Source organism: Enterococcus plantarum (assembly GCF_001730295.1).
In the GTDB taxonomy this organism is placed as follows: Bacteria; Bacillota; Bacilli; order Lactobacillales; family Enterococcaceae; genus Enterococcus_L; species Enterococcus_L plantarum.
Map to the genome: position 1 here is coordinate 1 of NZ_MIKA01000010.1, position 57,671 is coordinate 57,671.

Sequence of the window (57,671 nt, forward strand, 5' to 3'; positions counted from 1 at the left end):
GTTGCTAATCCTGAATCTGCTGCTTTTATCGTCAATGTTACTGGATATGCTTTAGGTCGAAGATTTTCAGTCTCATTCAATCCACCAAAATCAGTTATTTTTATCAAAGAACTGATATCTGTTTTCTGCCCATCACTAATTTTGTAAGCTCTTGGTTGACTATGCTCAAGGATATAGCTTTTTAATTGATCATCGGATAAGTCACGAATGTCCTTATACGGTGCATTAAAATCAGAACCGTCTATTACTTTATTCACTGTAAGTTTTGATACGATGGTCGTCCCATTGCCTGCTTCATCGAATAAATCCACTTTCACTGTATGTTCGCCAATTTGACTCATAAAGCCATCGACCATTGATTGTGGTGTTTCAGCATTAAATGCATACGTGAAGTTTTGTGGTGTTGGATTGGAATCAGTCGGATTTTTTACGAATTTATCTGCTGGTGGTGTTGGGCTGTTCAACGCAACCTGATAGTTGACAGATTCTCCTTCGGGCGGTGTTTTATCTGCGACCGTTTGAAGTGCATAGCTGTCTTTACCATCTAACCAAGCGTATGCTTTGATTTTTTGGCCTGCTTTTAACGTCACACTACTTGGTAAATCAAATGTAAATTTCCCATTATTATCGGCGATCGTATTAAATTTACGTGCATCTCCTTTTATAGGAGAGGTAACAGTAGGTGTTGTCAATAGGATATCTGTACTTGGATCACTTTCATCCGTTACAAGATAAAAGAGCATCAGTGCATTATTATTGACCGTTCCCGTTAGTTTTTGTCCACTTTCCAGTGTCTTATTGTCGCTTGGTTGGTCAAATCCTACAAGAACATCTGGAATATAGTCGTATACAATTCTAGAAAAATTCTCTGTCCGATAATTATCTACAAAGCTTTTCTGAATAGCGCTAGTAATACTATTTCCTACTACACTTGTTGTAGTAGTACCATTGTACTTGATTGACATACCATACATTGGTATCCAATGGAAAGTTGGCGTTGCTTGGCTAGCATCTGCTTTACTCCAAGCAGAAACTGCTTGGATATCCGCAGTAAACGTACCTGGATTTGTCATATTAATCAGATTTACGTTAGTATTGCCACGTGAGTCCAAATCAATTTTTTGTGCGTTTGAAAACTGGAATGTCGTGTTACTACCAAAATCCAACATATTCCTTACGCCTGTACCATCTTTTATCACAGACTCAAATGTTCCTTTATCACCAATGATAAAGGATGACCCACTTCCACCATAAATCATTGAACTGGTAGAGGCCCCTTCATTAGTAGAGATGAATTTCGTCACACCTTGGTCTTTTACTTGGAATTTCGATCCCGTTGAAAGATCCAAAAGACGACCAGTTCCTCCGTTTTTGTTCAAGACGAGACTTCCTTTTTGGGCGACATCAAATTTGGCATTTTGCCCCATAGAAATAACCGGTGCTCCAGTGGTCATTTGATTGGCATTGATGACCATCTCTGCATTATCTCCCACATTGATTGCTGAATTTTGTTGAAGCATGAATCCTGCACGAGAGTAGGTATTGCTAATAGGACCATTGATCGTTACATTGAAATTACTACTGTCTTCAAGATTGATACTCGTCGTCCATTGCGATGTCGCTGATAGATAACCAAGACGAACTGGTACACGTGTCGTTCCATCAGCCGTTTCAACATTTAAAGCAGCATTTTCTCCGATATCTATTTTCCCGCTTCTTTGTACACTGATAACGGATGGAAGACTTCCGCCTGCTGTTCCCCAACTATTTGTTTCTCCACCATTTCCTAAAGTTCGAATCGTGGCTGTTGCATTCTTTTCCATGGTTAGAGATGGTTGTATAGTAGCGACAGGGGCATAATCAGACATATAGCTACCTAAAATTACTCCATCCCCATTTTCTACTTCAATCGTAGTGGTAGAATTTTCGGCAAAAATTAAAGTATGAGACTCTAATCCTGATTGATTAGGATTAACAATAGATACTACCACTCCATCAAAAGACTGATAGGTTGTGGCCTTGGATTTAATATTATTTACCCCTTCCAAACGTATTATTGCTTGAAAGCTGGCCGTAATCTGAGATCCTGTATAATTGATATTTCTGTAAGTAACAGTTGATCCCAAAGCATTGGTTCCAGTCATAGAAAAAGGCCCATAATAATTACCACCGTACATATTCAGATTATCAACAGTAATCGTTTTACTCATTGGATTATTTGCCCAATAGTAACAATAATTAATAAAATCAACAGAGTACCCATTACCCAAAACTACATAACTAGGCCTGTTCGTATTATTAAGTAAAATATCTAAACGGCTACTACTAGTATTTCTAAATGAATTTTGGATATCAATAACCGTTGCTGTATTTCCACGTATTGCAGCATCTAATTGACTCCAATTACTTACCTTTGCAACATTTCCAATGTATACGATGACGTCACTACTCAACGCACTACCTGTTCCTGACTGAGTCGCCGGTACTGTTAGCGTTAAATGAAATTCTTGCAAATCATTCGATGAAACGGTCTCTAGTCCCTTTAAGTCAGATACTTGGATACTGTCTGTGACATCCACTACAGATCCCCCGGATAACCCGTATGCTTTGGCACCTGTCTCTTTGAGAATCATTTGTTTGATTGCGGCAATATCACCATTGTAACCTTGGATATCTGTCATCGTTTTTGCTATATTTTTAGCAACAATTCCCGTACCATTCGCAGTAAGTTCATAGGCTTCAATATTTTTCATTCTTGGTTGTGCTATCTCTGAAACAGTTTGTCGTAAGCTAAGCGTTTCATTGCCCTCTTTAGGTGTATCTGCTTTGATCAATGACGTGCTCATAGATAAGTACATACTTACTACTACAATAAAACTTGTAAGTAAAAATACAGTTTTTTTCCTTTTCATTTGATTCCTCCTCTCCTATACGTGACATGATCATTCTTAAAAAAAATTCACCTCCTTACGTTGTAGATAATGCCTGTCTTATGTCACTTGGCACATATTTCTGTTAAAAAGAGCTCCTTGGATATATACTAATAAAATAGATAATTCTAATTCATGACATGCTGTTTATCTGCAGGCAGTACAACGAAAGGAAAAAATATTATGGCCAATCACCAAAAAATAAAATGAAGTTTACAGAAGTAAAAGCAAAACTTTAGAACAGGAAAAAACTATTCTAAAAAATGACTACCCTATTCACACCACATGCTATCAAAGACTAATTGCTATTTTTTTTCTTCACAAGGAAGAAGAACTGAACCGCTATGCTTTTTCTTAATTAGAAGTAGTAAAACCTAGCTAGTTTAGCTATATTGAAATTTTTTTATACTCCTAGTAGACCGTTTCCAACAATTGATACGCTTTCCCAAATTTAAAAGTAGACATTTCTTAGCAGTTTCAGTAACATACCTTCTTTTTTCTCTTTATTTTATCGGCATTTATCTACCTCTATCTCTTAATTACTCCATTTCATTCTCTTTGATTTTTAGCATATATCCTTTAGAACGTGTAGTCTTTATATCGAAATTTTTACTTTTTTTCATTTTATTCCGTATATGAAATACTGTATTCGATATCAAAAAGGTGTTGCTTTTAGGATGATTTTTCCATACTTTATCCATTAATTCTTCGTAATGAACGGTCGTATTCTTGTTTTCATACAAAATATTTAAAAGTTCAAATTCTTTTTTAGTTAAAGAGATCTCATCACCATTAATATATGCTGTTCGATTCTTCTCATTCAAGAATTTTTCTGAAGAATGGTTTATTTTTTCTGAAATCCTACCGTTTAATCTAGAAAATGTATTTTTTATGATAATTGATAATTGAGGTAAATTCGCTGTTGATATCACTACATCATTAGCTCCTAAACTCATCATCATCATCTGCTCATGTTCCAATTCAACTTCTGAAAAAATCCAGACAAATAAAGTGGGTGTTGTTTGCGACGCAATTAACCAATCAATAACACTAGCTATTTGATCCTTTATTTTCATCACTATTACTAATCCATCCAATTGTTGTAACTGTTCTTTTTTATCCACAGTGCTTACACAACAATTTTCTAGCTCTAACAAACTATCCAGCATCGCATCCGCTTTTATTTCTTGTTGTATTATTCCTAGATTCAACATATAATATATCGTCCTTTCATATTTAATTCTCTTTTGGTTCTCAGATTCCTTTATGTATCATCTTTTATCGCAAAGATAACGGAAGAAATTCTTGCTTAGATTCCCCTGCACATTCTCGCCATACACTATCTATTTTTAGGCAAGAAAACTGAGTTTTTTTTCATAAAATTTTTATCTATTTCTTTAAGTTTTTTTACTTTTTCGGAGGTCTGTTTACTAGGAAATATCAGAATACTAGATTAAACTTACTTTCATAGTTTAAGTAGTTCAATCCGTGAGTATTCTGTATTTATTTTATTTTTTTGACTTTCTCAACGATTGTCTCCATTTATTATGTTATGTCTAATAGTTCAAACCTATTTCTTTTTAAACAGAATTAAATCGATTATAATTGAAGCGATTGTCACGTGCGCTGATTATTGTCTTTGTGATTTGTCACCTTAGGCAAGATAACAATATAAAAGAAAAATAACATTAAACTAACTAAGCTTATCCATCGACTTACTTTTTGAATAATTGTTCCTTTATACCACACCAAAACTGTACCTTTTCCTTTTACAGTAATTTGTACTAATCCATGCATGTTAGTCCCTTTATAGCTTTCTGCATCTTCAACTGCTTTTTCTGTCCCGTTCACCTCAGCTACATATCCTTTATAATAAAGAATCGGATAAATTAGCCTCGTGGAAGAACTTACATTATAATGTAAAAAGAAAGCATTATTATTTCTAGACATATTGGTGATTTCAACATGATTTTGTGGTTCAGATAATAAACTCGTTGGCGTCGCCCAGGCTTCCATGCCACTTGGCAAAAATTCCTTTCCATAACCAAGCGAATTTCCATCCAATTGCTCGAATTGTTTAGCTGTGGTTGGTCTGAACTTATTTAACTGTAGTTGATTTTGAAGATTCAATCCAATCGTTAAAAGTAATAATAAACCTATCAAGGTAGTTCTAGTTTTAAAAGTAAGTTTATTTACCTTAACCAGACTATCTGCTACAAACCAACAAACTAAAAATGTTACAATTAGGAAATAGCGCCAGGGAAACTGAATAGCGTTAAAAAATGTGCCATGGAATAACGCATGTGGAAAATAGCTCGTTGCTAAGAAAAAAAATAGTATCGCAATAAATAGTAAGCGTTGATTTTCTTTGCTTTCTTTTTTTAAGTAAATCAGACCGATTAGCAATCCTATTGGAATGAGTATTCCAATATTATTATATCCAATGTTATTGTAGGCAATTGACAAATATTCTCCTATAGATTGCGCTTCTTTGGCAAGATAAAACATCGATACATCCTGCATACGCAATCTTTGGAATAACACTTGTTCTAGCATTGGAAGATAAACATCTACGCTCAATAATGCTGCCGCACCTGTTGCTAATACTAAACGTAGTAAGCGGGACCTATCCTTGAACAAGGGTCTAATAGAAATTAGGCAATATACTAGCAAAAAGATACAAGATAAAAGGGCACTGAGTGGATGACTATACACTAGCCCCGTCATACCAATAGCAAGTATCCACCATTTTTTTTTGTCTCCATATATAATTTGATAAATTCCTACATAGACTAAAGGAAAAAACAGAAAGGCTAAACTTTCTCCTATTGCAGCTCTATATAAGACATCGCTCATCCTATAAGATGACAAACCATAAATAACAGAAAATAACAAAGCGCCCCATTTTGATTTGTTCACTGAATAAAAACAATTATAGGCAATAACAAACGTGATAAAATTTAATAGTATCAAATATAATTGATAACTTGTTACAACGGAAAAACCAAAGTATCGTAAAATCGCTGCTGGATATAAGAAAAGTTCAGGATAAAATATACCTGTTGGATAACCCATTCCTTCGGCTAAAAAATAATTGATTCGAGGTAAGAACTCACCTGAACTAATTGACTGCGATAAGCCCTCAATCCTAGCTAAATGAAAAGCAAGATCGTCTCCATTAAAATATGTTGGTCCTTTTAGCCATACCCAGTAGATACTAAACACACTCAGGAACAGAAAAAGACCGTAAGTCCCAAAAGTAGTGAATAATTGTTTAGTCTTATTATTCATCTCAATTCGCTCCTTTTGTTACTCTGACTCAATAGTAGTATTCCACTCTGTTACTTTACCACTAGCGTTATAGAATAATTTTATATTTTTCATTAAAGGGGATTCCGATTTACTTTGAGGAAATAGACTAACTGACTCCATTTTCCGTTGTTCATCTTGCTCTGGATAATTTTTAAGCGCACTGTTTATCTTTTCATCTCCTTTAGATAAAAAGATATTCGATGCCATCTGTTTACTTATATCAGCTAAACAAGCATAAAATTTGGGAGATTCCGAAGCAACTGTTGTGATAGTGACTTGTTGATTTGTTGTTTTTACTATTTCACTTTCCGTGTTTACTTTGTAAGTCATTTGAATGACGGATCTGACTAACTCTGGTATCGTTGACGAACCGTAATAAGTGGTCTGATCAACTATTAATATGTCTTCTTTTGCGATAATATCGTATGTTGTCATCTGCTTTTCATAGTCTTTAAAAAAACTAGTTTCATCTAATAGTTTATTAGATATATCATAAAAAGAAGACAATGACACTTGAAATTTATCACTTAATATTTTTGTTGCTTCTTCCTTTGAAGACAACTTTTTATAGTCGTATACGCCAAAAGGTTTAGTTCGTTTACCTTGCCATATAAGTTTCTCTTCTTTAGAAGAAAGTGACGTTTTTTCGTTTTTTTGATTGGTACAGCCAATAATAACTGTCAGGCACAATCCTAAAAGTAATAATTCAATAACAAGCTTCATCTTCGTCATCTACTTTTCTCCTATCCTTATTTCTGAGGTAATTTTAACGCATATTCATTTTGTTCACTTTGTATGCCTTCAGCTAAAGTCAGTGAGATAGTGGCTTGACCATTCACTTTATATAGCAATACCCCTTCTTTGGTCTCACCTTTTGGTACAGAACTTTCCGTGCTATCTTGTAAGCGAACAATATCATAATTTACACTATCTTTCGGTAAGATTGTTTCTGTTAACACTTTCCCAGCTTGGTTCAACTCAATATCTTTTACCCACACATTTGCAAGCTGAGCTTCTGGTGTTTTATTTTTATAAGAAAAACGTAAAGCAACTAACTCATCACCATCATTTTTCAATGTACCCAAACCAATAATATTGACCTCATATTCATCGGTAGAAAATGAAACTTCATCTTTTTTTGATTTTTTAGCCTCTTCTTCAGCTTTTTCAGCACTATAGCTAACTTCTTTCACCGTTTCAATGGATTCATCAATTATTTTCACTCTATCTTCGTACGAAGAATCTTGGGCGGAATAATAAAGAAACTGTATAACGGCATGTTCTGTAAAAATGCTATAATAATGAGCCCACACTTGTTTGCTGTTAAAAATAGTTTCAAAACTATACTTGAAGACATCATTTCCATTTATTTCCTTTTGAACAAAATAAACATCTTTTTCATCCTGATATCCATTTTGAGCAGCTAAATCTTTCCTTGTTTTTTCACCAAACCCATCTTTTTTAATGTCATCTTTTGAGACAATCACTACAGCCATATTGGAATTACTCACTGTATCTTCTGCACCATATACTGCCTGGGTTCCATAAAGCGATTTAAAATCTGCTTGTTTCTTCCAACTAGAAGGTAAACGAAAGCTATATGTTGCTCCTTTTCCTTCCACTTTGGTCGTTTCATCTGATAATTTGTTGCTATTGCATCCTACGACTAGAAAAAGCATAATTAAAACTATTCCACTTATCAGTATCTTTTTATTATTTTTCATTCGTATTGTTTCCCTCTCTTTTTCCAGAAGTAACTGCTTATAAATATACAAACACTTATACAACTTATTCCAGCTCCTATAAATAAACCGTTAGGGTAATAGATCAATTCGATACTGTGCTGGCCTTTAGAGATAGGTATGCCGATTAATCCATTTTCAAATGATTGAATTTTCTTTTTTTCTCCATCGATATAGGCTCTCCAACCAGAATCATACGCAATTGTTGTCAATAGTACATCCTCTGTATCAACTTTGACATTTCCTGATACACGATTTTTTTCAGCTTTAAGTGGGACACCTTTTTCTTGGATTCCCTTTGCCGATTGTTCAAACTTCTCAGTATCGATTAATAGAACATCTGGTTCGGGAAATTGAACAATTGCAGAACCGTAAAATGTAAGTTTTACATGTACTAACGCCGCTTTTTCATAATAGCCGATGTTATAGTATTGTCCTACCTTACTCATTTCATAATTGGAACTCTGACCTTGCACTGTGATCTCGGTATTAACATCTTTCATCATTGCATTGTTTTGAGTATATAAACTAATATACGCTTGGCTATTTGCTGGTACTGAAACGTCCCATTCAATAGTCATATTTTTTCCTGGTTGCTCTTGTGAGTACGTCACATAATTATTTTCACGAGTGACAACCGTATTTGTCGCTACTTCATTATCGAGACCTGTCAAACGGATATACTCCTCCTGTTTTCCAGATAGATAATTCCATAAATCAGACTGATTAGAGACGTTCTCTTTATCGTATATCCCTTTATCCGTCAACATGCCCAAAGGTAATGCGTACTTATTCTTGTATAATTGATAATTACCAGCTTGTGTTTCCTTTTCATAGCCAAATAGTAATGGGTCTTTTTGACTTACTATATAATCAACCCCTAAAAAGCTGTCCATTAAAAGGGTATTGTTTATAGCCTGTATTGTTAAGTTCGTTCCCTCAGAACGATACCCCATTTGTGCTAGATAAGACAGGGCACTACGATTACGTATTGAAGAAAACTGACTAATCCCGCTATACCCTATGTTAAACCCTTCATTTAAGCTAATTGGATTTAAATTGATCATTCGTTGAAATGAACCCGATGCTGCCATTTTTTTATCTGCTTGATCCACTAAGCCTTCAATGTCTTTATAGTTTTCGCTATACATTGTACGCTCGGGAAATCCCCAATCTTTTGCGATACCAGCGACCATTTGTTTCGTATTGACAGTCATTTCAGCGATGACACAGAACATTAAGAAAAGAATCAAAATGTTCTTCTTTTTATTTTCTAAACGTTGCAGTAAATAGATACCGACTAGATAAATGAGACAAAAAAAGAGTGTCCACAGCACATTTTTCGCTTGTATATAATCATATCTTTTTGGATTCATTAAAAAGTAAGTGATTAAAAAAAGAGTCATAGTACCAATACTAAAGTTAATAAAAATAGATAAATTAGTTGATCGCCATTTTTCTATAACTTGTAGTGTCCAAAAACAAATCATGAAGGATAATAAAAAACTAAATCGAAAAAGCAACATATTAGGAAAATGAAATCCATGCCAGAACAGATTAAGCGGATAGATATACACACTAAGTATGAGCAAACCAGCTAACAAAGCATTTCCTATTTTTTTACGTTTTGATATCTGCGGACTGAAAAAAAAGAATAGCCCTAAAAGTAGCGGCAATATCCCCACAAAAATAAAAGGGGCACTTTCAAACTTCGCTGTATCATATGATCCTACAAATTGCTTCACTATCAAATCCCAGCCACCAATATCTGGTGTAATCAGTTGATTGATTGGAGAAAGCGTCTCTCCATTTGTCCGAAGATCAATAATTGATGGTAAAATAACGACCATAGATGCTCCACCAGCTAGTAAAGAAGTAATAAAATACGAGAGTATAGATTTTTTATACACTGGATAGCAATATACGCGTAAAAACATATACAATACAGAGAAAAAACCAACGATAAAACCAAAGTAAAAATTAGAAACAAATAACAAAGTGTAGCTTATAAATAGTAAAAAAGGTTTTTGTTTTTCTTGTATTCTATTAATCCCCCAAATGACTAGCGGAAGATAAATTAATGCATCCAACCACATATTGATAGGTGAATACGCTACGCTGAAACTCATTAATGCATAACAAAGACTCACTGCTAAACTAATCCATTTTTTTACAGAAAAATTGTGTTGTGAATAACAATAAAAACTGCCCCCGATTGCCCCAAATTTTAAGAGCGTTATCAAATATAGCGCTTCAGGCATGTCTACTTTATCAAAGAAAACAACGATAAATGTAAATACGCTATTTAAATAATAAGCCGATAATGACCAAAAATTCCCTCCTAAAGCGCCTCCCCAAGTATAAAAAACACTTTGCTCTCCTATTAATACATCATGAAAGTTCGAATAAAAATTTAATAATTGAGGATACGCATCACTCGCCAGCATAGTTGTTTTACTTCCCCAATAAATTCCATTCTGATAATATACCCAACCCATAATGACTATAGGAAGCAAAATGCTTAGAAGAAAAATACATACTCTATATGCTGATTGCGGATTCGCTTTTTTCATAATCTGCTCCTTCTATTTATTCATTACTTTACTTAGATAAAATCGAAAAGAATAGTCGATGCTACTCTTTTCGATTGTCAATTTTGTTTTTTTACAGAATCACTACTGATCCCAAAGGTTTCAAAAATTTCTTTTTGTTTTTTTTGTAAAGAAGATATATCTGTTAAAAACCCATCAATCCGTTTGCTATCATTTAATTGAGCCGTTGTCTGTCCGTATAAATTGGTGCCCAATTCTGTCGCTTTTTTATAATAGTTTCTTAGTTGTTGTTGTCCATCTACGCTCAAAGTTGTTGAAGGCTGTCTTGACGTATATGAGACCAACATACTCAACATGTCTTTCAATTTCTGTTGAGATTTGTCTACATCTGAACCGGATTTAATATTCGATAACTCTGCTTTTACTTCTTCTAACACGAAATAACTTTGTGAGATTATCTCTTTATCATCTGCATTTAGATGCAATGATTGATAATAGCGGCCATATAGCCCACCACTTAATATAATCAAAGAAATAAATAAACAGATTGACAGCTGAATAATTTTTCTAGTTCTTTTTTTGGAAATATTCGCTAATTGTCGTTTTAGTTTACGACGTTTTTTTTTATTTTTCACTCGCTTTTTTGATAGAGTCTTCCATCTTCTAGTTAACTGAATAAAAGAAAGTAGAAAAAATAAGGCTAGTACAAATAACAGAACTGCACTTGATATAGAAACAACTATAAACCAATCTAACCCCGACATCTACTTTCGCTCCTTACGACTATCTTATTTTCTTTCGTTTATTCGTTTTCTTACTTTTGCTTGACTTATTTCTTTTTTTATTCTTTTTATTCTTTTTAACAAAATAAATAATGAGTGAAATTACTACGAGTAGAACTACTCCACCACCAACGATTAGCAAAATAAATTGCCAATTGATTCCTTGTTCTTGAACTAGACTAACATCTTGCTTATTGTATTTATCAGCATCCTCTTGTGTAATTTCAAAGTCTTGTTCCCATTCCCACTTTTGATCACCGCTTGTTACTACCGCATGACCTGTATAGTTACCAGCTCTCATTTCATCTCCGTTTAAAAGCAACGGAAAATCAATCATTGACGTAGGAGCTATTTTCATATCCGTTTTTTTTGTGTCATATAAAATATCTTGCGATCCTTTTTGACGAATATCAAATTCAACACTCACATCTCCAGTAAAAGCCATTGCCGTATTGCTAAAATTCAAAAAAACAGCATTTCTATAATTAGAAAGTCCTGGATAAATCGAATTAAACGTAATCTCAGATGGCACTTTTGCATCACTTTCTGATAATAAAACACCTACAAGAAATGCGTATCTGTTTGTTACGCCAGATTGTGCTTCACGTTGTTTTTTTTCTTCATCGTTTTCTTGTTGCTGTAGTTGAATTCCTCCAGCAACAACCCCGTCAAAAGATTTTTCCGGCATCTGAATCTCGATATCAATAGTTTTACTTTCTCCACCTGCTAACGTCACACTTTTTGGAACATTTACAATAGTGTCAAAATCGATTACCGCAGACTTGTCCTTTTTAATTGTGTTAGGACCATATTCAAGTACTCCGTTACTATTTGTTTTAACAGCGTTACGCTTTACTTCTACGGTAACGGGTTGTGTAGGCGATGAATTTGTCAATTCAATTTGAACTGTTTGTTTTTGATTTGGTAGCATTCTTAAATCAAAATATCCAGCATCTGACTGTTGATTTTCTGGATGTTTGACTTTATATGTAAACGAACCTGATTCTTCTGCATTTGCACTCATAGGCAAATAGAAACAAAAGCAAATGGCAATAAATTTTACAATAAAATATGTGTATTTATTTTTTTTACGCATAGTTTCTCTCCTTAAAAAAGGGTGCTGGTTCGCAACCAGCCCCCCATAATAAATTCTTTTTTACGCAGGTGTATCTGACATAGTCCAAGTAATTTCGGCTGTATAAGCACCTTCTTGAATTACAGCATTTTGTGAACCACGTGGAATAGTTAATTGGATAGATTTAGCAGAAGTATCTTGTGCAGCATCAGAGTTGTATTCACCCCATAATAATGACCATTCACCATATCCTGTTGTAAACTGTGGTGCGTTAGCTGTATTTACGTTTGATACGATTGGAGTTGATGCATCTCCTGTAACGACTGCATTTGCGTTTAAGCCTGCAGTAGGAGCCAATGAAGCTTCAGTTCCTGTTTCAGCAACCAATCTTGGATTTGTATAAGTTATTGTTGCTCCGTTTAAAGTAACAGCTGTATTATTAGTCCCTACAGTTGCTGTAAATGGTTTAGTAATTTTTGCCGCAACTTCATAGGTATGATCTAGTGCTGCACGTGTATCTTTAAATTTAATGAAATTCGAGTTTTTTATCTCACTTGTAGTTCCAGCATTTGCTACCCATGTGTTCGCCCAATAGGTTTCAGCATTTGCAGCGCTAGCCACGATTGAATGCTTGTCAAAGTCCAAGTTAGTTACATAACTTATACCAAAAGGGCCTACTTGTGTAGTATTACCAGCTGAACTATCTGTTAAAGCTCCAGATGCATTGCTTCCGCCATTACTACCCCCTGGTGGGTTCGTTGGGGTTGTACTTGAAGAAGTTGACGTACTAGTAAATTCGATTTTACCTTTCCCTGTCAAGACATTTCCATCTGCTTTTACCACCTGTGGTGCTAAAGCCCCGAAACTTATTGCTGTAACAAGTGCAGCACTTGCTAATTTTGTTGAATTTTTCATTCTTGTTTCCTCCAAAATGTTTTTTTATTTATGGCAACTCGGCAATTATCCAAGTTAACACCGTTGAGTAATTTCCAGCTTGAATCGCAGTGCTTGCTGGAATGGTTAATTGTATAGCATCATTCTCATATATTTTCTGGTTTTCGAATGATGGGTTTGTTTCTATCTTATTATCTTTACCGCGCTTTACATTTAATGTATTCGCTTGTTTGAGTGGATTTGTTTCAGATGCACCGAAGCTAATGCTCCACGTTCCCATCCCTTTTCCTGGCTCTGCTTCAGCTAGAGGATAGGTATCACCAATATTGTTCATAACAATGGTCTCTTTCGAAACAGAGGGTGCATATGCTTGACCCAAAGAAGAATAAGACCATGCTTTATCAAATGACAATGTTGCGCCTTTTAAACTAGCATTAGCTTTTGTATCATCTCGAAACTGATGTTCTTGCCGAACTAGCAGTGACCATCCAGCTTGCGTATTGCGGTAATCTGATACTTGAATAAAATTCGCCCTTGGTCCAGATCCTTGATGTAGTAATTGAGCATCTGCTTTGGCAGCCATTGTCTTTCTTGAAACCCTTGTCTTTCCGAAATCAAACGACGGAACATAATCGAGTCTTAAAGGTCCTTTGGTAGAAATAATCTCTCCAGGATCAACGATTTTCGTGTGGTCTTCTGGATCCAACACGCCTTTATTTGGATCTCCTCCAACTAAAGTAAGTGATGCACCACTTTCAACACCATACGAGACAATCGGATTTAGCATTACTCCTACAAAGATGGCCACAACCACTTTTATGCTAGTTAGATTACTGTTCATCTTTGTTTTTCTCCTCTCTTTTTTTTCGTAAAAAGAAAATAAAAAGAACGAAAACAATAACAAAAATACCGATCTGTATTACTCCTTTTAAAACGACTTCCCCAGTACTGGGGAAGCTTGGTTTTTCGTTTGATTGATCTGGTACGGTTGTGCTACTTGATGAAGTATCCGAAGCAGTATCAGAATATAATTGAATAACGCCTTTCGTACTTACTGAGCCATCTGCGTGAACAGTGTTACTCGAGAAATAACTAGAAAGTAGTACGAAACTTAAAAATAGGAAGAATAAATGTCTTTTCTTATATTTTTTCATCCTTGTTCTCCTCTCATGGTTCATACGTATCTGAGATCGTATACGTTATTTCTCCTGTATAGGCTCCGATTTTCGCAATATTTGCAGGTGACGTCTCAAATTTGAATCCACTACTCTCTTTAGTACTGCCCCATTCTGAACTGATATTAAATTTTCCATAGCCATCATTTTCAGACAGAATTTCTTGAGCTTCTGAAGTAACAGTAAATTCATCTTTGTTAGCAGGTTTGTATTTTAATGCAGTTGGTAAAAGAACTGCCACTCCAGTATCACCTGCACTTTGAATCGGTTTTGTTAAACTAACCTTTACAACCCATTGATGATTTATACCATCTCGCGTATCCGCTATAACTAAATCGCCACTTACTGAGGGGTCATCTACACGAATCAATTTTTTAGGATTTAAAGTCTGTACATTAAAATCGATTACATCTGGAATAGAAACTATTTGGAGAGAGCCACTTAGATTGACTATTAAACTTAAGGAATCTAAAGCATCACCTGTTGCTGAAGCAGAAGAGTCCATCCTATAGATAGCTACAGAGAACGTATTATTTCCATACTTCAACGTTTCAGTTGGCACGTTAATAGAAACTTCTTGGTATTTGCTAACAAGAGCATCGTTTACGATTTTTTGACTTGCAACGGTCTTACCACTCGCATCTTTAGTAATAAGCAAATAGTTTCTATTGGCTACACTTGTTTGCCAATAAATTTTTTGAACTAAAACATCGCTCATCGTAGATTTATCTAAACTCTCTGTTTTTTGCTTCACTACTGAACTGCTACTCCAAGATAGAACTGCATCCACAACTGTGACCGTTAAATCGATCTGTGATAATGGATCACTTGATAATTTTCCGTCTGCATCCAAAGTATACATAGCGATTGTCAGCTTGTTCTCGCCAATCATCAATTTATCTGCTGGAATCGTCACACTTTCCTGCAACCAGCTATTATCTCCTGTTGAACTATTCGTTGCAACTTGTTGGTAGATAATTTCTGAACCTTTTTTGACAACTACTTGGTATTGTTTATTTTTGAAAATCGTTTGCCAATAAAAGGTCTCATTAAGCGCTTCTTTAACTGGACTAGCTAATTCTTCTTTTTTTGTAGTTACAATATCATCGGTTTGAAAAGAGAGATTTGCCTGCTCAGTTACTATGTTTCCAGAAACGGTCAGCGTAAGTTTGATGGTTGAAAGAGCATTGCCCGTTTTCGCCCCAGCTTCATCAGTTGCATATATAGCAACTGAATAGTGATTGATTCCACTAGTTATAGCACTCGATGGTATTTCTAGCAATTCTTCTTGATAGATCCCTATAGACGCTCCATTTGTGATAGGTTGGGTTGTTACAATATCCCCTGTATCTGTATTGGTCGTCACCATGACATATTGTCGGTTTTCTAGTGGTGTTTGCCAATACACGTTCTTAGAAAAAGCTTCTGCAATTGTAGCGCCTTCTACAGATTCATTCTCTACGTCCGTTAGCTTATCAGTCGTCCAAGATAACTGTGCTTCTTCTAGGATTTTCACAACCTTAATGGGTATCGTGATTTCTCCTACTAGTCCAGTTTCTTTACTTTTGATTTGAACAACCGCGCTATCACTGCCTTCGGTCGAGAAGGTTTTTGTCTCCTTAAATCCTACTACTTCAACTGTATCATTGGGTACTACACTACTTAAGTTTGTCACTAAATCTGTCGCTTTTAAGTCCTCGGTACTTGATCCAATTTTTACAGTTTGCGGGATTGGATCTGCAGTTGGAGCTGGCATCTTAACTTTAACTATTCCGGTGGTTGTATCAGTTGAATCTGAATTTTTTGCTGTAAAAGGGAAGCTGAAGTAACCTGTTGTCGTATCGTAGTACTGTAAAAGATCAGGATTCGTTCGATCAATCTGGTATTCCGATGAATAGGTAAGAACATTGTCGCCTAATTCTTGTAGCAAAGCTTTGCTTAAGGTCATCTCTAAAGTGCCATTAGGTTGATTAACAATATCACCTATTTTTTGTGTAATATTATTCCCATCTTTGTCAGAAACTTTTATGTTATCTACACTTTGTTGAATACCCATTTTTGAAACATCTAAAGTTATTTTTAAACTATCTGGATAGAATGAATCATCTGACTGTTTATATAACGATTGAGTAAAATCGATTTTTGCAGAAAAGTTATTTGTATCATCGTTTGTACTATTTAATGCATTTGGAACTCCATTAGATAGTGGGATTAACATATTAATTCCACTCGGTAAAAATGCAGCTGTATTTTCTGTGACGTTAGTGAATTTTGTCCCATTGGGATAGGTACCACTATATGATGACAATCCGTAAAATAAGTGTCCGATTTCACTCGGACTGTATATATAGTTATATTTCGCCTTCAATGGTCTGCCTGTCAAGACAAGATTAAATGTATTACTAATAAGATCTACACCAATATATTGAGGATTCAACGGGTTTGAATTCCCGTCTTTTTGTACAAATAAATTACCAATACCATCTTTCGAACCGAACAATTGATACAATGCATAAGAATTGCCTGATTGGCTTCCTAATAATCTTTGTTGAAAAGGAAAAACAAATCTCACTTTAGGATCAGTAATTTCCTTTCCTTCAAAATCCTCAACCCATATTTCATATATAGGATCACTATTGCTAGAGGAGACCGAATTACCAGTTGGATATGGCGATATGTACTCCCCGTCCCCATCTGACGCGACAAGCATTCTCATCCTTTTATTGCTTTTAAATGCAAGTGTCATTGGTTTCCCTTTATAAAATCCAGAATTAGCTACTCTAAATACGGATCCGACATCATAAGTTGAGGCCATGCTAACCTTTACTTCGCTTTGACCTTCTGGTGTTACTGTCAAATCGTCTTTACGACTTTCCCCCATGTACTGTATAGGAATTGCATCTTTGAAATTTACGTTCTCATTTCCTCCGACAATGTTCCCACGAAGATCCAGTTGAGTTACGTCAGGAGATTGTAAAATAGGAACTACACCTGGACTAGCTTTAATCGTACTATTACTTATTTCCAAATAAAAAATTAGTAGTGGAGATATTATGAGTAAAAATCCTAACAACAGTTTATATATTTTCTTTTTTTTCATTTTCATACTATTCCTTTCACGTAAAGACCTTTTTAACTCCGTTCGTCTCACTTCCCCATTGAAAAGGGAAGTAACAAAAGCTTTCTATCCTTCCATTTGATTCAGGTTGTTTTAATGTATTGAGTTTATTTATTAATCTCTCTTTTAAGGATTCTGAATGATTTTTTTGTTTGCTCTAACTGATAATTTGCTATTAATCATCTTATACCTGTAAATCCTCTACACTCTTTATTTTATTTTTAAAGTCAAAAAAAAACTGCTATTTAGCTAGATAGTGTATAATTGAGATAGTTTATTCCTTGTCTATAACATTCGTTGTCGATCTCACTATTTTCTCTTTTGGATTACTCGTCTCTTTTATGTCTCATATTTGTAATCTTTATAACTACTATTTCAGGAAATCATATGATAATTATATGATTAGCTTTTCCTAGAATTTTATATACCAAGAAAAAATGACGTACCACTAGTATAATAAACATACTATTAATACAATTGACCATTAATGACGGCTTAAAAAAAAGGCACACACAAAAAAAAGGCACTTTTTTTTCAGTACCTTTTAAATATTTTTTATGATAGCGAAAAAAAATTATATATTTACCTAAAAAAGAGGTAAACGTTATCATTTTTTTGCAAAGTTTAATTGTGTTATACGAAAACACTCGTTTTTTTATTCTTATTTAGATTTTGCTAACTCCATCTTTTCAATTACTTGTTGTCGACTTTCAAGTAAAGAATCTGTATAAATATCTAATGTAGTTTGTGTGGAGGTATGTCCTAATAATTTACTTACCGATGCAATATCCCCATTTGATTCTATACATCGTGTCGCGAATGTGTGACGTAACTGGTGAAAATGAACTGAATTAATGCCGCATATCTCGCGTATTTCATGGAAATAATACGTTAACAGCCTTGGCTCACTTGGTGTTGATTTGTTTGAACAGACATATGCACCTGGGGCCTTCTTTCTCCATTTTTTTAAATACTTGTACAGACTAAAACTGATAGGCACAACTCTATTGGAACTTTCTGTTTTAGAATTATCGAATACCAATTGCGTTTTTTGATTTTCCATTTCTAATGGAAGTCTTTGGAATGTTTGATGAATATGAATTATACGTTGATCTAAATCAACATCTTCCCAGCGAAGAGCAGCGATTTCTCCAATACGCAGCCCAGCATTTAATGCCAAAAGAACTGGAAGACCTTTGTATAGAGGTAATGTTTTCGCCTTTTTCTCTAAGCGTTCTTGCTCTTTTTTAGTAAGAGCACTGGCTCTGTTCTTTTTCTTTTTAGGCAAACGGATCATCTGACAAGGCGTTTGAAGAATTCGCTTTTGTTCAACGGCTTCTTTTAATGATTTTTTTAGGATTTGGTATAAAACATGGATAGTTGTTGACTCTAGATCACGCTTTTGAAATTCTTCGATTAATTCTTGAATTTGATTAGTTGTAAGTTGATTGAGGGGTGTTTGTCCAATAACAGGAAAAATATATTTTTTTAATTTATATAGATAGCTAGTATAGGTAGAGTGCTTAATGAGACCTTGTTGTTGTTTTAACCATATTCCCCCCCATTCTTCATATGAGAGTGTACTTTCTCCATGTAACTGTATGATAGTTTGATATTTAAGTTTAAAACTATAGAGACGCTCTTTTACTTCTCCATAGGTTTTTCCGTATATATATCCATATTGCAATTGGCCACTTTCTTTACGGCCTTTCTTATAGCGTCCTTCCCAGCGTCCATCTTTTCTTTTATATATATTCTCGCCTTTTCTTGACATTTCTTTCTTCCTTTCTCTGACGGCTTATTTGACGGTGTATAAAAAGCTATAAAAAAATCCATGTATATCAACTTTTTTTCAATTTTGTATAAATTAAATTAAAAAAAGACTTGTTTTTTTGTATGGTTTTTCCTATAATGAATATAGAAAACATCTTATCCTTCTTGGTATATAAAATACCAAGATTTTTTTATTTTTATACGCTGTTTAACTAATTAATTAACACCTGTTATTTTATTTAGTTTTTATCATTTCAAAAAAAGTGAATCGCATTTTTTTATACTTCATTTTACAAGTATAAATATACACCATTCTGAATTTTACAATCTTTTATACGGAAAAAACTAAAAAAAAAAAAAACATTTTTATGCTTTTTTAAAAAAATAATGAATCAGAAACGAGCACTTTCGAAATAAATTTTATTGTTATTTAAACAAGGAAGAAAGATTCTTTTTCATTTTTTTCCACCTATGAAAATCAAACAAATTTTGCAAATAAAAAAAGAATATTTTTTAAACTTAAAAATATAAACAAAACGAAATTATACAATCATTTCATCTGAACGCATTTTTAATAAAATCACTGTTTCTATACAAAAAAGATGCTGGTAATTTCTTACCAACATCAGAAATAGTAGGAATGAAAGGTATGCAACAATACTTCATCTTCCACTCATAACTCTTTATATTTTCGTTTCAGGATTTAAAAGTTTTTAAACGTAACACTTTGTTTATTTTTTTCAAAAGATATTGATACATTCTCATTGATCAAATACACATTTCCTATTTTTTTAGCTGTAGGATACATTTTTTTGAATGCATTCTCTTTTAAATTGTCGAAGTTAATAGTCATAGTATTACTTGTAGCCCCAGCAAAATAAACGTATTCAAATATATTATTTGTACTAATAAATCGTTGAACTTGTTGCGCATTCCCATAAATTCTTCTTGAATAAGACAGTCTTTCACCATCTAATATTTTTGCTACTTCGTCTGCTGTCATTGAACTCGATAAACCAGATAATGTATACGTATTTTTTTCAATAGCTTCTTTTACGATAGGATTCAATAATGGATTTTTGTTTTTACGATTAGTAAATTGAGTAACGTCAATTACGGTTTTATCTACTCCAGGCTCCTCTTCTCCGAAGGTAAAATCTAGTGGAAATTCACCTGTATAACGTTCATGTTCAACCGTAATTGGAATATCATTTCCTTGTGCATCTTTTCCTTGTCTTGTATAAGTGAAGCGTTGGTCATTTATTTCTGTTAATTCTAATTGTGCACCATAGTTCATTCCTAATGAAAGTGAGGCACGTACTTTATTGTCTCGTACAACATCGAAATAACCATAATCTCCTCTTGTTTGTCCAGTAGTTTTGTCAAAAAATTCGTAACGTCCTGTTTGATCATCATAGCGGGCTAATCCTAAATAACTTTGATTATAAGCTGAAACATCTCTACCTTCTTTGTCTAAAGCGACCGTTCCTTGCCAGATATGATCAGATAAAATTTTTCTACCTTCTTTTGAACGATCAATAGATCCAGTTTGTGTTGTCAATTCAGGTAATGTGGTTGTAAACTCTAATGCTCCTGCATATGGTACATGTTCTACGATTACCTTTCCATCTGAACCATCCGCTTGTTTTCCAGTTCTACTGTATGTAAACACATCATTATTTAGTTCCACCATATCTACTGCAACGTTATAGCCTAGTTCAGAAAAAAGAATTCTCTTCTTTCCATCCTGAGTAATAAAAAAGGTACCACGATCATTACGTGTTTGACCTGTTGTAGCATCAAAAAATTCATAATGATTGCTATTTGCATCGTACTTAGCTAGTCCAATAAAATTACTATTTTGACTAGTCACATCATTCCCCTGTTCATCAGTAACGATAGTTCCTTGCCAATTTGTTGAACCTAAAATCTCATTAGGATCTTTTTGTTGTAAACTATAGTTGATAGAATCAGAATAACCAGTTGCTAATGCTGTGTCAGCTTGCCCAACACTTAATAAGAGTGACGAAGAGAGTACGATGAATCCAGCGAAAAAAATTTTCTTTTTCATAAAATAACCTCCAATAATTAGTATACTATTAGTATACTTGTTAAATATAAACAAATTGTAAACAAAACATAAATAAATAATAAATTTTATTTATTTTATGAATAATCTAGATTATTTTATCTGAATACACTATCTTTTATTACGATAAGTCGAGAGCTTGATTCGAATTTAAGGACTATAGGAAAGAGGATGGGACATGACTTATGAGTCACACCCCACCCTTAAGAAATCCTAGCAAATGTTCTCTGAATTTTTTTTTATTTGTATAGGCTAAAACATACGCTTTATTCGTTCACTTATAGATAACAGATCATCATTTTTCCAGACTATTATTTTTTTGTATAACAGTTTTACTTTTTCTATAAGGAAAAAGTAATGATGCGCTTAAAGTTAGTAGGATCATACCCCAGAAATTAGGCCAAATTGTTTGATTTGTACCTGTATTAGGTAAAGTCGAAGAACCTAGATTATTTTTTGATTTTCTAGATTTATTTTCAACATTAGTATTTGGTACTGATTTTGCGTCATTCGTAACGGAATCACTTATGGGCTTCTTAGCCTCTTTTGGATCATCCAGACTAGTGCCTGGTTTATACTGATTCTTTACTAATATTCGTCCTTTACCTCCTGCTGAATGAATTGCATCCGCGGTTGTACTATTATCAATAGCATTTTTTGCTTTTTCTGTCTCTGAGTCCACTGCTGCTTTTTGATTTTCCTTTTCTTCTGTGATTAACGTTGGATCATTGTCAATCGCCGTTTTTGTGTCATTCGCAATGGAATCAATTTCGGCTTTCTTTACTGCTTTTTGATCGTCCAAGCTCGTTCCTGGTTTGTACTGATCTTTCACTACTGTTTTACCAGTTTCTCCTGCTGACTGAATTGTATCCGCGGTTGTGCTATTATCAATGGCATTTTTTGCTTTTTCAGCTTCTGAATCTACTGTTGTTTTTTGATTTTCCTTTTCTTCTGTTGTTAACGTTTTGTCATTGTCAATCGCCGTTTTTGTGTCATTCGCAATGGAATCAATTTCGGCTTTCTTTGCTGCTTTTTGATCGTCCAAGCTCGTTCCTGGTTTGTACTGATCTTTCACTACTGTTTTACCAGTTTCTCCTGCTGACTGAATTGCATCCGCGGTTGTACTATTATCAATGGCATTTTTTGCTTTTTCAGCTTCTGAGTCTACTGTTGTTTTTTGATTTTCCTTTTCTTCTGTTGTTAACGTTGGGTCATTGTCAATCGCCGTTTTTGTGTCATTCGCAATGGAATCAATTTCGGCTTTCTTTACTGCTTTTTGATCTAGTAATGAGTTCTTCTCTACAACTATCTCGGTCGAAGTTCCCTTTTGACCATTAGTTTCTGGTGTTGCTGTAACTATATCTCCTTCTTGAATTTCACTAGTTAAAGGAATTGTAAATGTTCCGTCTTGTCCGACCACACCTTCACCGACTATATTTCCCTCTTTATCTGACACTATAATTTTGTCGCCTACTACACCTGTGCCAATAATAACCGTATCACCTTCTTGTAACTTATCTATCGTTGGTTTGTGGGATTCAGCATCAAATGCATAAATATAACTAACTATATTTTGACTATCATCTTGAGAAATTTGCACTTGATCTATCTTTGGATCTTGTATTAATGTATATCCAGGAATTTCAATAGGTTCCCCTACAATACTGTACGTTTCAATTGTATCGAAACCTTCTTTGGTCAATGTAGGATAAAGTGTATTTCCTTGTTCATCTTGGTATCGTATCTCAATGGTCTTTTTCTTTGGTATATATCTTGCATACAGTTGGCCAAATGGGCTAGATACCCCTATCCCTCCAAAATTTTCAACACCAGTTTGAAATGTCCGGCTATTTTGATATACTTTTACAAAAGGATCGCCAACATTACTGGTTAATATATATGAAAAAGTAGTCCCATTATCCCCTATGCTGATTGCTGCATCATCTATCACAATTTCAGTACCATCAGTGGGGATAGCTACTCTGTTGGTTATAATCCCTGTATCAACGGTTAGTTTTGCCCCAAATAACGTTCCGGTAGATTTTTCAACCTCTATTATAAAAAGATTATTTTCATCACTTGTGTAGCGATTATAATTAGCATCTATCGTTATATAATTATCAGTATCAGGATCTAAATATTTTTCATATTGAGTTCCTGTACCTTTGTCTGTAATAATCAATTCTTGGGGTATTTCTTCAGCATAGACAATCATTTCATTAGCTCCTACTAAATGAAAATCAGCAGTACTTGTTCCTAGGAAAGTGACTGTGAATAAGGCTAATGATACTATCCAAATTTTTTTTCTTTTTCTTTGTTTATATCTAACTTTACTATTACATAATTCAATTTCTTTTATTTCTTCAATTTTTTTCATGTCAGAATTTATAAATTTCTAACTTTTCCATTGCTTATATTGCCTCACTTATCAGCCTTGTTAGCTCTTCCATTATTTGAAATTAACGAAAAAAATAGATTTTTAAATAAGTGAACTATGAACTAATAAATAATACTATTTCTTTATTTTTTCTATATCTAATGAACCCTTATCTTCTGATATTTGTGAATATACCAATGTTTTTTAATACAGAATAATAGAAACCATACAAAAGCAAAGAGTTAATGAATTGCAAGATTCAAAAAAACATTAACTAAGAAAATCGGCGTCAAACCCGCTTTCCGTTATCTGAATGCTTGCTTAGGATTCACTCGCTTTTTGTTAATTGTCCCAGATTTAAGAAGATATAAGGTAAATAAGCCAACAAACAAATTTTATTCTCATAATATTAAAAAAATAGAAGACCGAAAATCGTAAAAGGATTTTCAGTCTTCTATTTTTTTGTCTCAAAACTTATGCTCCAAGCTCTTCATATTAATTGGTTTAATTCTTTGAACTTTCTTAAATCTTAAATAACCTAAGTTCACGGGGCTATGCTTTTTTAACTATTTTGCTTCAAAATCTGATTTTCTGTATAGAATTATACTTAGTATAAATATAATCAACAGTAACCCAACACAATACAGAAATAGATCGTCTTTTTCACCCATCTTTGGTAATACATATCTTTCTTTACCTTGGTTTGAATTAGAATATTTCGCGTCACTTACCACTTGATTGCCTTCTGTCGGTTGGTTGATCACTGGTTTGTGGGCTTCTGGATCAAATGGTTTTTCTGCTACTACTGTTGTGCCTGGTGTTCCTTTTTGTCCATCTGTTTCTGGCGTTCCAGTAATCGTTTCTCCTTTTTCTAAGGGGCGATTGACTGGGATTTCAAATTTTCCATTTCCATCTACAGTCCCAGTTTCTAGCTCGTTGCCGTTTCCGTCTGTAATGACGATGGTATCTCCTGGTACGCCTGTTCCACTTACCACTTGATCTCCCTCTGTTGGTTGGTTGATCACTGGTTTGTGTTCATCCGCATCAAATGGAACCTCAAAAGTATTTGGACCATTCCAATATCCTGCTTGATTTGAGTTATCCTTACTTAACCTGAAGTAAACTGGTATTCCAGCATTCTCTTTGTTACTTAAAAAATTTACTAATTCTGGTACTGATTCCTTTGGTAAACCAAAATTGGAATTTTCATTTACGATGTCAGTTCTTACAGGCACACTATAAGTTTCAATTTTCCCTGTATTTGCATAATATATTTCTAATGTTTTTTTAGAGTAAAATTCACTAGCATCTGTATTATCCGGAAAAACCGCAACCTCAGTTTTACTATTATAAATATTATATAGAAATCCACTGACTAATATATCGTAATGATAATCATGAATTTTATTTCCCATTGAAGGTGCCGGATAAGAGATATTTGGCGTTACACTCTCTGCCAAAACCTCTTTTACATTTCCAAAAAAGAAACTTATAAAACCTATAAAATAAAAAATTTTTTTAAATATTAACAGTTTATTTTTACTTAATTTAGCGAACAAAAAAATCAAACCTTTCTAAATTCTATATTTGCAAGCATCATATCTTAGGAAGCATTTAAAACCAAATGATTTGCAAAAGAAAAAAATGAAAATAGTATAGATTTTGAGTTTCCCCTACCTTATTTTTCATTTCTCTATCCAAAAAAAATTTTTTACCAGTTTTAAAACTAGTATTAAAGGTTATCTAGATTTCTTCCACTTGTATTTTTTTTAATTAAAATAGATATATTTTTTTAAGAAGTGTTTGTTTGTGTTGGGAAAAAATTTTTGATATTGCGAAAAATCTAGAGGTTAGTAAAGATGTTATTAAGTATCAAAAAAAATTTATTGATAAAAATGAGATTATGTATGAAAATGGACACGTCCTTATTTCAGATAATGGTGTCGATTTAATTAAAAAAAAAATTAAAAAAAGTAAATATAATGATAGTTTTGAAAAATATACTCGACTGAAATTAAAATCCATCGAGGATGAACTAAAGTTGATTGGTGAATCAATAACACATACTCAAACGGACTTAGGTTTATTAGAGCAAATACGTCAAGAATTGAACGAAGATTTTTCTTTCTTGGTACTGTCAGAAGGAAGGTATCATTGTATGGGCAGATTGGCGTTGGAAATTTGTAAGATTAAATGATCTATTAGATTTTTTAAAACAGAAATAACTATCATTATTGAGATTGACTACTCCTTATATGTCTTAGAGAAAGGGTGGATACACACAATCTAAATTGATAGTTAAGATCTAACAGACGTCTGCCTCTCTTCGGACCCTATATAAATTAAAAATATCTTTTAATTTATATAGGGTCTTTTTTTCCCTTTTTTTCTATGTTAAAATTACGATTCATATGGAGGGAAAACTATGGTAACTGCAGAAACTATTTTAGAACATACACACGCATATGGTATTTCCACAATTAACGAGAATGGATTTCCAAAAACGTTGATTTTGCAATCGATTATGAGCCGATTCAGTTTTGTAACCTTGTATTTTTATTTAGATAAAAATACTGATATTGTCAAAGATATACAAGCCAATCCAAAAGCGGCAATAGCTTGTTATGCTGAATTTGATGCTGGATATGTCACAACGCTTAACTTAAAAGGTACATTTACACTAGTTGAACTAGATGATGTTACAAATATATCGGAAGATTACAAGAGATATGATTCTAACTTGAGCTATGAGAATCCGTGTATTTTATTATTTGAAACACTAAGTTTTGATATAGAAAAAATAAAAAAATATAGTGGTAAATAAGGCTCTATATTTTCTGATGTTGGTGAGCAATCATCGACATCTTTTTTTATGCAAACTAATAGAAAGAATACCAAGATTTTTACAGAACTGAGCTTCATAAAATCAATTAAAATAAGAAATTCCTTAGGTCATTCTCAAATCACTTACCCATTGCTTTTTTCAATCTTATCCTATCTTTTGTCATTCCTTAGATAAAACAAAACTCTAAATTTATACTGAATGAGCATACATTCTTCACTAATCAACGGATTAAACACATTCAACAAAAGAAAACTTTCACTGGGGAAAAATAATTTAACATAAAACTAGTTCACCCCATCTAATCCATACTTAAAGATCGATTCATTGCAATTCGTATTCTATACCATCAATAATCTATTTTGGATTTACTAAAATTTTACTAGGAAAATCCCCTATATAAGCAATAGAAAATCAATATTTATGAAAAACAAACTTCTAAAAATACAATTGATGAGTATGTTATCTTCTCAAACCAACGGATTAGACAAATCTATAATAGGAATCTTCCACTGGGGAAAAATAATTTAATCTGAATAAGCACTTACAGATTTATAAAAAAACTTAAAGTAAAAAAGTCCTTTTCCTATAAAAATTTCCCTAGTAAAATACCTAGAAAAACTACGCATTATTTAGTCATTATTAAACCTAATTATTCTTGGATAACAGCGTAAAAGAAGTCTGCGTATATAAAAGAACTCAAAAGCTGAAGAATCTCTTCAAAAGTCTTTCTTACCCGCTTTGTTTCTATTGAACTATTCTGCATCTAACAGTGTGTTAATGGAATTTCTAACTATACTAACTCTAAGCAAATTAGCAAAAATACTGTGATAGAAAAAAATTTCTCAACGCAATTCTCATTTCTTCTATCTTAATAAGTCACGACTAAATCAAACCGCAATGAAAAAAGCCAACCTCCATTAAGAAGTTGACTCTCCAGTTAATACTCAAACTTAATCTGCATCCCATTTGGATCTTGTATCATTACTTGCTCATTTACCGTCACATATTCAACAGATGTTTCATCAAGTTGTTTGTTAAAAAGCTGAAACGCTTCTTTAGATGGCAACTGGAATGTATACCACGCCAAGCCCAACTGATTTTCACCAATTAGAGCCACATGTTCACCATTCCAAGTGTTCGTCCCAATATGATGATGGTACTCGCCTGCTGCGAAGAATTTCGCACGTCTGCCAAAATTAGATTTCAACGAAAAACCAAGTTTTTCGTAAAACGTCTCCGTCTCCTCTAAATCTGCAACCTGTAGATGAACATGCCCGATTCTTGATCCAGGTGCCATACCTAACCATTTTCCATCCGCTGCTGCAACAACAGCGTCTCCATCTAGCTCTTCCGTCACACCGATGATTTCTCCATCTTTACGAATGTCCCATTCAGTCATCGGCTTATCACGATAGATTTCAATGCCGTTCCCTTCTGGGTCAGCTAAATATATCGCTTCACTGTAACCATGATCAGCCGCGCCAATTTCACTATTGTTTTGTAGTAGCCACACTAAGCTATTGCCTAGATCTTTACGCGAAGGTAAGAGAAAAGCCGTATGGTACAATCCCGTCGTTTTATCTTTTACCATAGGATCAACAAGTTCTTCCAACACAACGATTGCCTCCGAAGAATCTTGTGCACCTAAGAAAGCTGTCTTTAGTTCTTTTTTAAGTAAAACAAGTCCAATCATCTGTGTATAAAATTCTGTCATTTTCTCCAGATTTTGTACGTTCAATTTCACTTGTTTTACAATCGTTTCTTTAGGTAGTGTGACCGCCATGCTTCTCTCCTCCATTTGCGTTAATCAGTTAAATTCTAGGAAACGTGCGCTATCTTCCATGTATTCTTTTTCGCCAGCTTCGGCTTCGATTGAACCGAAAACAAGTTGCGCTCTTAATTTCCAGCTGCTTGGAATTGACCATTCGTTTGCTACTGCTTCATCGATGACTGGATTATAATGTTGTAAGTTTGCACCAATGTTTTCTTGCGCCAATGCAGTCCAAACATTTGCTTGTGTTAAACCACTTGCTTGTTCTGACCATACTGGAAAGTTGTCTGCATATAATGCAAATTGTTCTTGTAGATTTTTTACAATATCCATATCTTCAAAGAAAAGCAATGTACCTGTTCCAGCTGCAAAACTTTGTAATTTAGCTTGTGTATTTGGGAAAGCTTCTGCTGGTGTTAAAGGTTTCAACGCTTCTTCTGTGATTGACCATAATTTTTTATGTGCATCACCGAATAAGAAAACCACACGTTGTGTTTGTGAGTTAAATGCTGTTGGGCTTTCTCTCACTACTTCTTTGACTAACGCTTTGATTTCTTCTTGTGATTGAGGAAGTTTATTTCCTAGAGAGTAGATTGAACGACGTTTTTTTAATGCTTGAGTAAATTCTGTCATGTGTATTGCTCCTTTTCGATTCGAATTCTTTTTTGATTACTTTCATAGTATAACCTCTTACTAAAAGTAAGTAAAGGGTTTTGACTTACTTTTTATAAGTTTTTTTAAAATGAAAAATAAAAAGCCTAAGACAATGGATTTTGTCTCAAACTTTTCTTTGATTATTTAAAAATCATTAATGCTAGTAACGTGATAATTGCTGGTACACCTTGTTTCAATAGAATTGATTTCGAAGAGGTCATTCCCCCGTAAACTGCGGCCACAATCACACACACAATAAAAAATGTAACAACACTCCAACTATTTGAAGCAAAAAAGGCGCCCCATAAAATTCCTGTTGCTAAAAACCCATTATACAATCCTTGATTTTTAAAAAGAATTTGTACTCGGGGATCTTCTAAAAATTCTTGTTCTAATCCAAATGAACGTTGTGCTGCAGGTGAAGTTGTCTGAAACATTTCTAGGTACACTATATAATAATGTTCAATTGCAACAATAACGGCTAACACAAAGGGAATGATTTGCATGCTTGGTCCTCCTATTTCCAGGTTGTGATATCAGTTGCTGGCAGTCGATACGAAGGGTAACCTTCTTCATTTGCTTTACCAATTGAAACGATCATGACCGGATAGTAACGTTCTTTATCCATTCCCAAGGCTTCTGCAATTTTTTCACGTTCGAACCCACCGATTGGATTTGTATCATATCCATAAGCACGCGCAACAAGCATTAGGTTCATTCCCGCTAAAGCACCGTCGATAATCGCCATTTCTTTTTTATCTTCTGTCGACATTTGCTCAAATAAAGGACTCAATACTTCTAGTTGGCGGTCTTTGACTTCTTGTGGCATTAGGTTTTGTTCAACAGCAGTACCATAAATTTTTTCTGCGTGTTCAAAACTGTTTAGATCGCCAAAAATCACGATCATTGCAGCGGATGTTTCATTTTGCAATTTATTAAAACGAACAAGTGGTGCTAAGGCTTCTTTTCCTTCATCACTTTCAACCACAGTAAAACGCCAAGGTTGCATATTGACAGAAGAAGGTGCTTTAACCGTATCATTAATGATTTGCTCCATCTCTTCGCGCTTGATTTTAACTGTCGGATCATAATGACGAATTGATCTTCTCCCTTTCATGATCGTATCAAAATTATTTTCTTTATATGTGTTTTCCATAATATCCCTCATTTCTTCCTTTTGTTCGATTTTTTTCGAACATTAAAAATATAGCACGCTCTCAGCAATATGTAAAGTAGAATGTTTGTGTTATAATCTGTTTATGAAAAATAAATCGACCGACAACCAGGATCCTGTTCTTCAAGCGCTACAAGCAGTCAGTGACCCAATCCGTTTGAATATCCTTACTTGCTTGTTACTTGATGGTGAAAAACGGATTACCTCAGAAAAATACAATATTGTAAAATCCACTTTATCTCACCATATAAAATTGCTTAAGGATGCTCAGCTGATTCAAGAAATCAAGCTAGGAACAACCAAAACATATGTGTTAAATCAAGAATACATCCAGCAAGAATTACCTGGCTTACTTGAATTGATTCGCTTTAGAGCAGGAAATACCACCAAATAAACCGTCCTCAACATTTTTCTTTGCTGAGGACGGTTTGTTGTGTAGTTAGTCCGCCATTTTAATGACAATTTTTCCCACTGCATGGTGGGTTTCGCTTAATGCATGTGCATCGTAAACACCTTGTCTAGAAAAAGGAAATACTTCTCCGATCACTGACACTACTTTGCCTGAAGCCATTAATTCTGCAATTTCTTGTAATTGTTTTCCATTCGTTTGAAGCCAGATGCTTTCTGCTTTGATATTTTTTTCTTTCGCCACTTCTTCATCTGCAATCCCAACAATTGAAATCAAGCGTCCTGTGTTTGGTTTTAGTACCGAAAAACTAGCTTTTTGAATCTCTCCGCCCATTGTATCAAAGACTACATCGATATCGCTTAAGACTTCTGCGAAATTGGTCGTATGATAATCAATCACTTCATCTGCACCTAATTTTTTGAGTAGTTCATGATTTTTTTCACTCGCTGTTGTAATAACGTACGCCCCCGCTTGTTTCGCTAATTGGATCGCGTACGTTCCTACACCCCCAGCACCTGCGTGAATCAACACCTTTTCGCCTTTTTGAAGTTTTCCATGGTCAAATAGTGCTTGTAATGCCGTTAAACCCGCTAAAGGAACAGCTGCTGCTTCTTCAAACGAGATATTTTCAGGAATTTTCGCTAATAAATGGTCATCAACAATTGTTTCTTCTGCATACGTACCAAATCGGGTTGTTTCTGGACGAGCGAAAACTTTATCGCCGACTTTCCAATCCGTCACGCCACTACCGACTTCTGTGATAACACCTGCAACATCCCAGCCTAAAATGATTGGAAATGGCCAGTCAAACATTTGTTTTAAATAGCCTTCTCTCAATTTCCAGTCGATTGGATTGATAGAGGTTGCATGCTCTTTAACAAGTACTTGGTTTTCTGTTAATTCAGGTAAGGTCACGTCTTGTTCAATTAATTCATCTTTGCTACCGTATTGATTAATCACTACTGCTTTCATATTTATAATTCCTCCGTCTTTAAATTAAAATGTGAACTTAGTATACTCCTTCTTTTTCATTTAGGTAAAAAATATGCTTACAAAAAATGGGTGTGAGACAAAAGTAAAAAATCACTTTTGTTTCACACCCTAAATGGGAATAAACGCTGGGAGCAGAAGCAATCCCTTCTGCCCCAGCCTCAGTAATGTAACTCTTATTCATAACGCAATGATTCAATTGGGTCTAATTTAGCTGCTCTTCTAGCTGGCAAAGTTCCTGCAAGGAATGCGATACCCATGATTACTAGAATAATAACAGCAGATGAAGAAGCCGAGAATTGAATCAGCGTAAAGCCTGACAAGGATTCTAAGAATGAATCCGCTGCGACTTGATTTATCAATGCACCTGCACCAACAGCTCCTAAAATACCTAGAAGTGAACCTAAAAATCCAATCAAAGCCGCTTCTACACTGAAGATCGTGAAGACTTTCCCACTGCTAAGTCCCATCGCTTTCATTAAACCGATTTCTCTAGTCCGTTCTTGCACGGACATGTACAATGTATTGATGATCCCAAAGCTAGCAGCTAGTAATGCAATCGCCCCAAACATCGTTAAGACGCCTGTGATCGCATTGATCACATTACGAATCATACCAATTTGGTCTTCAACTGTTTGTCCCATGTAGCCTGCTTTGTCCAAACGTTCTTTTACATCTGCGATTTCTGATTTGGTTACATCTTTGCTCATTTCACCCATAATCAAACCGTATTGACCGGTCATCGCTGCTGGTAATCCTTCTTCGTTGATTTTTGAAATTTCATCAACAAGAGCACGGTTCATTAAAGACATTCCGCCTTGGATCAAGCTCGTATTACGCACCCCAACGATAGTCGCTTCGACTACTTTTTCTTCTCCAGTAGCCGCAGAAGGTGCTGCAATTTTCACCGTTTTACCGATTGCATCTTCACTTGATTTATACCCTAAAGATTTCACGTATTCTGGTGCTAAATTGAGTTGTAATTCTGAACTTTTTTGATCTAGTTCTTTCCCTGCTTCAAGGTCTACATTTATTTCTTCTACCATTGGCATTCCTGAAAACACATATTTTTCATTGTTTTCTCCTGTAATGTAAGTAGTTGAAACAGATTTCATTGCTTCTGCGCTTTTGATACCATCAATCTTTCTGATTTTTTCGAGGTCTTTGCTATCTAACGCTTCTTGTTGTTGCATTGAGCTTGTTTTTTTCGTTTCATCATACTTTTGTGGTTCACCGTCTTCACTAGTTCCTCCAGTCATTTTAGGCTGGATCATGATTTGATTTTGGCCGCCAACACTTCCGACTTGTTTGTCGATGTAATCATTAACCCCAATATTGACACCCGTTGTTAGTGAAATGGTAAATGCACCTATAAAAATAGCTACGATCGTTAGAATCGTTCGCCCTTTATTACGCATTAAATTGGAACTGGCTGATTTTAAAATATCACTAAATTTCATCTACTCATCCCCTCCTACAATTAATCCATCACGCACATGAATTTGTCGATCACAGCGTGCTGCAAGGTCTGGATCATGAGTGACAATAATCAGCGTGATCCCTTTTTCTTTGTTCAAATCAAATAACAGCTGTTCAATCTTATCCCCTGTTGTTGAATCTAGATTTCCTGTCGGCTCGTCTGCAAAAATAATTTTAGGATTGTTTACCAACGCACGTGCAATACAGACTCGTTGTTTTTGACCACCGGATAAATTATTGGCTTTGTTGTTGATTTTATCGTCTAATTCCACAGCTTTCAGTGCTTCAAGCGCCATTTCTTTGCGTTTGCCATTTGAAATGCCACCGATTTTTAGCGGTAACATCACGTTATTTAACACAGTATCTTTTGGATTCATAAAAAATTGCTGAAACACAAAACCAAATTGTTTATTTCTAGTTTTGTCTAATTCTTTTTTACTGATACTTGTTACGTTTTGATCATTTAATAAAATTTCTCCAGAAGTTGGTTTATCTAATAATGCTAAAATATGCATAAATGTTGATTTACCTGATCCACTTTTACCGATGATCGCAACGGATTCACCTTCTTCAATTTTTAGATCCACGCCTTTTAATGCATCAAATTTTGATTCATTGCGGCCGTAACTTTTCTTTATACCTCTTGCTTCGATTACAGACATGTTTTCCCCTCCACTGATTCTCATTCTACGCTACCTACAAAATTGTGTTTAACTGATTGTTCGACCTTTCACCATTTATCCTCCTACTTCTCTTATCATTTTGAAGGAATACACCGTCCTTGTCATGGTACTTAAGACCTATATTTGACGAACTTAAGGCGGAGATAAAAAAAAAACGGATGTGGGACAAAAGGAAAAATCACTTTTGTCTCACATCCTAAATGCGAATAAACGACGGGAACACTTTTCAGGTAAGTGATTTCTCCATTAGAGTCAAGAGTTGCACTGTACGCCTAGCAGCATTCGCTAAATTACTTTCTGCATTATTCATCGCTTCCTCCAATGTTGTTATTCGATCGACCATTGGCACAATCACCGAAATACCTTCTTCTCGAAAAAGCTGTTGATCTCCAGTAAAGCTTCCCACAAACGCCACAACTGGAACCTTATATTTTTTTGCGATCCGTCCAATACCAATAGGAACTTTCCCTTGTAAACTTTGGTTGTCCATTTTCCCTTCACCCGTAATCACTAAATCAGCTGTTCTGATCGCTTCCTCTAAGTTTGTTTGTTCTGAAATAAAGGCAAAACCTGATTGAACCACGCCTTTTAAGAACACCCTGATTGCAAAACCAAGTCCCCCAGCTGCACCATCTCCGGCTACAGAAAGTCTTGTTCCGTAAACTTTTTCCTGATAGTGCTTCATTCCATTTTCATACTGAGCCAATTCATTTTCAGCCACTCCTTTTTGTTGGCCAAACATATAAACAGCCCCATTTTCACCTAGTAATGGACTCGTGACATCTGATGCACTATAAAATGAGGTATTTGCTAGACGTGAATCTAAATGTTGTACAGAAAAATGATCAATGGCCGCTACATTGCTTCCTTTAGCAGATAACAACTGATTGTCTTGATCAAAAAACTCAACGCCTAAAGCACTTAGTAATCCGATACCGCCATCTATTGTCCCTGTTCCGCCTAAGCCGATGATAATTGTTTTAGCCCCTTGATTTAAGGCTGCTAAAATCAATTCTCCAGTACCATATGTGGAGGTATTGAGTGGATGGGTCGCCAGTGTACCATCTAAATATTGAATCCCCGAAGCCGCAGCAGATTCGATCACAGCTATCTTTTCGGTACTAAACCAACCAAATTCAACAGTCACGATTTGACCGTCTAAAGCGTGTACTTCTGCTGGGATTTTCTCACCATCACCATTTTTGATCACCGCTGCAACTGTCCCCTCACCACCATCTGCAATGGCAATGGCTTTGACTAGATGTCCTTGCTCGGAAAAGACTTTGGTAACAATTTGATTTGCTTCAATACTAGATAAGGATCCTTTCATAGAATCAATCGCTGTTACAACATTCATTGTCGTTCCTCCTTCTTTCCGTGTAGCCTATCGTCTTTATTTTACCATCCTTTGACTTTGGCTACTCGTAATCTTGTCACAAAAAAACTAAGACAATCATTGCCTTAGCTTTTTACATTATTTTTCTAACATTCGATAGCCTATCCCGATTTCAGTCAAAATGTATTCTGGTTCGACGGGATTATCTTCGATTTTTTTACGAATATTCGACATGTTTACTCTTAGAGTCTGACTTTCATTGCTGTATGGCCCCCAGACTTTTTGAGAAATATACGTGTGGGTCAGTACTTTCCCTACATTTTCACCAAGAACTTGAATAATCTTGTATTCATTTGGGGTCAAATGGATCACTTGCCCTCTTTTACTAACCGTGTGGTGTTCAATATCGATACACAAATCACCATTGTTAAGCTGTTTTACTTCGTTTTGAACACCCGCATTCCTCGCAGCATGTCTTAGTGCTGTTCTGATTCTGGCCAGTAATTCTGGCGTTCCAAATGGTTTGGTAATGTAGTCATCTGCTCCTAAATCTAGCGCTTCGACCTTATTATTTTCATGATCCCGTGCTGAGATAATAATGATGGGTACAGCAGCGGTTTCTCGGATTTTTTTCAATACTTCGATTCCATCTTGATCAGGTAAACCAAGATCAAGTAATATCAAATCCATCGGCCACATCCGAAAGGTCGATAATCCTTCCAATGCCGAATGTGCTAGATGAACTGTATGCTTTTCTTTTTCTAAGACAGCACCCATGAATTCAGCAATCACATCGTCATCTTCAATAATTAAAATCGTTGCCATTCTAATTGCTCCTTTCTTTCTAATGGTAAAGCGAAAGTGAATATCGCACCACCTTGGGGTCTATTTCCAGCTTTAAGTGTTCCGTCATGGGCCATGATAATGGTTTTAACAATTGATAAACCAATTCCCATCCCACTTTTAGAATCGACGGGTGTATTTTGTTTGGTCATGCCACTAAACAATAATTTGAGTTGTTCTGGGGTCAATCCTTTACCTTGATCGGTTATTTCAAAAGTCACTTCTTTTTCAGTTAACGTAACCGTAACGAAAATCGGAGAATCGCTCTCCGAATGTCTGATTGCATTTTCCATCAAGTTAAATAGGACCTGTTCAACCAAAATCGAATCCATCGGCACAAGTACAAACTCTTCAGGTAATGTGACCTTGATTTCACTATGAGGATAGCTTTTTCTAATCCTCTGAATCGCGGTTGAAACAACTTCTTCAGCGGCTTCTTTGCTTTTAGCAACTTTCATCGTTTCTTCATTGATCCGAGTGATCGATAATAAATTTTCCACCATACGGATCAACCAATCTGCATCTTCTTTGATCCCAACAAGTAATCTGCGTTTCGTTTCTTGCGGAAGTTTGGCTGTCTCATCATCATTTAAAATCGTTTCGACTGATCCTGATATTCCAGTAAGCGGCGTTCGTAAATCATGTGAGATTGCCCGCAGTAAATTGCCTCGCATTCGTTCTTTTTCATTTTCAACTAAAATTTGCTGCCGTTCTGATGTTAGTTTATTTTGTTCGATTGCGAGCGAAAGCTGCGTGGAAATCAATTCTAAAAAGCTAATGATTTCATCTGTTATCGGATTTTCATTCCTTTTTTCGATACCGATGACCGCTAGCGTAACGCCGTTTGATAAAACCGGTAAATAGAGTGCTTTGGCTCCCATTAACGTATCCGTCCCGTAGCCCGCTTGTTTTTGGTTGATGAAGACCCAGTTAGCGACCGCTAATTCTTCCAAACTTCTTAACGGACCTTTGATTGGCGCACCTTCTGGATTTTTCAGTTCTTGTTCACCGTATAAAACGACTTCTCTATCTAGCATATTAGACAAGTATTCAGCTGTTGTTGTGAAGATTTCTTTTTGGTCCTGAGCAATTAAATATTTTTTATTCAATTCATACAAAATCTCTAATTGGTGCTCTCGTTTCATGGCATAGAATGCTTGTTTTTTGATTTGCATCATTAAATTACTGACTAACAAAGCAACCAGTAGCATGAAAACCAATGTTACTGGATACCCTTGTTTGTAAACGGTTAAAGAGTACAGCGGTTCGACGAAAAACCAGTTAAACATCAAAACACTAGCCATCGAAGAGAGCGCCGCCCATAGATAACCAGTTGTTATTCTGGCTACTAACAAAACAAAAAGAATATAGATCAAAATTAAATTCTGATCGCCAATATGAAAATAAGATCCCAATTCGGAAAACAATGTCGCTAAAGCGAGTAAGCCAATCGTCATATACAGGTCTTTCCAAGTAAAAATACTTTGTAAGTTCTTTTTCTTGGTGGCGTATTTATTCAGCAAATACTTGTTTGATTGATAAGGAACTAAATGAATATCCACATCTGGTATAAAGGCAACCAACTCATCTTCTAAGTCAGGTCGATACAAACGGATAAAGCGAGAGCGCTTAATGATTTTCCCCATTACAACATCCGTCACTCCACGCATTTTTACGTATTGAACGATTGTCTCTCGCTGGTTGTCACTTTCTAAAGTGACCACTTCACCACCAAGTTTCGCTGCAAGTTTTGAATTGTCAGACTCTGAATGTTCAGACATGTCTTCTAAAATCTCCAGTGCAATCCATTCCGTCCCTAATGCTTGAGCTAAACGAGCCGTCCAGCGGAGGCATTTTTTTGTCATGTCTGGATTCTTTTCATCGATAATCGTGAGTAATTTAGAATGGATTCCCGTACTTTTTTGTGTTTCTTGCTGATTCGTTGTATTGATATGGTCGGATGCTTTGCGAATAGCTAATCCTCTTAAAACGATTAAGTTATCTGTTTTAAAAAAATTGGCCATGGCTTTTTTGGCGTTTTCGCAATGATAGATTTTGCCTTGTTTCAATCGTTCTAGTAATTCCTCTGTTTCAATATCTACTACTTTTAATGAACTGGTTTCAAAAAATGTATCAGGTACGGTTTCGGAAATATGAATCCCTGTCACTTGCTCCACTACATCATTTAAACTTTCGATGTGTTGGACATTAACGGTTGTATAAACATCGATACCTGCTTTTAATAGTTCTTCGATGTCTTGGTATCTTTTTCTATTTCTAGCCCCTACTGCATTGGTGTGGGCAAGTTCATCCACCAAAATAATCTCTGGTTTTGCTTGTAATGCGGCATCTACATCAAACTCGTTGATCGTAATCCCTTTATATTCATACTTTTTGGTTGGTAATGTGGGTAATCCTGCTACCAAGTTTTCCGTTTCAGGACGTGCATGGGGTTCTACATACCCAACTAAAACAGTTTTGCCTTCTTCAAGTTGTTCATGGGCTTCTTTTAACATCGCATAGGTTTTCCCAACACCTGCCGCATAACCGAAGAAAACCTTCAGTCGACCAGACCTCAGGCTTTGTTCGTTTTTCTTCCATTTTTCTAGTAACTGTTCCGGATCTAAACGTTCATCTTCCACTATTTATGCCATCCTTTATTTCGAGGTTGAGACAGTCCAATCGGTTATTTAGACTTATCCAATGATTGATTTACACCTAAAACATTCACACGTCGTGAATCAACTGGTCCGATTTTAAGTCCTGTGATATTTTGTTTGATTATAGCATGGACTTGGGTATTTTTCATATTTCTACTCGTCGCGATTCGCTCCACTTGTGCCATTGCCGCTTCAATTGAAATTTCAGGATCGATACCGCTCGCTGAGGCAGTAACGAAATTGATAGGAACTTCTTCTACGTCAAGTTCTTGTACACGTTTCTCAATACGAGTTTTTTGTTCTTTAGATACAGGTGATAGTTGACTTACTTTTTCAGGACGTCCATGGAGATAGTTTTCTTCTGAAAAGGATTGTCCAATCAATTTTGACCCTATGATACCCGTTTCTTCTTTGATCAAACTGCCGTTTGCTTGCGCTGGAAATAATACTTGCCCAACGGCTGTTACAGCTACGGTGTAGATGACACCGCAGATTATCGTAAACAATAAAATACTCTTTAGTGAAGCAATCATTATTTTTTTCATGGGATTTCCTCCTTAATTTTAAAGGTGAATAGGCTCATTTAGTCTTGACAGAAAAATAGGAAAAATAGAGAATGGTGCTCTTTGCCAGACTCTATTTTTATCTTTTTTCCGAAAGACTAGCCTATGAACTTAGATAGCGTTTAAAGGTGAATAGGCTCGTTCAGTCTTGACAGAAAAATAGGAAAAATAAAGAATGTCGCTCTTTGCCAGACTCTATTTTTATCTTTTTTCCGAAAGACTAGCCTATGAATCTAAGGTAAGTAACGTTTAGTACAAAACGAGCGTCAATAGAACATCGATTAATTTAATCGCAATAAACGGTGCTACCACGCCACCTACTCCATAAACAAGTAAATTGTGGCTTAAAATTTTACTGGCTGGTTTTTCTTTATAAGAAACACCTTTCAACGCCAATGGGATCAACGCTACGATGATTACAGCATTATAGATGATCGCTGATAAAATCGCCGTTGTTGGACTCGTTAATTTCATGATGTTCAAGGCATCCAAAGCTGGATAGATACTGAAAAATAAAACTGGGATGATCGCAAAATATTTTGCAATATCATTGGCAATACTGAATGTTGTTAATGCACCACGCGTCATCAATAATTGTTTCCCAATTTTGACGATACTGATCAATTTTGTTGGGCTGGAATCTAAATCAATCATATTTCCGGCTTCTTTGGCTGCTTGGGTACCTGTATTCATAGCAACTGCAACATCTGCTTGGGCTAACGCAGGCGCATCGTTTGTACCGTCACCTGTCATTGCAACAAGATGTCCTTTTTCTTGGTAGTCACGAATCAAACTCATTTTATTTTCTGGCGTTGCTTCTGCCAAGAAATCATCCACGCCTGCTTCAGCGGCAATTGCGGCTGCGGTCATTGGATTGTCGCCTGTGATCATGATTGTTTTGATTCCCATTTTGCGTAGATCTTCAAATTTTTCTTTCACACCATTTTTGACGATATCTTTTAAATAAATCACACCGAATACTTGATTATTTTTGACGACAACTAAGGGCGTCCCGCCTTCGTTTGCAACACGCTGAACGATAATATCACATTCTTCTGGATAGCGATTGCCTTTTTCTTCTACATATTGTTTCATCGTGTCTGCAGCACCTTTGCGAATTTCGTCCCCTTGGTAATTGATGCCGCTCATCCGCGTTTTTGCTGTAAACTCGATAAATTCAAGCTCTACTTCATTTAGTTCTCGACCACGGATATCAAATTGTTCTTTGGCTAAAATAACGATACTGCGCCCTTCTGCCGTTTCATCTGCTAAAGAGGATAGTTGAGCAGCATCTGCTAAGTCATATTCGCTGACACCTGTCACTGGAATAAATTCACTTGCTCGGCGATTGCCTAGCGTGATGGTACCTGTTTTGTCTAGTAATAAAATATCTACATCCCCAGCTGCTTCGATTGCCCGTCCACTCATCGCAATTACGTTTTCCTTGTTTAAGCGGCTCATTCCGGCAATTCCGATAGAAGAAACCAATGCACCAATAGTCGTTGGCGCTAAGCAAACAAGTAAAGCGATAATTGTAGTTAACGCTAAAGCAGAACCGGTTCCCACCAGTTCACTTGAAAATTTGGTAAAAGGAATTAATGTCGCTGAAACGACTAGAAAAATAATCGTCAACATAATCAAAATAATTTGGAGCCCAATTTCATTCGGTGTTTTTTTCCGTTCGGTTCCTTCCACCATAGAGATCATTTTATCTAAAAAAGATTCGCCATTTTCAGCAGTCACTTTGATCACTAAATAATCTGAAACAACGGTTGTTCCGCCAGTGACAGCACTACGGTCACCACCAGACTCACGAATAACAGGAGCCGATTCACCTGTTATTGCACTTTCATCCACCGAAGCCGCACCATCGATCACATCGCCATCCATTGGGATTTGTTCGTTTGATGCTACATAAACCAGATCTCCTTTTTTCAGTTCGGAGGACTTGATTTGAGTAAATTTTTTTGCTACAGCGTCTTCGATTGAAGCAACTTTATGTGCGGTGACTTCTTTCTTCGCTTGTTTTAAACTTTCCGCTTGAGCTTTTCCCCGACCTTCTGCGATTGCTTCAGCAAAGTTAGCAAATAAAATCGTTAGCCATAAAATAATGGCAATCGCTAAAATGAAGAATGGCTCTGTATCTGTATAGCCAGCAAACGTTAAAACGTACAAAACCGTCGTTAAAATAGCGCCCAGATAAACAACTAACATCACTGGATTTTTTAATTGAATCGTTGGTGCTAATTTTTTAAAAGACGAGTTGAAAGCTTCTATATAAACATTGTGTTTACTTTGTGTATTTTTCACTTGTTTCCCCTTCTTTGCTTTATTTTGTCATAAAGTGTTCTGCGATTGGTCCTAATGCCATTGAGGGCAAGAAACTTAGCGCGCCAATCACTAAAATCACAATGATCAACATCGTTACAAACGTTGCACTGGTCGTTGAAAGTGTGCCTGAACCTGTTGCTACTATTTTCTTTTTCCCTAAATTAGAGGCTAAATAAATCACGGCTAACATCGGGATAAAACGGGAAAGAATCATAATGATTCCACCAAGGATATTCATGAATGGCGTATCGGTGGTTAAACCTGCAAAGGCACTTCCATTATTATTCGCTAGTGAAGAAAAACCATAGAGAATTTCTGAAAAACCGTGGGGGCCTTGATTTGTTAACCAAGACATTGCTTGTGGATTCAATACAAACAACATCGTTCCCATCAAAGTCAATAACAACGGCGTTAAGATCACTAGACAAGCCATTTTCATATCGAAAGGTTCGATTTTCTTTCCAAGATATTCAGGTGTTCTTCCGACTAATAAGCCAGCAATAAAAATAGCAAGCAAGATAAAAACAATCATTCCATAGAGTCCACTACCCGCACCACCAAAGATAATCTCTCCTAGTTGCATCAAGAACATTGGAATCAATCCGCCAAGTGGTGTGAAGCTATCCAGCATAGCATTGATAGAACCATTGGAAGCAGCTGTCGTACTAACTGCCCAAAGACTTGACCAACCAATACCAAAACGTGTTTCTTTACCTTCCATGTTCATTTGACCGATCACGTTACTAAATTGCGGTCCGTAATATTCACTTAACGTCACACCAATCAAAGCTGCAATCAAAAAGCCAAGAGAAACGATCATGATTGTTCGACCTTGTTTCCAATCTTTCACAAACAGTCCAAAAGCAACGATCAGAGCTGCAGGAATCAAGAGGATCGAACTATTTTCAATGAAATTACTAATCAAGTTAGGATTTTCAAATGGATGAGCTGAGTTGTCACCAAAGTAGCCACCGCCATTTGTTCCTAATTGTTTGATGGCAACTTGACTAGCAACAGTTCCCAAAGGTAAAAAGATCTTTTGGCCGAGTTCTAGACTGGTCGTTTCAACAGAACCAGCAAATGTTTGAACAACACCTTGGGAAATCAATAGTAAGGAAATGATAAAAGATAATGGTAATAATATATATAAAATAATTTTTGTTAAATCTTGCCAGAAATTGCCAATTTGCTTTGTTGTCCGTTTTGTAAAACCACGAAGTAAAACAAATAATACCGCAATCCCTACAGCAGCGGATACAAAGTTTTGAACAGTTAATCCAAAGGCTTGTGTAAAGATCGATAATGTCTCTTCACCAGCGTAGGCTTGCCAGTTGGTATTGGTGATGAAACTTGCTGCAGTGTTAAACGCCAATGAAACACTTGTCCCTGGCAATTTTTCAGGATTCAACGGCAAAAAGCCTTGTCCCAAAAGCATAGCCATCAAAAGAATAAACGAAAAGAAACTAAAAAAGAGAACACTCAAGCTATATTGCTTCGCTGTCATTTCTTTTTGCGCTGGTGTTCCTAAAAATTGGTAGATTTTCGTTTCGATTGGATGGATCATTTTTGTCAAAATTGTCTTTTGGTTTGTCATTACTTTGTGGATATAAATACCTAGTGGAATTGCTAAACCGATCAAGACAATAAAAAAGATTGTTTGTTGGATAAAAATTGTACTCACCGTTGATCCCCCCAAAATAGTTGGTAAAATAAGTAAATAAGCAGTAATCCTGCAATTATTCCAGATATAATCGTCATCAAAATCCCTCTCCTTCATTTGATAAAAATAGCATATCAACTTTCCTATAAAGATAGTGTTAAAGTTAAGTGGGCTTCTTTATACCATCTTTACATCGGTAAGGGCTTTCAATCCATTCAATACCGAAGTATTTCTAAAAAAGTATTCAGACTTAAATTTACGTATTTTATTTTGTCGCCTATCTTACAGTCTTGCGACTGGATGGAGATGTCCTCTTTATGTTCGTAGCATTAGTCTGTCCGCTTCTTGTTGGAATACTCGTCTCATTATTTGAGTATTGGCTGAATAAAAAAACAAGAAGTAACAGTAGATAGGGCGACATTCGCCACAAAAAAGCCCCTGGAGAATCAGACTCTCCAGGGGCTTACTCTTTACGTTCTATATTACTTAGCAAAATTATTATAACATGAGATGATAATTAATATCAAGAATAAAAAATTATTTCTTACAATAAATTTTCTATATCTCCAGCAATTTTTTCTGGCTCAACAGTTGGTGCAAAGCGTTTTACCACATGACCATCACGATCTACTAAAAATTTCGTAAAGTTCCACTTGATCGCACCACCTAAAAGCCCACCTTTTTCACCTTTTAAAAAAGTGTACAACGGATCAGCATTTTCTCCATTTACATCGATTTTTCCAAACGTTTGAAATGTCGTTTGATACGTCAATTGACAAAACTCACTGATTTCTTGATTAGTGCCAGGAGCTTGATGGCCAAATTGATTACATGGGAAATCTAGTATTTCTAATCCTTGTTCACGATATTTTTTATATAACTCTTCTAATCCCTCGTACTGAGGTGTAAACCCGCAACCTGTCGCAGTATTTACAATCAGGAGAACTTTTCCACGATACTCTTCTAACGAAACCATTTCATCTGTTGTCGTTTTTACTTGATACTCATAAATACTCATTTTACTTCTTCCTCTCCAATAATCTATCTTAACTAAATACTAGCTAGTAGAGCACTTTTCGTCAAGGAAACACGCTTTGATTGCTCATACCGTTGGTGTCAATTCCAATAGCATAATACCGTTTGTATCAAGTGTTACATAATAGTTAAATAGATGTTCGATTTGAGTATCGAAGACTTTGATTTTCGGTCTCGTACTCTCAACAACATATTTTTGTGTCTCCAAATCCAGTGCTTCGGCATTCCGAAACTCTTCATAGGTATAAAATAAGGCACCATTATGACGGTTAAAATCAATTTGCTTGATTTGATAGTGTGCTGGTTTAATCGCTGCTAGTTCAATTTCAAAGGTCACTGCCTGACTTTCAAGAAAGGCCTCTTCAGATGAAAGATGGGGATCAAAATAATTCGCATTAAACAACAACAACTGATATTTCCCATCAACTGAGGTCAAAAGATAGTCTTCTCCTTGAGCGAGAATCTTCCCTGTCATCCTTCTAGCCAACCATAAACAAAAATAAGTAGGTCTTTTTCCACTGTAAAAATGAAACAGTTCAAGCCCATCATTTTTTAGTGGTCGTTCTTGTGTTTGTTTTTCATACAATTCGATATTCAACCAAAAACCGAAACCTGCTACTAATGTATCCAACAGTAACAGATCTTTTAAAATAATGGCCCCCCTAAAGAAAGTTCCATTACTGTTTCTGGTCATCCCAGTCAGTGTATTCCATTCAGTAAGATAAAGTGGTAGCTTGATTTCGTACTCTTTTAGAATATGCTTGATACGAAGAGTTTTATTCAACACATATTGATGATAGTTTTTTAAATCAGGAAAGGGATTATCTAAATTTTGAAACACATAATTAGGCTCCGCAGAAAAAGATAGAAAGTCACACTTTGTTGCAATCATCTCACAGAAAAATTGTGTTTGTTCTGGTTGTTGTTGCTCAAAAAATGGGTCCGCTATGGGAAATTCTGCGCCTACAGCTATTTTCGGTGAGAGCGCTAAGAATCTTTTTTTCACTTCTAGAAACTCTGGGTAATACTCCGCAAGATTTTGTTCTTTAAATAGACAATTGATCTTCCATTGTTCCGTCATTTTGGTTCCAAACTTATTTTGAACATGTCGAAAAAATTTGCGGCAGATATCTTTGACACGTTCATCTAGTTGCTTAAATTCTACAAGTGACACCTGGAAAAAAAGCGCTAACTGAGCGGATTCTAAAAACGCTAAGATGTAGTCCCACTCTTCGAATGCGGGAAATGAATTCATCCCAGCTTCTTGATGGATCTGAACTGTTAAGGGAATTTGGGTAAATAGTGATTGAATACTGATGTATTTGATGCCCATTTGTTTTTTTATGTCTAGAATTTCATTTTGAATTTTTCTAGAGGCTAATGCTTCCCACGAACCAACATGAATGATGACGTCTTTTTTTAAATGGTCTGCTTCAGATTGTTCTGCGGTAATATGAAGTTTTTTGGTCTTTAGTGATAATTCTGAAGGGCGTGATTCTTCCAATCCCGTTTGAATAAAGCTGTACAGAGGGACCAAAATTTCTTTGATTTGAAGCGCTGATGTTTCCGTTACTTGTTTGATTTTCTCCGGTGCCTTCGTCTGGACTAAATGAGCGGATCGATACTGTGTGGGCGAATCGCTAAAAATTTTTTTAAAGTGTTGCCGATAGGTTTTGCTATTGCTAAAACCGTTATCTAAGGCAATTTGCTCGATACTTTTTTTTGTATACAGCAATTCTGACAAACTATGTTTTACACAAATTGTCCTTACGTAATGAGAAAAATATTCGCCAGTTTCCTTCTTGAAAAACTTCGATAACGAGGATTCCGACATAAAAAAATAGTCGGCCGCATCAGATAATAAAATTCCTTCGTGGTAATGTGCTTCAATATATTCCAAAATCTCTCTTAATTTTTGATTATCTGAAGGATGGTAATCTATAACATCTTCTTTTTGGAAATGATGTACGAGAGACAAAATGATTTGAGTTAAAAACAACGTGATCTTTAGTTTTTTTGATGGATCATCACTAAATTCAACTAAACATAATTCCGCAATTTGTCTTCTCAACGCAGCAATCTCAGGCATCTTGCCATGTTCGTTTTGAATTGGTCTACAGTCAAAACGAGTGTAGAAAAAAGCAGGAAATTGAGTCGCAAAAAAGACACTGTTGATCCTCAGCTCTAAATAAATACAACTTTGTTCTAAACCAACATTCAAAAGAACACGTTCTCCTGTATTCATGACAAACAGTTCTCCTGCACTTACTTGATCCGTTACTTCTTCTATAGTAATAAACAAACTTCCTTTTAAAATGACTAAAAGGGTCGTTTCTTTGCAAAGTATATCTTGTTTCGTCCGTAATTGTTGATAATTAATCTGATAATTTTCATTTACAATCATTTGCATCCCTCTTTTGTTTGTTTCTTTCTTAATTATAGCATGCAACAAAGAAAATATCGTTCGTTTGCCAACCTTATAATTTCCGATGTTTAGAATTTAAAAGGAAATCCTGAAATTTAGAAACTCCTATCATTGTGAAGTTTTTAATTAAGCTTAGAATATATAGTGTATTTGAAAGGAGAATATCCAATGGACGATTTACGCGCACAATTATTTACATTGCTTCAACAAAAAGAGGCTGAATTAATCCGGATTCGGCGACATTTTCACGAACACCCTGAGTTATCTTTTCAAGAAACAGAAACAGCAAAATATATTGCTGATTTTTACGCTGACAAAGACTGTGATGTTCAAACAAAAGTAGGCGGCGGTAATGGTATTTTAGTCGATATCCACGGAGGTAAAAAAGGGCCTTTCTTAGCGATTCGAGCAGATTTCGATGCGTTGCCGATTCAAGAAGATACGGGTTTGCCCTTTGCTTCCCGCACACCAAATGTCATGCATGCTTGCGGACATGACGGACATACAGCCTATATGATGATTTTGGCAGCGTCGCTGATTGAGTTAAAAGATCAATTAGCAGGAACGATTCGTATCATCCACCAACCTGCCGAAGAAGTGCCACCCGGTGGTGCAAAAGGAATGATTGAAGCGGGTTGTTTAGATGGTGTAGATCATGTTTTAGGGATTCATGTGATGAGCATGATGCCGCTTGGTGATGTTCTCTATCATGCTGGATCTGTTCACACAGGTCGGGCAACGTTTAAAGTGGTCATGCATGGAAAAGGCGGTCATGGCTCAACACCGCAAGATGCCAATGATACGATCGTAGCTGCTTCTCAATTTGTAACAGCTGTTCAAACCATCGTCAGCCGCAGAATCGATCCTTTCGATACGGCAACCGTTACAATCGGTTCATTTGACGGCAAAGGGTCAGCCAATGTTATCAAAGATTCCGTTACATTGGAAGGCGATGTACGAATCATGAAAGAAGAAACACGCGCTATCGTGGAAAAAGAATTTAAACAAATCCTTAGTGGCATTTGCCAAAGTTTCGGTATCAGCTATGAACTTGATTACGCTAATGATTATCCAGTTTGTGTTAATGATGCCAAAACTACTGAAATGGTTGCTAAAGCTCTAAATGAAGCGAAAATTCCAGAAGTGAAACAATTAGTTAAATGCGGACCACAAACTCCTTCTGAAGACTTTGCTTATTATGCCAAAGAACGACCAAGTTGTTTCTTTTTTGTTGGGGCTCACAAAGAAGGAACGCCAATGTATCCTCATCATCATCCAAAATTTTATATTGACGAAGATTGTTTATTGATTGCTGCAAAATCAATGGGGGCAGCTGTTTTATATTATTTATTTGAAGGAGTTTCACTATGAAAGCAACCACACACACAGCAGAGGCGACTCCCTATAAAGGGACAAATAAATTACTGATAGGGATCGTATTAAGCGTTTTGACCTATTGGTTATTTGCTCAATCTTTATTGAATATGGCACCCACGGTTCAAAGTGACTTAGGTATTTCCTCTGGTGTTTTAAGCATAGGAATTTCCATGACTGGTTTATTTTCCGGAATTTTTATCGTCGTAGCTGGCGGTTTAGCGGATAAATTAGGTAGAATGAAATTAACGTATATTGGTCTTATTTTAAGTGTTATCGGTTCGGCAGCTTTGGTAGCTGCACATGGACCTGTATTATTTGTAGGTGGTCGAATCTTCCAAGGCTTATCAGCTGCTTGTATCATGCCAGCGACAATGGCCTTAGTCAAAACGTATTATGAAGGAAAAGATCGCCAACGAGCGCTAAGTTATTGGTCGATCGGCTCTTGGGGTGGTTCTGGTTTATGTTCATTCTTCGGTGGCGCTATTGCAAGTTCTTTGGGATGGCGTTATGTCTTTATTTTTTCGATCATTGTTTCAATTTGTAGTGCTCTGTTGATTTTCGGCACACCTGAAAGTAAAGTTACAAGCGATAGTAAAAGTACATTTGATTCGATTGGCTTACTTTTATTTATTGTTTCAATGGTTGCCTTAAATGTAGTTGTTTCTAAAGGTTCTGAATTGGGTTGGACTAGCCCGATTGTACTCATTTTAGCAGCAGTCGTGATCATTGGCTTAGTTGCATTTTATAGGGTGGAGCAAACCATTGATAATAGTTTCGTTGAGTTTTCTTTATTTGAAAACCGCGGTTATCTTGGGGCAACGATTTCTAATTTCTTATTGAATGCCGTTGCAGGTACTTTGATCGTGATCAATACCTACGTTCAACAAGGTCGTGGACTTTCTTCCGCTAAAACAGGGATGTTATCGATTGGTTACCTCTGTTTGGTGTTAATCACTATTCGAATCGGAGAAAAATTATTACAAACCGTTGGGGCGAAAAAACCAATGTTATGGGGAACGATCCTTTCTGGAACAGGCGTTGGTTTGATGGCCTTAACGATGGTGACTGGTACTGCTTATTTTGTGTTAGTTTTTATTGGGTATAGTTTGTTTGGGATGGGTCTTGGGATGTATGCAACACCTTCTACGGATACCGCGATTTCCAGTGTTCCAAATGAAAAAGCAGGAGTCGCTTCAGGTATTTATAAAATGGCCAGTTCTCTTGGCGGAGCATTAGGTGTGGCAATTTCAGCGGCAGTGTACAATGGTTTTAGCGTTAGTGGCAATTATACACAAGGAGCAACGTTTGGTTTATTGACAAATATTCTGTTCTGCGTTTTAGCCTTAGGTTCAATCGTATTTATTATTCCAAAAGAAAAACAAGTGTAGGGAGAGAGACGCTATGAATAATCAAGAAGCGTTACAATTATTGAAAGAAGTCGTTCAAATCAAAAGTATTCTAGGCAATGAAAAGGTGGTTGCCGATACATTACAAGCTCTTTTTGAAACACATGATATTCCTTGTGAACAAGTGGAATATAGCGCCGGTCGAAATCAATTAGTTGCGACTTTAAAAGGCACTAAAGAAGGTCCTGTCCTAGGTTTTTCTGGGCATATGGATGTCGTTCCTGTGGGTGAAATTCCTTGGGATGAAGATCCTTTTGCAGCAATTGAAAAAGACGGTTTACTTTATGGTCGTGGAACATGCGATATGAAATCTGGCTTGATTGCGGCAGTTGTTGCAATGATTCGTTTAAAAGAAGCAGGTTCAAACTTTAAAGGAACCATCAAACTTTTAGCTACGGTTGGAGAAGAAACGAGCGCTATCGGTTCTGGTCAATTAGTTGATAAAGGCTATGCAGATAATCTAGATGCATTAGTGATTGGTGAACCTACAAATGTTGAGATCGGCGTGGCGCACAAAGGTGCTTTATGGCCTCGTATCACAACGTACGGGAAAACAGCGCATGGCTCAATGCCAGATCAAGGAGTAAATGCAATTGAACATATGCTTTTAGTTTTGAATGCCTTTAAAGAAACCTTTGATTTTTCTCAATCTGTAGATGAATTAGTCGGTGCTTCAACTTCTAGTGTGGATATTATCAACGGCGGCAATGGAACCAATGTCGTACCCGATAAGTGTACAGTAGAAATCGATATCCGTACCATCAAAGCACAAGATCATACTGAATTAAAACAACAATTTAAAGAAATGCTGGATACCTTAGCCACAACCGTTCCAGATTTTAAGGCGGAAATCGAGTTCATCAATGACTTACCTTCGATGAAAACAGAACTTGACGATCCATTCACTGTATTAACTCAAAAAGTTGTTGCAGATGTTACTGGCCAAACGGCAAATACATTTGGTATGACAGGCTATACCGATGGTTCTCAATTTGGTCGTGTCAACAAAGCGTTTCCTATTTTAATTCTAGGTCCTGGCGAAACAAAATATGCACATCAGCCAAATGAATTCGTGACAATCAATGACTTTTACCGAATGATCACAATCAACGAAAACATTGCAAAAGCATTTTTAAACTAAACAAGATTGAAAGGGCGAAGCCATACTCAAAACACCTGAGTATCACTTCGCCCTCTTTTATACCTACTTATATATGTTTTTTTGATTATTGAGTGATTTCTTTTAATGCGATGGCATCTTGCGATTCATTCATTACTTTCTTATAACGGTATCGAATGATTATCGCAGCAACAACACCCACTGCAGTCAATGCAATGTTTAACCAAAAAATTAGCGAAACATTTATTTTTTCCAGTTGTCCTGTAATATATGGAATGACCATTACGGAAACAGATGTTGCAATCGAGTAGTAACTAGTGATTCGTCCTTTACCTTTTGAAAATAACTCCAACAAAACTGCCAACCCTAACTGCCAAATTCCACCCGCAGCAAAAATACCAATACCGATTGAACCGATCAAAAACATCGGCGTACTTGGAAATAAGGTCATGCCCAGCAGTAAGAATAAGGAAATTGTAGTACACCAAACAAGTAATAAGGTTGGGGCAACGCCTCTTTTTACGATCAATGACGTTAAAAATACTGATGCAAACGAACCAATACTATAGGCACTGACTAAAACCAAGCTATTGGAATGGTTCATAAGATTCAATGATTCTGCAAAAGATGGTACCCACAAAATAAAAATATTGAAAGTAGACACGCAAGTAAAACTAAAAACTAATAACGCTAAGCCTTCAACTTTAAACAGTGGTTGTTTCCCTTTCGTATTCACTTCTTCTTTGATGATTTGTGGTATATTCGCCTCTATCTCTGCTCTTTCTGGAAATCCCAGTTTTGAAATATAGAGTAAATTAAGAAACAAACCCAACGCACATCCAATAAAAACAAGTCCGTAATAAATCTCATGATTCAACATAAATCGTGTCAACAGCGGTAAAATAAACTGACCTAAAGAAATGAACGCTTTGTTCAACACACTAAGAGAACTATTGTCCTTTTCATTCGGATAAGCCTCCATCAACGTCGGGTATGTACTTGTATCTAAAAATGCATTACTAAACCCAGCAAACAAGGCAAAAAAGAGTCCTTGTACATAATTTTGACTGATCAAGATTCCTAAGAAAAAGATCAAATAACTAATAATTCCCAGTTGGACCGTTTTCTTACGTCCAAATTTATCTGAAAAATAACCGGCAAAATACAAAATCAACACGCGGCCTAAACCAATACCGCTAATGACCAATGTTACTTGCTGTACCGTTGCTTGCCAGCTATCCATCAATGCATTCAGGTTTTGAGATAGAATAATCGCTGCCATACCTTGAAAAATAAAATTCGTATATAAAGAACCAATCAAAGGGGTGTAATTTTTTTTCGTTGCTTCCATCGCCATTCTCCTAGCTGTTTAAAATTGACTTTGTTCACTTTTTCACTATCTTTATTTTAAAAAGAATCGTCTATAATATCTAATGTTTTATTTTCATGTAATCAATAAATTATATTTATGGATCATCCGTTTATAAACACTTTTCAATACCGTTGACGTAATTATCCTATTATTGCTTACAGCTTAAAGCAAGTCAACAGTTAATTTTTAGGCTATAAAAATAATTAAAAACAAACGACAAACGAAAGGTTTTAGATTTCGTTTGTCGTTTGTTTTTAATAAAGATAACTTAAATCGCTAGCGACCGTTGGATAAAGCAAGATCATTTCATTGATTTTTTCAGCTGGTAATTTTTGATTGATCATCAAAGTAAACAGATTGATCAATTGATCCGCTTCATTTCCTAGGACTGTTGCGCCAACCAATAAACCCGTACGCTTTTCCGTAACTATTTTTGCTTTGACAAGCGGTTCGTTGATCCGTTTATACGTAAACCATTGACTTAAATCTAAGTCACTCACTTCATACTCTGTACTTTTTAAAGCGGACAAATCAGTTAAACCTATTTGAGCTAATTTAGGAGAACTGAATATGATTGTTGGAATCAAAGGATAATGGATTTTCTCATTTTTACCAGTAAACAGATTAGCCAGATAACTTCCTTCAAAACTAGCGACAGGAGTTAATTTTGGCTGTTGTTTTTCCAAGCAATCACCTAGAGCATAAATAGTTTCAACTGTCGTTTGCAAATAATCATTTACCACAAGTCCTTTATGCGTATACTCAACCCCAATTTCAGTTAGTCCCATGCCTTCCACATTCGGGATGCGCCCAGTTGCACAGAAAATTCGATCCACCAATAACGTCTCCTTACTTGTCAAAGACACTTCAAACTGAGCCCCAGATTTGCTGATTTCCTCAGCCGATTCATTAAAGTGAAACGTAATTCCACGGCTTTTTAAATGCTCGATCAGCTCTTCAGTCAACAGTTCATCAAAGCCTTTTAGCGGTCGTTCATTATGATGAAGTAAATGTACCTCACTGCCACAACTGCTTGCAATATTGGCCAATTCAAGTGAGATATAACCCCCTCCAACAAAAGCCAATTTTTTCGGTAAGTCCTGCATACTCAGAAAATCAGTACTCGTACTAAAATATTCTTTACCAGGAATATCCAAAATCGCCGAACGTTGTCCTGTCGCTAAAATAATTTTGTCCGCTTGATACAGTTCCCCACAAACTTCGATAGTTTGGGTATCTTTAAAAAAAGCTTTCCCTGTGATTGTGTGAATCCCTGCACTTGTTAAACCTTCTTTTTGCTCAGTCGGTACCGATTTCGTAAAAGTCTCTTTAAACGCCATCAAATCTGTCCAGTTGATTTCCGGTATCGTGTTGAATCCTCGTTTTTCTAACTGCAGTAAATTATCTCTAGCTTCAACTGCTCCATACAGCACTTTTTTAGGATCACAGCCTCGATTTGGGCACGTACCACCCCATAAATCAGCTTCAACGACTGCCACGTTTTTCCCTTTATCTGCTAAATCATAGGCCGCTGCCATCCCGCCAGGTCCACTTCCAATAATGATGACGTCAAATCTTTCCATGAGAACTTCCTCCCTTATTTTAAACGTTCTTATCACTTGATTCGTACTTCGACCGATTGATACAATATGGATTCATTATAACAAGTGATTGGGGAAAGTTCATATGATAGACCTTCGCTCCTTTCATTTCCACTGAAAGATTCATTAATTCGAAACGGCAAATAAGCTGAATAAAAATCAGAGAGATTTGCTCCAGCTTATTCACTATTCAACTGACCTTTTAAATCGTGTTACCATTGTTTTGAATCACTTTTTGGTACCAATAGAAGCTATCTTTTTTGTATCGATTCAAAGAGCCATCTTGGTTTTCATCTTGCGCAACATAAACAAAACCATATCGTTTTTGATAGCCATTCAACCAGCTTAGTAAATCTGTATAGGACCATGTGCAATAGCCTAAAACATCCACACCATCTGTGATTGCTTCTCTGATTGCATGTATATGTCCTTTTAGATAATCAATCCGATAATCATCATGGATTTCTTTAGCCTCCGTTAGTTTATCATATTCTCCAAGTCCGTTTTCAGTGATCAACACAGGAATTCGATAACGACTTGTGATTCTTCGAAGCCCAATACGCAACCCTTCTGGATCGATTTCCCAATCCCAATTAGTACGTTCTACGAATGGATTTTCCACACGTTTGAAGACACCTGGTAGACCTGATTCTTCTGAAGACCCTTTCTCACCTGTCGTATTCATTCTCCCTAAGCCAACACCATCAAGCGGATTGAAGACAACCGTATTGGTTTGATAATAGTTGATTCCTAAAAAGTCCGGTTTGCCAGCAGCTAAAAGTTCGTCATCCTCAGGTTCGATTATAGGCGCTACCCCTTGTTCTTTCAACAATTTTAAAGCTGCAATTGGATATTTCCCAAATAAATAAACATCCATCCAAAAATGTGCATTTAAATCTTCTGAGTCCTCAGCTGCTAACACATTTTGTGGATCACTATCTAACGGATAATTTGGACTATAAGCAAAACTTGGTCCAATTTTCCCTGGCATATCCATGTCATGGAATTTCTTGATTACTGCTGCGTTGGCTAAATTAGCATAATGATTCGCCTGATACATTCGTTTGGGGTCACTCACTGCCGGTGGATGAGAAGCCATTAAATAACCGTGACTGATAAAGATATTTTGCTCATTTAAACTGACCCAATACTTTACTTTTCCACGTAACGCTTCGAATAAAACCTGTGCATAATTTGTAAAGTCTGCAACGATTTTTCTTGATTCCCACCCTTGGTATTCATCTTGTAGCGCTTGTGGTAAATCCCAATGGTACAGCGTTAAAACGGGTTCAATTTGATTTGCGATCAATTCATCCACTAAATCAATATAAAACTGCAACCCAGCTTGATTGATTTCACCCCGACCGTTTGGAAAAATCCGTGTCCAAGCAACAGAAAAGCGGTAGGCTTTTAGGCCTTGCTCTTTCATTAACGCAACATCTTCCTTATACCGGTGATAATGATTGACTGCTACATCCCCATTGGTCCCTTTGAATGTTTTTCCAGGAATTCGAACAAATTCGTCCCACACAGAAACACCTTTGCCATCCTCTTGCCATGCACCTTCTACTTGATAAGCAGCAGATGCTGATCCCCATAGAAAATCCTTTGGAAATTGATCCAGTTGTTTATGCTCCATCGTAATGCCTCCAGTTTTATCGTGCCTATAGTGAAATCGTCAGCACTGATTGCGCCAACGGACACTTAATTACACGCTCATTTTCGTGGATGTAAACGTAATTTTCTCCGACTAACCCTTCTGTACGGATCACCACGTTTTTAGTATCCTTCTCTATTATAATCTTAGTAAGAGGATTTCCACTACTATTTATGTTTATTTGTTCAAGGTGATTTTCTGATAACTAGTAAAAACGAACTGCTGTATAACATTAGTTGGGAGTCTATCATTTTGACGATAAACTGATTATGATGAAAAAAAATATGGACTAGTAAAAAAATATATTTTTCTAAACAAAAAAACAAAGAAAGAAATTTCTCCTTGAAATAAAACAATTTAGCTCTAGAAATCAACAGATAATTACATAATAAACTTTTTTTTATTTTCATACGTTCTTTTATTTTGTTTTTTCATTTAAATAAATAATCATTGATATACACTCCAATTATTTTCCTATTGGAGTGTGCTATACTATTGTGATATACTATAGTTGCTTTATTTCACAGTGTTTCTCTTGTGAACTTGTTAGGAAAGGAGTGAAAGTATTTTGGAAGAAGAATATTCAAGACGGAAGCAACAGCGTCCAGTATCCAACTCGAAATCGACGATTATAACTGTTATTTTATTGTTATTTATAAATACACTTGCACTAGGCTTTTTACTATTCTTAAATGTTCAAGCAAGCGCGAAGCAAGAAGAACAATTAAACAGTATAGAAAAACAAGTCAATCAGCTTGAACAAGCGCATGGAACAACAACTCAGTCATCGGTAGCTGATAACACAGAGCGCAATGTTCCTGTAAGAGAAAGTTCAACAACCGTGAGCAGACTGGAAGAATCTAGTTCGACCACTGAAATGTCAAGTCAACCAGATCAAACAACAACCCCTTCATCAGAGGTTGCTGACGAGCAAACTGAAAGCTCAACTGAACAAAACGCCACACCTCCAGCAACTACTTACACTGTTCAGCCTGGAGATACACTCTCTGTAATTGCTGAAAAGAACAAATTATCACTTCAAGATTTAATGTTGAAAAATAATTTAAGTGATTCAACCGTTTATATCGGACAAGTTTTATCATTACAATAGGCAATGATTTTCCCCTACATACAGTTTATCCAATTGATAAGCTTCGTTATTCATAAAAAATGCGTTACAAAACTAAAAAAAGTTTTGTAACGCATTTTTTCTTGAAACAACCAACATTCATCCCTCTTGAGCACACGAATGATTGATCTTGTAATTCATATTTTTAGGCACTACTATCTCTTCTTTTGCCTGAATGTACGCAACAATTAATCCAACAATTTCTTCTGCCCCTTCATTAAGAACAGGACATTCCAGATAGGTTTTAAACCCGCCACCACCACTTGCTCGATAATCACTTAAAGCAATCGTAAATTCATCTGTATCTTTGATCGGCTGGTTATTATAACGCAACTCGGTTACACGCTTTCCAGCCTTTTGGCAGAGATCGATCGTATAATCAATTCCAAAGAAAAAGTCAAAATGATAGTGTTCAATTTTAGGATACAAGTAATGGGTTGAAATGTTCACTTTATTTTGTTTGTCCAAACTAAAATAATCCATATTTTTGTCCACAACTTCTTTTAATTGAGCCCCAGTGATGTTTAGCGTAATCAGCTGATTTGTGTATGGATACGTCGCAATCACATCTCGCATCGTTACCTCTTTATGAAATCCAGGTGATGTATTTGCTAAAGAAACTACTGTGATTTGAGCATTACTAGCTTGTAATTGAATCGCTCCAATTAATTCTATCACTGGACTTCCATGCAGTGCCATCTCTAACTTGTCGCTCGCTAATGCATCGCTGTCCAGTTTGCCAATTGCTTGGTCCAAAAAGCTTTGTACTTTTGCTTCCAAAGGCTTTAATTCATTTACCAAATCAGAATCTGGAACAGCACTAGGTTTGCCTACACTCGCTGTTATATCTATGATATTATTCGTTTTTTCAATATCGATTTCAAAATAATTTAGCGCATTCGATGACGGTTGTACAACATAAGTACCATGCAGCAATTGTCCCTCGATCAATAAATGCTGATGTCCTGTCAACAATAAATCAAAATCAAGTTCCTCACAGATTTTATAGCCAATATTTTCACGTGTTTTAGACAAGAGCTTCCCTGATTTCACGTCTCTTTCAAACCCGCCATGATAAATACAAATCGTAAGATCAACTTGTGGTTTCATTTCCTCTAGCGCCTGTTTTGCCGCTATAAATGGATCAGCTATCGTGATATCTTTGATATTGTCAGCTTTTTCCCAAACAGTGATATACTCTGTCACCACGCCGACAATGCCTACTCTTAAGCCATTCGCTACGGTTTTGATCGTCCACGGAAATTTTTTGGTATTAGTGCTTTTATCTAAGATATTCTCGCACACACAGGTTGCTTGAAGGGCATCTAGATA

Annotated in this window: 42 protein-coding genes and 1 pseudogene (1 of these 43 running past the window's edge); 8 read left to right on the forward strand and 35 right to left on the reverse strand. The window is 35.9% G+C overall.

Going from position 1 to position 57,671, the window contains the following annotated elements; all coding sequences use genetic code 11:
* From BCR22_RS04950 to BCR22_RS05025, 16 genes and pseudogenes are all read right to left on the reverse strand, one after another.
* On the reverse strand, positions 1 to 2,912 hold a 2,912-nt coding region (locus BCR22_RS04950), incomplete at its 3' end, for a pectate lyase-like adhesive domain-containing protein (protein ID WP_141706535.1).
* A gap of 557 nt (positions 2,913 to 3,469) precedes the next feature.
* The gene (locus BCR22_RS04955) at positions 3,470 to 4,144 is read right to left on the reverse strand and encodes a winged helix-turn-helix transcriptional regulator (protein WP_069653876.1); all 675 of its coding nucleotides are present in this window, start codon (positions 4,142 to 4,144) and stop codon (positions 3,470 to 3,472) included.
* Between the two features lie 403 nt (positions 4,145 to 4,547).
* On the reverse strand, positions 4,548 to 6,221 hold the full coding sequence (locus tag BCR22_RS04960) for a YfhO family protein (protein ID WP_069653877.1): 1,674 nt from the start codon (positions 6,219 to 6,221) through the stop codon (positions 4,548 to 4,550).
* Positions 6,222 to 6,239: 18 nt separating this feature from the next.
* Complete coding sequence (locus BCR22_RS04965) at positions 6,240 to 6,974, reverse strand: hypothetical protein (protein WP_069653878.1); 735 nt, start codon at positions 6,972 to 6,974, stop codon at positions 6,240 to 6,242.
* Positions 6,975 to 6,991: 17 nt separating this feature from the next.
* On the reverse strand, positions 6,992 to 7,966 hold the full coding sequence (locus tag BCR22_RS04970; protein ID WP_069653879.1) for a DUF5067 domain-containing protein: 975 nt from the start codon (positions 7,964 to 7,966) through the stop codon (positions 6,992 to 6,994).
* Positions 7,963 to 10,557 carry a YfhO family protein gene (locus tag BCR22_RS04975; RefSeq protein WP_069653880.1) on the reverse strand — a complete coding sequence of 865 codons (2,595 nt, stop codon included), beginning with the start codon at positions 10,555 to 10,557 and terminating at the stop codon, positions 7,963 to 7,965. The genes BCR22_RS04970 and BCR22_RS04975 overlap by 4 nt, the downstream gene beginning before the upstream one ends.
* Before the next feature lie 77 nt (positions 10,558 to 10,634).
* Positions 10,635 to 11,300, reverse strand: a complete 666-nt coding sequence (locus BCR22_RS04980) for a hypothetical protein (RefSeq protein WP_069653881.1) — start codon at positions 11,298 to 11,300, stop codon at positions 10,635 to 10,637.
* Between the two features lie 19 nt (positions 11,301 to 11,319).
* The gene (locus BCR22_RS04985) at positions 11,320 to 12,414 is read right to left on the reverse strand and encodes a WxLIP family cell surface protein (protein ID WP_069653882.1); all 1,095 of its coding nucleotides are present in this window, start codon (positions 12,412 to 12,414) and stop codon (positions 11,320 to 11,322) included.
* Positions 12,415 to 12,474: 60 nt separating this feature from the next.
* The gene (locus BCR22_RS04990; RefSeq protein ID WP_069653883.1) at positions 12,475 to 13,308 is read right to left on the reverse strand and encodes a WxL domain-containing protein; all 834 of its coding nucleotides are present in this window, start codon (positions 13,306 to 13,308) and stop codon (positions 12,475 to 12,477) included.
* 28 nt (positions 13,309 to 13,336) lie between these two features.
* Positions 13,337 to 14,128 (reverse strand): WxL domain-containing protein, encoded by a 792-nt coding sequence (locus BCR22_RS04995; RefSeq protein WP_069653884.1) that lies wholly within the window; start codon positions 14,126 to 14,128, stop codon positions 13,337 to 13,339.
* The gene (locus BCR22_RS05000; RefSeq protein WP_069653885.1) at positions 14,118 to 14,441 is read right to left on the reverse strand and encodes an LPXTG cell wall anchor domain-containing protein; all 324 of its coding nucleotides are present in this window, start codon (positions 14,439 to 14,441) and stop codon (positions 14,118 to 14,120) included. Before BCR22_RS05000 ends, BCR22_RS04995 begins: the two co-directional genes overlap by 11 nt.
* A 13-nt stretch (positions 14,442 to 14,454) precedes the next feature.
* Positions 14,455 to 17,568, reverse strand: a complete 3,114-nt coding sequence (locus tag BCR22_RS05005) for a hypothetical protein (protein WP_167351506.1) — start codon at positions 17,566 to 17,568, stop codon at positions 14,455 to 14,457.
* A gap of 673 nt (positions 17,569 to 18,241) precedes the next feature.
* Positions 18,242 to 19,354, reverse strand: coding sequence for a tyrosine-type recombinase/integrase (locus tag BCR22_RS05010; protein ID WP_069653887.1), 1,113 nt, complete (start codon positions 19,352 to 19,354; stop codon positions 18,242 to 18,244).
* 1,146 nt (positions 19,355 to 20,500) lie between these two features.
* Positions 20,501 to 21,424, reverse strand: a pseudogene (locus BCR22_RS05015) (DUF4822 domain-containing protein); the annotation flags it as partial.
* A gap of 313 nt (positions 21,425 to 21,737) precedes the next feature.
* Positions 21,738 to 23,657: a DUF1542 domain-containing protein gene (locus tag BCR22_RS05020; RefSeq protein WP_167351507.1), complete on the reverse strand. Its 1,920-nt coding sequence runs from the start codon at positions 23,655 to 23,657 to the stop codon at positions 21,738 to 21,740.
* A gap of 728 nt (positions 23,658 to 24,385) precedes the next feature.
* The gene (locus BCR22_RS05025) at positions 24,386 to 25,279 is read right to left on the reverse strand and encodes an Ig-like domain-containing protein (protein WP_141706536.1); all 894 of its coding nucleotides are present in this window, start codon (positions 25,277 to 25,279) and stop codon (positions 24,386 to 24,388) included.
* A 347-nt stretch (positions 25,280 to 25,626) separates the two neighbouring features.
* Between BCR22_RS05025 and BCR22_RS05030 the strand changes: the two genes are divergently transcribed.
* Both BCR22_RS05030 and BCR22_RS05035 read left to right on the forward strand, forming a co-directional pair.
* On the forward strand, positions 25,627 to 26,016 hold the full coding sequence (locus tag BCR22_RS05030) for a hypothetical protein (RefSeq protein ID WP_069653891.1): 390 nt from the start codon (positions 25,627 to 25,629) through the stop codon (positions 26,014 to 26,016).
* A 228-nt stretch (positions 26,017 to 26,244) separates the two neighbouring features.
* A complete protein-coding gene (locus BCR22_RS05035; protein WP_069653892.1) occupies positions 26,245 to 26,643 on the forward strand; it encodes a pyridoxamine 5'-phosphate oxidase family protein in 399 nt (132 codons plus the stop codon).
* 958 nt (positions 26,644 to 27,601) lie between these two features.
* On the opposite strand, the gene BCR22_RS05040 is transcribed toward BCR22_RS05035, so the two are convergent.
* The 4 genes from BCR22_RS05040 to BCR22_RS05055 form a co-directional block, all read right to left on the reverse strand.
* On the reverse strand, positions 27,602 to 28,447 hold the full coding sequence (locus tag BCR22_RS05040; protein ID WP_069653893.1) for a VOC family protein: 846 nt from the start codon (positions 28,445 to 28,447) through the stop codon (positions 27,602 to 27,604).
* A 24-nt stretch (positions 28,448 to 28,471) separates the two neighbouring features.
* The gene (locus BCR22_RS05045; RefSeq protein WP_069653894.1) at positions 28,472 to 29,068 is read right to left on the reverse strand and encodes a nitroreductase family protein; all 597 of its coding nucleotides are present in this window, start codon (positions 29,066 to 29,068) and stop codon (positions 28,472 to 28,474) included.
* Positions 29,069 to 29,229: 161 nt separating this feature from the next.
* On the reverse strand, positions 29,230 to 29,595 hold the full coding sequence (locus BCR22_RS05050; RefSeq protein ID WP_069653895.1) for a DUF1304 domain-containing protein: 366 nt from the start codon (positions 29,593 to 29,595) through the stop codon (positions 29,230 to 29,232).
* 11 nt (positions 29,596 to 29,606) lie between these two features.
* Positions 29,607 to 30,245, reverse strand: a complete 639-nt coding sequence (locus BCR22_RS05055; protein ID WP_069653896.1) for a nitroreductase family protein — start codon at positions 30,243 to 30,245, stop codon at positions 29,607 to 29,609.
* A 103-nt stretch (positions 30,246 to 30,348) separates the two neighbouring features.
* On the opposite strand from BCR22_RS05055, the gene BCR22_RS05060 reads away from it, so the two are divergent.
* The gene (locus BCR22_RS05060; RefSeq protein ID WP_069653897.1) at positions 30,349 to 30,657 is read left to right on the forward strand and encodes an ArsR/SmtB family transcription factor; all 309 of its coding nucleotides are present in this window, start codon (positions 30,349 to 30,351) and stop codon (positions 30,655 to 30,657) included.
* Between the two features lie 45 nt (positions 30,658 to 30,702).
* Here BCR22_RS05060 and BCR22_RS05065 read toward each other — a convergent pair whose 3' ends face one another.
* From BCR22_RS05065 to kdpA, 9 genes are all read right to left on the reverse strand, one after another.
* Positions 30,703 to 31,644, reverse strand: a complete 942-nt coding sequence (locus BCR22_RS05065; protein WP_069653898.1) for an NADP-dependent oxidoreductase — start codon at positions 31,642 to 31,644, stop codon at positions 30,703 to 30,705.
* A gap of 194 nt (positions 31,645 to 31,838) precedes the next feature.
* Positions 31,839 to 33,122, reverse strand: a complete 1,284-nt coding sequence (locus BCR22_RS05070) for an ABC transporter permease (RefSeq protein ID WP_069653899.1) — start codon at positions 33,120 to 33,122, stop codon at positions 31,839 to 31,841.
* Positions 33,123 to 33,803 (reverse strand): ABC transporter ATP-binding protein, encoded by a 681-nt coding sequence (locus tag BCR22_RS05075; RefSeq protein WP_069653900.1) that lies wholly within the window; start codon positions 33,801 to 33,803, stop codon positions 33,123 to 33,125. It lies immediately after the preceding gene.
* A gap of 247 nt (positions 33,804 to 34,050) precedes the next feature.
* Positions 34,051 to 35,181 carry a glycerate kinase family protein gene (locus tag BCR22_RS05080; RefSeq protein WP_069653901.1) on the reverse strand — a complete coding sequence of 377 codons (1,131 nt, stop codon included), beginning with the start codon at positions 35,179 to 35,181 and terminating at the stop codon, positions 34,051 to 34,053.
* 117 nt (positions 35,182 to 35,298) lie between these two features.
* Positions 35,299 to 35,985 carry a response regulator transcription factor gene (locus BCR22_RS05085; RefSeq protein ID WP_069653902.1) on the reverse strand — a complete coding sequence of 229 codons (687 nt, stop codon included), beginning with the start codon at positions 35,983 to 35,985 and terminating at the stop codon, positions 35,299 to 35,301.
* On the reverse strand, positions 35,970 to 38,645 hold the full coding sequence (locus BCR22_RS05090; RefSeq protein WP_069653903.1) for a sensor histidine kinase: 2,676 nt from the start codon (positions 38,643 to 38,645) through the stop codon (positions 35,970 to 35,972). Before BCR22_RS05090 ends, BCR22_RS05085 begins: the two co-directional genes overlap by 16 nt.
* A 44-nt stretch (positions 38,646 to 38,689) precedes the next feature.
* Entirely contained in the window at positions 38,690 to 39,208 is a 519-nt protein-coding gene (locus BCR22_RS05095) for a potassium-transporting ATPase subunit C (RefSeq protein ID WP_069653904.1), read from the reverse strand.
* A gap of 267 nt (positions 39,209 to 39,475) precedes the next feature.
* Entirely contained in the window at positions 39,476 to 41,536 is a 2,061-nt protein-coding gene (kdpB, locus tag BCR22_RS05100; protein WP_069653905.1) for a potassium-transporting ATPase subunit KdpB, read from the reverse strand.
* Positions 41,537 to 41,555: 19 nt separating this feature from the next.
* A complete protein-coding gene (gene kdpA / locus BCR22_RS05105) occupies positions 41,556 to 43,238 on the reverse strand; it encodes a potassium-transporting ATPase subunit KdpA (protein ID WP_069653906.1) in 1,683 nt (560 codons plus the stop codon).
* A 296-nt stretch (positions 43,239 to 43,534) separates the two neighbouring features.
* On the opposite strand from kdpA, the gene BCR22_RS16000 reads away from it, so the two are divergent.
* Positions 43,535 to 43,630: a type I toxin-antitoxin system Fst family toxin gene (locus BCR22_RS16000; protein WP_141706537.1), complete on the forward strand. Its 96-nt coding sequence runs from the start codon at positions 43,535 to 43,537 to the stop codon at positions 43,628 to 43,630.
* Positions 43,631 to 43,761: 131 nt separating this feature from the next.
* On the opposite strand, the gene BCR22_RS05110 is transcribed toward BCR22_RS16000, so the two are convergent.
* Together BCR22_RS05110 and BCR22_RS05115 are read right to left on the reverse strand one after the other, a co-directional pair.
* Positions 43,762 to 44,235 carry a glutathione peroxidase gene (locus BCR22_RS05110; RefSeq protein WP_069653907.1) on the reverse strand — a complete coding sequence of 158 codons (474 nt, stop codon included), beginning with the start codon at positions 44,233 to 44,235 and terminating at the stop codon, positions 43,762 to 43,764.
* An 84-nt stretch (positions 44,236 to 44,319) separates the two neighbouring features.
* Entirely contained in the window at positions 44,320 to 46,656 is a 2,337-nt protein-coding gene (locus BCR22_RS05115; RefSeq protein WP_069653908.1) for a helix-turn-helix domain-containing protein, read from the reverse strand.
* A gap of 189 nt (positions 46,657 to 46,845) precedes the next feature.
* Here BCR22_RS05115 and BCR22_RS05120 point away from each other — a divergent pair, with 189 nt between their 5' ends.
* The 3 genes from BCR22_RS05120 to BCR22_RS05130 are packed head-to-tail and all read left to right on the forward strand — an operon-like array spanning position 46,846 to position 50,601.
* The gene (locus BCR22_RS05120; protein ID WP_069653909.1) at positions 46,846 to 48,048 is read left to right on the forward strand and encodes a M20 family metallopeptidase; all 1,203 of its coding nucleotides are present in this window, start codon (positions 46,846 to 46,848) and stop codon (positions 48,046 to 48,048) included.
* Complete coding sequence (locus BCR22_RS05125) at positions 48,045 to 49,442, forward strand: MFS transporter (RefSeq protein WP_069653910.1); 1,398 nt, start codon at positions 48,045 to 48,047, stop codon at positions 49,440 to 49,442. The genes BCR22_RS05120 and BCR22_RS05125 overlap by 4 nt, the downstream gene beginning before the upstream one ends.
* Positions 49,443 to 49,455: 13 nt before the next feature.
* The gene (locus BCR22_RS05130) at positions 49,456 to 50,601 is read left to right on the forward strand and encodes an ArgE/DapE family deacylase (protein ID WP_069653911.1); all 1,146 of its coding nucleotides are present in this window, start codon (positions 49,456 to 49,458) and stop codon (positions 50,599 to 50,601) included.
* A gap of 85 nt (positions 50,602 to 50,686) precedes the next feature.
* Here BCR22_RS05130 and BCR22_RS05135 read toward each other — a convergent pair whose 3' ends face one another.
* From BCR22_RS05135 to BCR22_RS05145, 3 genes are all read right to left on the reverse strand, one after another.
* Positions 50,687 to 51,931: an MFS transporter gene (locus BCR22_RS05135; RefSeq protein WP_069653912.1), complete on the reverse strand. Its 1,245-nt coding sequence runs from the start codon at positions 51,929 to 51,931 to the stop codon at positions 50,687 to 50,689.
* A gap of 275 nt (positions 51,932 to 52,206) precedes the next feature.
* Positions 52,207 to 53,535 (reverse strand): dihydrolipoyl dehydrogenase family protein, encoded by a 1,329-nt coding sequence (locus BCR22_RS05140; RefSeq protein ID WP_069653913.1) that lies wholly within the window; start codon positions 53,533 to 53,535, stop codon positions 52,207 to 52,209.
* 220 nt (positions 53,536 to 53,755) lie between these two features.
* Positions 53,756 to 55,192: a glycoside hydrolase family 1 protein gene (locus BCR22_RS05145; protein WP_069653914.1), complete on the reverse strand. Its 1,437-nt coding sequence runs from the start codon at positions 55,190 to 55,192 to the stop codon at positions 53,756 to 53,758.
* Between the two features lie 586 nt (positions 55,193 to 55,778).
* Between BCR22_RS05145 and BCR22_RS05150 the strand changes: the two genes are divergently transcribed.
* Positions 55,779 to 56,321, forward strand: coding sequence for a LysM peptidoglycan-binding domain-containing protein (locus BCR22_RS05150; protein ID WP_069653915.1), 543 nt, complete (start codon positions 55,779 to 55,781; stop codon positions 56,319 to 56,321).
* A gap of 117 nt (positions 56,322 to 56,438) precedes the next feature.
* Here BCR22_RS05150 and BCR22_RS05155 read toward each other — a convergent pair whose 3' ends face one another.
* Positions 56,439 to 57,671 carry the 3' portion of a bifunctional metallophosphatase/5'-nucleotidase gene (locus BCR22_RS05155; RefSeq protein WP_069653916.1) on the reverse strand. The gene runs 303 nt beyond the window's last position, so only the last 1,233 of its 1,536 coding nucleotides appear in the window; its start codon lies off the right edge, out of view; its stop codon occupies positions 56,439 to 56,441.

What these genes read in the sequence shown, in the direction of transcription:
- BCR22_RS04990 (WP_069653883.1), bottom strand. Translation starts at nt 13,308, where the DNA reads ATGAAAAATTCAACAAAATTAGCAAGTGCTGCACTTGTTACAGCAATA.
- BCR22_RS16000 (WP_141706537.1), top strand. Translation starts at nt 43,535, where the DNA reads ATGTTCGTAGCATTAGTCTGTCCGCTTCTTGTTGGAATACTCGTCTCA.
- BCR22_RS05130 (WP_069653911.1), top strand. Translation starts at nt 49,456, where the DNA reads ATGAATAATCAAGAAGCGTTACAATTATTGAAAGAAGTCGTTCAAATC.
- BCR22_RS04970 (WP_069653879.1), bottom strand. Translation starts at nt 7,966, where the DNA reads ATGAAAAATAATAAAAAGATACTGATAAGTGGAATAGTTTTAATTATG.
- BCR22_RS05005 (WP_167351506.1), bottom strand. Translation starts at nt 17,568, where the DNA reads ATGAAAATGAAAAAAAAGAAAATATATAAACTGTTGTTAGGATTTTTA.
- BCR22_RS05135 (WP_069653912.1), bottom strand. Translation starts at nt 51,931, where the DNA reads ATGGAAGCAACGAAAAAAAATTACACCCCTTTGATTGGTTCTTTATAT.
- BCR22_RS05145 (WP_069653914.1), bottom strand. Translation starts at nt 55,192, where the DNA reads ATGGAGCATAAACAACTGGATCAATTTCCAAAGGATTTTCTATGGGGA.
- BCR22_RS04960 (WP_069653877.1), bottom strand. Translation starts at nt 6,221, where the DNA reads ATGAATAATAAGACTAAACAATTATTCACTACTTTTGGGACTTACGGT.
- BCR22_RS05080 (WP_069653901.1), bottom strand. Translation starts at nt 35,181, where the DNA reads ATGAATGTTGTAACAGCGATTGATTCTATGAAAGGATCCTTATCTAGT.
- BCR22_RS05010 (WP_069653887.1), bottom strand. Translation starts at nt 19,354, where the DNA reads ATGTCAAGAAAAGGCGAGAATATATATAAAAGAAAAGATGGACGCTGG.
- BCR22_RS04995 (WP_069653884.1), bottom strand. Translation starts at nt 14,128, where the DNA reads ATGAACAGTAATCTAACTAGCATAAAAGTGGTTGTGGCCATCTTTGTA.
- BCR22_RS04955 (WP_069653876.1), bottom strand. Translation starts at nt 4,144, where the DNA reads ATGTTGAATCTAGGAATAATACAACAAGAAATAAAAGCGGATGCGATG.
- BCR22_RS05040 (WP_069653893.1), bottom strand. Translation starts at nt 28,447, where the DNA reads ATGGCGGTCACACTACCTAAAGAAACGATTGTAAAACAAGTGAAATTG.
- BCR22_RS05140 (WP_069653913.1), bottom strand. Translation starts at nt 53,535, where the DNA reads ATGGAAAGATTTGACGTCATCATTATTGGAAGTGGACCTGGCGGGATG.
- BCR22_RS05060 (WP_069653897.1), top strand. Translation starts at nt 30,349, where the DNA reads ATGAAAAATAAATCGACCGACAACCAGGATCCTGTTCTTCAAGCGCTA.
- BCR22_RS05020 (WP_167351507.1), bottom strand. Translation starts at nt 23,657, where the DNA reads ATGATTGTCTATGCTGAAGAAATACCCCAAGAATTGATTATTACAGAC.
- BCR22_RS05070 (WP_069653899.1), bottom strand. Translation starts at nt 33,122, where the DNA reads ATGAAATTTAGTGATATTTTAAAATCAGCCAGTTCCAATTTAATGCGT.
- BCR22_RS05120 (WP_069653909.1), top strand. Translation starts at nt 46,846, where the DNA reads ATGGACGATTTACGCGCACAATTATTTACATTGCTTCAACAAAAAGAG.
- BCR22_RS05050 (WP_069653895.1), bottom strand. Translation starts at nt 29,595, where the DNA reads ATGCAAATCATTCCCTTTGTGTTAGCCGTTATTGTTGCAATTGAACAT.
- BCR22_RS05035 (WP_069653892.1), top strand. Translation starts at nt 26,245, where the DNA reads ATGGTAACTGCAGAAACTATTTTAGAACATACACACGCATATGGTATT.
- BCR22_RS05085 (WP_069653902.1), bottom strand. Translation starts at nt 35,985, where the DNA reads ATGGCAACGATTTTAATTATTGAAGATGACGATGTGATTGCTGAATTC.
- BCR22_RS05055 (WP_069653896.1), bottom strand. Translation starts at nt 30,245, where the DNA reads ATGGAAAACACATATAAAGAAAATAATTTTGATACGATCATGAAAGGG.
- BCR22_RS04975 (WP_069653880.1), bottom strand. Translation starts at nt 10,557, where the DNA reads ATGAAAAAAGCGAATCCGCAATCAGCATATAGAGTATGTATTTTTCTT.
- BCR22_RS05075 (WP_069653900.1), bottom strand. Translation starts at nt 33,803, where the DNA reads ATGTCTGTAATCGAAGCAAGAGGTATAAAGAAAAGTTACGGCCGCAAT.
- BCR22_RS05065 (WP_069653898.1), bottom strand. Translation starts at nt 31,644, where the DNA reads ATGAAAGCAGTAGTGATTAATCAATACGGTAGCAAAGATGAATTAATT.
- BCR22_RS05110 (WP_069653907.1), bottom strand. Translation starts at nt 44,235, where the DNA reads ATGAGTATTTATGAGTATCAAGTAAAAACGACAACAGATGAAATGGTT.
- BCR22_RS04985 (WP_069653882.1), bottom strand. Translation starts at nt 12,414, where the DNA reads ATGCGTAAAAAAAATAAATACACATATTTTATTGTAAAATTTATTGCC.
- BCR22_RS05000 (WP_069653885.1), bottom strand. Translation starts at nt 14,441, where the DNA reads ATGAAAAAATATAAGAAAAGACATTTATTCTTCCTATTTTTAAGTTTC.
- BCR22_RS04965 (WP_069653878.1), bottom strand. Translation starts at nt 6,974, where the DNA reads ATGACGAAGATGAAGCTTGTTATTGAATTATTACTTTTAGGATTGTGC.
- BCR22_RS05125 (WP_069653910.1), top strand. Translation starts at nt 48,045, where the DNA reads ATGAAAGCAACCACACACACAGCAGAGGCGACTCCCTATAAAGGGACA.
- BCR22_RS04980 (WP_069653881.1), bottom strand. Translation starts at nt 11,300, where the DNA reads ATGTCGGGGTTAGATTGGTTTATAGTTGTTTCTATATCAAGTGCAGTT.
- BCR22_RS05115 (WP_069653908.1), bottom strand. Translation starts at nt 46,656, where the DNA reads ATGATTGTAAATGAAAATTATCAGATTAATTATCAACAATTACGGACG.
- BCR22_RS05045 (WP_069653894.1), bottom strand. Translation starts at nt 29,068, where the DNA reads ATGACAGAATTTACTCAAGCATTAAAAAAACGTCGTTCAATCTACTCT.
- BCR22_RS05095 (WP_069653904.1), bottom strand. Translation starts at nt 39,208, where the DNA reads ATGAAAAAAATAATGATTGCTTCACTAAAGAGTATTTTATTGTTTACG.